Genomic DNA, 57,671 nt, shown 5'->3' with positions numbered 1-57,671 from the left:
TGGCTATACAAATTCTAAGAGAAATTAGCGCCAGTACAATCATTGCTTGTGATGTTACAGAAGAAAAACTTGCTTTTGCTAAAGAATTAGGAGCTGCCTATACCATAAATTCCAAAGATGAAAACGCTGCTGAACAGATTCAGAAAATCACAGGCATTAAAAAAGCCAAAGTAGTTATTGATTTTGTAGGAGCTACTTCTACTATTGAACTGGGGACAAAAACAGTAAGCCTAGACGGTGATCTTACCATTGTAGGACTGGGTGGTGGACATTACCAATACACAATGTCTGGTCTTCCTTTTGGAGTGAGTATGACTAATCCTTATTGGGGTTCCAGAGTCGAACTCATGGAAGTTGTAGGACTGGCTCGTCAAAAAAAAATCCATATAGAAATTGAGAAATATACATTAGACCAAGCCAACGAGGTATATGATCGAATGAGAAACGGAAAAATAAAGGGACGAGCTGTACTTATTCCCTAAAGGATAATTAAAAAAGCAGGATAAAAATATCCTGCTTTTTTATATTATATAGATTATATTTTATAAGTTCCTCCATTCCCCCCTGTATAGGAAACAGATAATGTTCCATTATACAAAACTCCTGTTGTATATGTACTAGGGGAAAGTTTAACTGAACTACAATCTATAGAGCCTACCGTTCCTACAGCTAATGAAGAATTATCCAAAGCTCTCCATTCACTCCCATTCCAAAAAGCATAGCCTACAAATGTAAAACTAGAAATTTAAATACCAACAGCCCTACAGACGACTAAGGATCGTCACAACGTCTGTATTGGATGTCAATGCTACTCTTGGCCCAAGGAATCCCTTTTTACTACCTGTTGCCAATTGAATGACATTCATCTCAAAAATTGCTGAAGCATCCGGGGTAGTAGTTCCCACTCCTACACTTCCTGAAGCTGTCACTACGAAATCATTTGCTTGTTGTACAACAGTAGGAGCTCCAGTAGTCGAATTATCCTTAGCTCCATCCACATGCAGTATTCCCTGCGAATTAGTTGTATTAATACAAACTTGAGCTTTGGTTATTATAGCCAGCATTAAAAATGCTACTAATGTAATTTTGTTTTTCATAAATCTTATTTTATTTGGAAAATTTATGTCGCAAAAAACGTAAACTAAGAAAAAATAAAAAAAATCACCCCTCGATTTCACTCACGTGTTAATCAAGGGGGATATACTATACCTTCCTATAATCTGATAGCTATAACGTAATACATTTACAAACTAATCTATATTCTTATATTACTGAATACACATTATAAGATAAAAAAACAAATTAGATCAGAGGGGAAAATATCTATTATTAAATCATGAAAAATAGAAAGCAGGAAGACTTTTCTCTTCCTGCTTCTCAAATACCTTCTCCATCTAAAATAAAATATGAATTATTTATAAATGTTTTTTAAGAAATTGCGAGGAGGCTCATGAATATATATATAAAATTTGTCTTCCTTATTATGGTGCTGTTACCTGATCAATCATAAAAAATGCTTTTGTTGTATTACATGTTCCTGAAGGGCATGTAGTTGTATTCCCTTGATCAGTAGGAGATGAAGATCCCATCATATAATACATTTTATAGAATACCTTATCATTACCATTATTCGTAGTCCAAGAATAAAGACGCTGCTCCGGCATTCCACCCGCATAAGTTTCAGGATCTCCCCAATACGGATTTGTTGATGATGTCTGAATCCTTGCTCCGGTAGTTGCATCTATTAAAGCCGAGCTTGATGTTGCATTATCACCAGCCCAGGCATTGGGAGGAAGTCTAAGCTGGTTTTGCATATAGCCTCCGGCTCCACTCCATAAATAATGCCCATTTGAAATAATTTCTACATTAGAAGTACTATTGTTTCTTATCTGCAAATTTACAGTTGAAAAGGCATTGCCCGCAGGAATAAATGTTCTTACAGAAAATTTACCATCAGGAGTTGTGATAGAAAGCGAATATCCGCTTCTTCCGTTATCTGAAGTCGCTACCAATGGCCCCATTACGGCTATACTTTTTACATCCGCAAGCTGCTGATCCCCTACTGTAATTGTACAAGTACCCGAATAGAAAGGAATTATTGTACTGTTAACTATAAAAGAAGTTGGTGTTGGTGAGCTCACTGTTGGTATTCCTGCAACTGAAAACGTCAGATATCCATTACCTACTTCTAGCAACCCTTCCTGCAAAGTAAGAGTTAAACCATTAGAACTCACTGAAGACCCTGGTGTATATTTTCCTCCATTTCCTCCTGTATAAGGTACTTTTATAATCCCGGAATAAGGAGTTCCTGCAACATAGTTAGCAGGGCTTAAAGTAGCTCCAGAACACGACAGCGTAGCAATGGAAGGCGGTGTAGATGTTGAAGAGATGATAGCACGCCATTCACTTCCGTTCCAGAAATAATACCCTTGAGATAAGGTACTTCCACTGTTAAAAACCAATAACCCTTTCGCATTGGGTATAGCAGGTGTAGCCGTACTTAGTACGAAAGTGGGAGAAGTCAAATTCACTCTTGGAACAAGCATCCCTTTATCTGTAGTAACTATATCCAGCATAGACGATGCATCCGGAGAAGTAGTTCCTATCCCTATAGCTCCGCTAGAGGTAACAATAAAGTCATTTGCCTGTTGTGTAGAAGAGGGAGTACCAGTAGCGGAATTATCTTTAGCTCCGTCTACATGTAAAATTCCTTGAGGATTGGCAGTATTAACACCAACTTGAGCATTGGTGATTATAGTCAGCATTAAAAATGCTATTAATGTAATTTTGTTTTTCATAAATCTTATTTTTTGGAAAATTTTATAATGCAAAAAAACATAAACTGAGAAAAAAGAAAAAAAAATCCACCCCTCGACTTCACTCGTGTGTTAAATCAAGGGGTAGAACACCCTAAAAAACCTATAGTTTATCATAGTTTAAGCATTTAACAAATTTCCAAATTAATATTTATTCTTATTCCGGATATTCATTAGTATATAAAAAAACACCATATTTATAATATAGATATATGAGAATAAAAAAAGCAGAAAGAAGATCTTTCTGCTTTTTTATTTTTTACAATAAAAATAAAAATAAAAATCAAAGGTAATTCAAATATTCCTTTAAAAAATTGAGGAGGCATAATAATAGCCTCCCCAAATAAAATATATAAAGTTTGTGTTTTTAAAGTAAGCATTTAAATAATCATAAATTTAATGGCTGTAATAGCACCTTAACCTTGATCACTAAATCCGACTGCAAAAATGAGACTATTATCCCATTTGCAGCAAATAAACAAACACTCACTTTCACTCACAAGTGATATTAAGTACCTTTTTAGGCATTAACAATTCAAAAAAATCATTTTTTACTTCCCTGTCATTACTTTGAGTCCAAATAATTACTCAGAAATTCATTATGCTAATGATATTACAGATACAGAACTATTCTATTTTTGAGTCTGCAACTGTTTTATTAATATGAAAGTTTTTGAAATTCATATTTAAATTTGACTAATACAATCTTTGAACAGATAAATATAATCTTCTTATATCATCAGAGGTAGTTGTTGTGTCATTGTTATCTATATTGATAAAATAATACACTCTGTACCATTTATCATCCAAATTAATATCCATTGTTAAAACCTCCTGATTGGCTGTACCTGGATTCGTTATACTTACACTTGGGCTTCCTGTCACTCCATTAGATCCATAATTAGAGTAAATTCCGTTATCCAGATTTACCCATCCTCCTCCTCCGGAAACTGTAGTTCCAGAACCTGTAGGGGCTAAAACAATATTCGCTCCATTAAATCGATCAACATTGGTAAGAGCTGCAAACCAAAATTTTACAGGAGATGAACTTACATTTACCAATCTAGGATTAAAACTCACTGTACCTGCCGCTCCATTAGCTGGTCCAGTAAAATAGCCATCCAATCTTAATTTTCCTCCTATAACAGGAAGAGAATGTGAACTGTCAACATTAGCACTTAACCAGTTTGAAGCTGTTGTTGCGTCAGATCCTCCACTACCTATGCTTGCTGATATATCATTTGCTTTGTAATAAACCAATTCACCCGCTTTTACATCATCCCCTGTCCCAACAATCGCACTACACGTCTGTCCTCCAACTACAATATTAAAAGTGGTGGTGGTTGGGCTTGTAACAGTGGGAGTTCCTGTAACAGAATAGTACAATGTTCCGGATCCCACAACAAAATTACCTGCAGAGAGTGTTGCTGTTAATCCATTTACTGGTCCAATCGTTTGTGCTCCGTATATTCCTCCGTTTCCTCCCGTATAGGGTATACTCAATGTTCCACTATATGGGGTTCCGGTGATATATGAAGTAGGAGAAAGCCCTGCATTATTACAAGTAATACTACCTATAATTCCCGGAGCGAGTGAGGCTCCAGATAATGTTCTCCATTCTGAGCCGTTCCAAAAGACATATCCAACATAACTAAAAGTAGCTTCTGTTCCTAGATTATAAACTAATAATCCTGATGCAGGAGATAAAATTGTAGCAGCATCTGTATATGAAGTCAGTGCAACTCTAGGTCCTAAAAATCCTTTTTTACTGCCATTTTCCACATTAAGTTCTAAGATAGCAGAAGGATTAGGTGAAGATGTTCCTATCCCAACACTTCCGGAAGAAGTTACCACAAAATCATCAGAACCTTGTACCGCTGTAGGTGTTCCTGTTGTGGGATTAGTTGTAGCTGTAGAGGATTTTCCGTCTACATGTAAAACTCCTTGTGGATTCGTTGTGTTGACACCAACCTGGGCATTGATGATGACAGCCAGCATTGTAAATGCCAATAGCGTTACTTTGTTTTTCATAATTTTTGTGCATTTAGGTTATTGATTAAGTTTTTATTTTTTTAACAGCAATTCTAAGATTATGAGAAAATGGAACTTTTATATTTTATTGTTTTGAAGAAAATATATACTGCCTAGTAGCACAAGAAATACAAATAATTTAATTAAAACACATTTACATTAAATTATTGTTAAATGTCGAAATCAACTTTTTATATGATAAAATTTATCAGTATTTTATTTTGTTAATTTTAATACACTAAAAATCAATTTTTTATCAATTTTATCCAAATATAGTGATTTTTTTTAAATTATTCTTGTTTAATTTATTTTTTTAATAATAAAACAATTAAAGCAATATAATTTTTAAAGTAATAAAAAATTGACAACACTTTTTAACTGCTTAAAAGATTTAAAGCAGGGTCACCATCATTGAGAATGAGAAGAAACTATAAAGGACAACAACAGGATTATCGCTCAACACATTCGTAATCACTTGTATAGAACGTATAGCATTGCTATCTGAAAACATTTAAAAAAGTAGAATACCAAAAAAAGTTCTTAAACTAAAAATAGCTGTTCTTAAATCTCGGCAAACCAGAGTTTATTATCAGAATTACTTTCAAGATTAAGCTTTTTTCTCAATCGGTACTTCTTCCCTTCCACAGATTTGATCGTAGAATTAGTATAATAGCAATCTGCTTTGTCGAAAATCCCAATTTAAGCATGGCACAAAGCTTAAGTTCTGAAACACTTAAAGGAAGATCGGTCATTGCGATTATTTTTTTTCTAAAGTCAGGAAAGAAATAATCAAATTTTTCAAGGAAAATGATATCATTGAGATGAACATAATTAATAAGCTCTTCAAGTTTATCTTCAGAAAACTCATCTTTATTCATCATTTTTTTCAGTCTGAGAACTTCCTGGTTAAGATTCTCTATTTCCATGCGTTTCCAGGCATTTCTATGCAGAACGAAATAATAATCGTCTCTTTTATCAATAAAGAAAAGAAAATTCAAGGAAAGCAATAATAAAATAGAAGTAATATTCAGAATCAAAAGAGTATGTCCGTAATTTCCTATCAACGGATTTTTTTCTATAAGTTTAAAACCCGATATTGCTGAAATATACATTACAACGAGTATAAATACTAGCAAAAAAACAACTAAAATTCTATCTGTCTTAAAATCAAAAAAAAGTCGCAGCACAGAAATAAGCGGAAAATAAAACAAGAATATCCCACTTTCAAGCCCACAAAATGAAGAATAATACGTAATAATGATTGCCAACGAAAAAATAATCGCTGCAAGAAGTGGCTTAATAAACCTACTACCAATAACAACTCTATTTAAAACAATTGATAAGATTGAAAAGGTAAATAAGGCAATACTATCCCATGTAAAATAGCGAAAATATAGAATATTAGAAATCCCATGGATAAGAAAAATTATTGAACATAATATGAAATATCTATTTAGCAATATGGTGAGATCTCGGTCAGTGTTAGATTGTTGATCATTTACCCCCATATACGAAATATTATCGTATACATTAAATATATATTCTCTTAGTTTGTTAGTCATTCAAAAGTTATTTATCATATTAAAGAACACCTACAACAAGGCAATAAGCCAATAGTAAAGTGATTCAATGTACCATTACTAACCCGTCTACCTATAATTTTTTACAGGTAGATAAATTAACTATTTAATGTATTAAGCAAAAAAAACACCAAAATGAAAGGATGGCTTACATTTGTTTTTATTGTTTTTGTATTACTATTATTTTTTGCTCTTATAAAAAGCAAGTAGTTAAAGATCAAAACATATGAAAAGATAATAGATTTTTTAGATGAGATTTAAAATAAAAAAAAACCTCATATAGAACTCAATCATTTTAATTATCAAAAAGATAAAACCATCAAATAAACCGTAAAATTGGGATTAAATTGTGAAATAGCCTGCTTAAAATTCGGCAAACCAAACCTTATAATCTGAAGTACTGGAAAGATTAAGCTTTTTCTTTAACCGATACTTTTTCCCTTCTACAGATTTTATGGTAGAATTGGTATAAAGAGCAATCTGTTTTGTTGAAAACCCTAATTTAAGCAGAGCACAAAGCTTAAACTCCGAAGCGCTTAAGGAAACCTTGCTCATTGTGCTTATTTTTTTCTTAAAGTCTGGAAAAAAGTAATCAAATTTTTCAAGAAAGATAGCATCATTAATATGAATGTAATTAATTAATTCTCCCAGCTTTTCTTCCGAAAAATCATCTTTATTCAGCATTTTTTTTAGTCTAACAACTTCCAAGCTAAGGTTTTCAATTTCCATACGCTTCCATGCATTTCTATGCAAAATGAAATAATAATCATTTCGTTTATCAAAAAAGAAGAAAAAATTTAAAGAAAAAATAACTAGAATAAAAGAGATGTTCAGAATTAAAAGAACACTTGCATACTGATTTTCAATCAACGGATTCTTATCTATAAGTTTAAAATCTGATATCGCAGAAATATACATCATAATGAGTATAAATATCAGTAAAAATATAATTAAAGATTTCTCTGTTTTAAAATCAAAAAAAAGAGGAAAAACAGTAATCAGTGGAAAATAGAATAAAAAAACACCGCTCTCCATTCCACAAAAAGAGGAATAATAAGTAATGACAATGGTCAGTATACAAATAATTATCCCAAGAAGAGGTTTAAGAAACCTACTGCCAATGATCATTCTATTTAAAACAACTGTTAAAACTGAAAAGGAAAATAACGCAACACGGTCCCATGTAAAATCATGAAAATACAAAACATTAGAAATCCCATGAACAAGGAAAATGACTGAACATAATATAAAATACCTATTCAGCAATATGGTAAGATCCCTATCAGTATTAGATTGCTGATCATTAACTCCTCTATATGATATATTATCGTACAGGTCATGTACATATTTTCTTAGCTTACTAAACATTTATCGAATTAAAAAACTTCTTCAAACAAAATAATTTATGAATAATCGAATTATTCTATATTACCAAACCCTCTGCATCATCATACCATTTTATAAATATGCAAATCTTATTAATTATAATATCTGTGCAATCAATTCCTGCAATTTTTTCAGTTCCTTGTATTTTTCAAAAAAACACCAAATCTCTTTGGTGTTTTATAATACTATTCCCAGTATTAGGATTACAAAAATTTAGTTTTCTAAAATATGATGATTCATTCTTAAATATACTATTACACATTTTTGAGATTTTATAAAAAGCGAGCGACTGATGAAATATTTGACTTTTCCACTACAAAGTTCATTTCTAATTCTAGAATTCATAAATATTCAGTCAAAAAACGATCAATCGCTCATCCTCCCCTCAATATATTTTTTTGTGTTTTTTTTATTTTTTTTTGAGCAATAGTATTTATATTTCCATTTCAACCACAAGAATTCTTTTGAATTATTATGGTTAAAATAATCATCATAAACCCAAATTTCAGCCAATCACTCTTGATTATTTTACTGTAGATTAATATGATTTTTAACTGTTGAGGATAATAAATTATTTTCTTTCTTACTTAACAAGGCAGTCACATAGGAATGAGGAACAAAACTCATCAAGTTAGGAATATGCAGACAAGGCATATTATAAAAAATATTATTTTTATCATTCAAATCTATATGCCATTCTGCTTTAAAAATATTTTTTTTATAGGTATATCCAATATAACTTGCACAATAATCCCACATTTCTTCATCCTGCATCATACCTTCCAGAGTATAATTTTCTAATAAATATTTTTCCAAAATCTCCAGTGATGCCACCGAAAAATCCAATTTATCTTTAAGATTTTCAGGTAATTTTTCTTCTAATGCAAATATTTTATCTGGAATAAAAGTAATCCACCAATTAAATTTTTCTTCTAATACTTCTTTTTTTCTGTTTTTCATGTTTTTATTAATATTAGTAATTTAATTTTTACTTGTTGATTCGGGACTGATTCATGATTGAAAGAAATCAATCTGATTCAAACATTTATATCAACAGCAACCTTATCTATATTATTAATGGTTTTACTGATATTTTCAACCTGTTTTTTAGAAAGAAAACCCAATCGAAAATAAAAACTTTTTGTATCATTTCCTTTTGTACTTCTACGGTTAACCACCAAATAGCAAACAAAAAACTCTCTTATGATAGCAAAGGATTCTAATTTACAAAATGGAATTTCTAAAACCGGAGGCTCATTTTTACTATATAGAGGATGAACATATTTTACAAATAGTTTATTTTTTGAGGTTTGCAACATGATTACTTTTAATAAACTTATTCTCCACCCCACTGCTAAAAAAATGATTAAAAGCAAGGCATATAATACATGATCCTGAATATGCAGCAATTGCCTTGCAGAAAACAAACTTAAAACACTTACAATAAGAATAAGTATCAGGATACTGATTGTAGCATTTATATTTTTTCTTGGAGAAATTTCACTAAATATTTTTCTTTCTGTCTCAGAAACATTTATATAACTTTTTAATAAAAGTTCTTTTCTATTTACTTGTCGGTTCACTTTTTACTACTCTGTTTGGGTTGGAAAGATTCATTCACCTTACTTAATCAAATCCTCGGGTGACATTTACTTGTTATTCAAAATAATTGATGATGCAAAACAACACAAAATGAAAAAAAATAAAGAAAATTTTACCCCTCGATTACACTCGCGTGTCACATCAAGGGGTGTTTAAGGCTTTATTTTCTGCTTTAGCCTCCTTTTTCTCTTACATGATTATTTTGTGATTTTATAAAAAAACAACTTTAACTTCCACTGCATGTATGCAGTGACGCCTTGTTATTTTCAACTATAAATGAATATTATTTTTTTAATGTTTTTCAGAAAAAACTTCATTTTTCCTAAGAAGCCGATCAGAATAAATGAGACTCAATACCCATTAAAACCAATAAAAAACAAATGTTTAAAAACGAAAACTCCTGTGAAATTTCCACTCCTATAGCCTATTAAAATAAAAAAGATCTAGGATAAAAAAAATCCATGGAAGATTCCCTAGGAAAGCAGGAACTATTTCGGAAGAGTCGACTGACAAAAACAGAATATCATTAGGAATATGCTGAAATCAGACATTAAATCTTGATCATCATAGAAAAGAAAGAAAGAAAGAACAGGAGTATTAAGATGAAAAATTTGGCTTCTACCCCATATTCCCTATTATATTTTCAGTTGTCTGTAGATTCCTTGCTCCAGAGATATGAAAGTTTCCGTTCTTGTTACTCCTTTCAACTTTTGAATTTTACTAAGAATCTGCATCAGATCATCATTATCTTTACACAAAACCTTTAAGAAAATAGAATAATTCCCTGTAGTATAATGAGCCTCTATTACTTCATTAATACCTCTTAAGGCTTTTATCGTCTCCGGATAATGACTAGGTTGATCTAAGAAAACACCTATATATGAAATCACCTTATACCCCAGTTTTTTAGGATTTAAAAAAGAAATCGAATTTTCAATAATTCCAGCCTGTTCCATCTTTTTTATTCTTTGATGTACCGCTGTTATAGAGATCCCTACATGTTTTGAGATTTGTGCTAAAGATGTTTTAGAATTATCCATCAACAAATAAATAATTTTTTTATCTATTGAATCCAAATGGTAAATTGAATTTTCCATATCTTTCATTTTTTTAAACTTATTTTTAATTATTTTATAATTTATTTTTCACACAGCAAGTTTATTTATATTTTATCACACAAAAAGGATAACAGCACACTTACTATTACGCACGAGTGCAAACGAGGGTGTTTTTATGGTCTGAAAATGAGTAAAAAATTTCATTTTTGTAAGAAAGCACTTTTTATAGTGAAAGAATTTAAGATAGACATTCAATATTTTAAAACGTTTTAAATGTTTATTTTGCTTTTTATAAAGAAAACTTTACAACACCAACAACTGAATGAAATATTTTATAGTTTTATAAAAAAAATTAGACTATAAATTTCACCCAATATTCTGGAAAAATTACAGTGATCATCACCAATTCGGGACAGGTCAAAGGCGGTTTTAATGCAACTCATATGAGAGCAAAAGAGATCAAAACTCCATTGAAATACTGGATGACCGATTAAAAGAGATCAAAATAAGATAAGGTTCACAATTATTTAAAGTCTAATTAAAAAAAACTATGAGATATTCCTTTAATTTCGTTTTCTTTTTAAGATGAACAAAGGGATTTTATCATTACTACTTTTTACCTTTTCGCTTTTAGTGGCACAGCAAAAACCTGTACAGATTGCTTTTCTTTCAGATGTGCATTATCAGGATCTGTACGGAAATTTTTCGGATCATGACTTCAGAGGGATTTTGAATCCGGAAACAGGAAAACCTACGATCTTGAGAACAATGGATTCTCAACTTCATTCAACAAGAATCTTTAATGAAAATTACTTTGCCTTTATAAAAGCTTTGGATGATATTGCCCTCAAAGGCATTAAAATAGTAGCCATGCCTGGTGATTTTTCGGATGACGGACAGGCTTACAACCTTCGCGGATTGCGTACTATTTTAGCACAGTATCACAAAAAATACGGTGTCAGCTTCTACATGACTACTGGAAATCATGATCCGGTAGGACCGTTTCGGCAGGATGCAGGAAAAGATGATTTTCTGGGACAGGACGGAAATCCTTTAGGGATTTACAGTAAAGAAAACATCGGGAAGATCAAGAATAAGATCATTACCAAAGATATTGCAGAATCCGGTTATCTCGAAATTTTAAATGAATTAAAGGAGTTTGGTTTTTATCCTCAAAAAGAAAATCTGTTCTGGAGTACTCCTTTCAATTTTCAGTCTGTTACAAATTATTCTTATAAAAAGGCATTGCAAAGTGCTGAGTATTCCAAAAGAATGTATGAGGTATCGAAAGGATTCTCTGTTCCCGATCTAAGCTATGTTGTAGAACCGGTAAAAGGAGTTTGGCTGATTGCCATCGACGGAAACACCTACATTCCGAAAAATTTAAATGGAAATCCCGATATCCCTTCAAATTACAAAGGAGCCAGCATCGGTTACAACAATGTTTTGACACACAAAAAACATCTGATCGAATGGGTGAAAAAAATTATGCAGGAAGCTAAAGCTTACGGAAAAACAGTGATTGCCTTTACCCACTACCCTATGATTGATTTCAACGACGGAGCCACCCATGAAATAAAAAACCTGTTGGGTGAAAAAAAATGGCAGTTGGAGAGGGTTCCTGAAGAAGAAGTAGCGAAAGCTTTTGCTGAAAGTGGATTGCAGATTCATTTTGCAGGACATATGCATATCAATGATACAGGGATCAGAAAAAAAGATGGCAAAATGCTTGTAAATATTCAGGTTCCTTCACTGGCAGCCTATCTTCCCGCCTATAAAATCCTGACAATAAAATCTCCCACTCAGATGGAAGTGAAAACGGAAGTTTTAAATGATGTGCCTTATTTTGATGAATTATTTCCTTTATATGAAAAGGAGTATGAAGCCTTAAAAAAAGACAAAAATAAAATCCTCTGGAATCGGGACATCCTGAAATCAAAATCCTATCACGATTTTATGCTGTTCCATCTCAAAGAGCTGGTTAGACTGAGAATGATCCCTGATGACTGGCCAAAAGATTTCATTGAAAAAGCTCAAAATTTGACTGGGAAAGATCTGTTGTTATTAATTTTAAATAAAGACCAGTTAAAGAAAAAAAACATTCAGTCAGAAACTTTCAGAACATGGACTTTTGGAAATCTCTTATTTGACTTGTATAAATTCCAGTCTGCCGATGAGCTGGCTAAGAATGATATACCCAAAGAAAGATTACATCAGTATCAAATTTTGGAAAAGCTTTATCAGGAAAACTCTTCACAGGATCCGTTCGTTTTGCAGATAAAATCTGTATTTAAGATAATGTCTTTACTTTCAAATGGAGATCCGGCAGATCATTTTGAAATAGATTTAAAAAAACAAGAGATAAGAAGGTTGTAATATTGTTTTTCCACAGATTTTTTCTCCCGCTGATTGAGCGGATTTTGCAGATCCTTACACTTTCTTTTTTTGCTGAAAATTAATTTAAACGCAAAGATTATTAATACTAACCTCTTATTTTAGGAAAGCAAAGGCAAATAAATTTGCTGCGCGAAGCCATAACGAAAGCTTCTTTAAATCAACTTGTTGATTCATCTTTGCCCACTTTAAATTATTACATCTTTAAAATAAAAACTTTGCGTCAAATTCAAAAAAACAGGAGATAAAAGATTATGATGTTGTTTTTTCCACAGATTACACAAATTACACGAATTTTTTCTCTTGTTGATTGGGCGGATTTGGCAGATCTTTCTAAAATATGCAGAATATATTTTCTGAATGAATACAAAGATAAAGCTCAAACATTTGTGTCATCTGTGAGATCCGTGGGACAATAAAAAAAGACCATCAAATCGCTAATGGTCTTTTCAATAATACATTTCATCCTAAAGAATTCTATTTTCCGTTCACAGGATTTTTTCTTTCGTATGTATTGTTGTCAAAGCTAATTTTATAGTTCGACTTAAACAATTTACTCGGCTGATAATAATCTGTAGTAATCACCTGTGCCCCGCTCTCCTTTGCTTTTTCAAATCTTGAATAATCTTCTTTCCTTGCTTCCATCGTATCTGCATCGGCTCTCGTACGGATAATATACCCCTGTTTTACGAGATCTGCAATCTTCGGACCGGGATCATTCATAAATAAAACCGCAGATTCTGGAGTTCCTGGTGCTGAATTAGTAAAGATCATTCTTCCCTTTAATGACGGATGGTCTTTCATATATAAATCCCTGTTTTCACTGTTATTATCCAGTACAAATAAGAACTTTCCTTTTACATCTTTTACTTTTGGCCAGTTTTTGTTTACAACCGCTTCGTTCAGTGTTGAATAATTACCTCTGATATCGTCCGGAGTGATAATTTTATTTTTCCCTAAATATCTTTTTAGTTCGTTATCCAGATCGTCGAAGAGTTTTGAAGTATAATGCTCCGGCTCGGTTCCGAACTGATTGGCTTTTCCGTCTTTGGGCTCAAGGGTAATAAAAACAGGATCGTGATCGGGATGTGCATCAGACCATTTTTTCAAATCTTTCAGGCAGTCTTCTAGCGTATAATATTGCGTCTGGTAATCAATATCTGTAATGTGGATCATTTTATATCCTGGTTTTTTCATTTTTCCTTCCGGATCAAAAGGCTGGGTGGTTTTTACCAGATCCAGAATCTTCGGGTGGGCGTATTTTCCTCCTTTACTATCTGCATATACATCAATTTCAAGATTTCTTAGTCCCAAATCCAGCTGCTGAGGAATCGGAATGTGCTCATACTGAATCCTCGGAAGAAAGTTTAGGGAATCTTTTTTAGACAAATAACTATACACCTCCGGAAGAATTGCTTTTTTATAAGAATTGTGCGAACCGATGACCTGAATTTCATTGATCTTTAATTCATTCAGATTTTGGGTCTGTGCCCAGAACAGGTTCAGTGAAGATACATATAAACCTAAGAATACTGCCTTTTTCATAACTTCAATTTTTTGTAATCGCGAAATTAGGAAGTCTTTACCGAGGTTAGTTTTACAGTATGTTAAGTGTTTTTTAAGATTGCATGAATCTCAAAAAATGCTGTTTCACAACTAGCTGATAATCAAAAGTGTTTTATTTTCTCAAAAAGGGATATTTATATTTTATTGACTTTATGATAATATTATGTTAAAATGAATTCAGCTTAAACGTTTTTACTTTGCATCTGAAAAAAATACCGCTGTTGCGGGAACAACAGCGGCTTTTTTATTAAGCAAGCAAATTCACAATTACTTTACTTAATGATATGTACCACAAAATTAAATTTTTTAAGTTTAAAAAACTAATTCCTATCGCATTGATTTTTCTGGTAGCTAACCAGGTTCATGCAGAAGGATTTTCGAGCCACTCTCCTACCTCCTTTCAGATTAAGGAAACCATCACCGGAAAGATAACGGATCAGGACGGTTCTGCAATAGAAGGAGCTAAAATCACTATTGGAGAAACCGGAGAAACGGCGATTACGGATGCTTCGGGAAATTTCACGATTTCTGCCAACATCGGACAGACGTTATCCGTTTCTTATGACGGGTATACCACACAGATCGTAAAAATTTCAGGCACTTCTGTTTCTGTAAGTCTGAAATCTAAAAAAGATGCAACTTCTATTGAAGAGGTTACTTTAGTAGGTTACGGTTCTCAGAAAAAGTCTGATCTTACAGGGGCAATTAGTCAATTGAAAGCCGAAAACTTCAAAGAGGGAATGAATGTTTCTGTTGACAACCTTATGCAGGGAAAAGTAGCGGGTGTCCGTATTGTACAGACGAGCGGTGAACCGGGAGCGGGTGTCAATGTATCGATCAGAGGTATCGGTTCCATCAGAAGTGGAAGTACGCCTTTATTCGTTGTAGACGGAGTTCCGTTGAACAATGATCCGGTAAGTGCGGCAAGTCCGAATGTCGGTTTAGGAAATACAACGGCAAAGAACCCTTTAAACTTTTTAAACACAAGTGATATTGAATCTATCACTGTTTTAAAAGATGCTTCTGCTGCAGCTATCTATGGAGCAAGAGGTTCAAACGGAGTTGTTTTGGTAACGACAAAAAGAGGAAAGAAAGGTGATCCTATATTTACGTATGATACCTATTTAGGATTTTCTTCTGTGATAAAAAAATTAGATTTGATGACAGCCGATGAATACAGGGCTGCAGGAATTGACAAATCTTACGATCATGGAGGAAATACAGACTGGCAGGATGAAATTTACAGAAATGCAGTTTCTTCTAATCACTCAGTTTCCTTTTCAAAAGCTACGGAAACAGGAAATTATTTTGCCTCACTTTCCCATATGGATCAAGATGGTATCGTTCTGAACAGCAGTTTTAAAAGAACGACAGCCCGTTTGAATGCGGAAGAATCTTTCCTTGATAACAAGAGATTAAAAATTAAATTAAATCTTACCGCCAGTGATATCGATGAAACAGGAATTCCAAATGGTGGAAATGCAGGATCTGATGGCCAGCTGATCATCCATGCTTTAATGGCAAACCCTACCCGTTCTGTATATGACGCAAATGGAAATTACACGAACTTCAACATGAACGCTCATTACAATCCGCTGTATCTATTGAGCGTTTATCAGGATAAAACCAATACTTTCAGAGTATTAGGAAATACGGAAGCTACCTTTAGAATCTTACCGGGACTGAATTATAAGTTCAATTTAGGGGTTGACAGAAGTTTATCTGAGAGAAACACAACCATGTTCCCTAATATTACTGACAGAAGCCCAAAAGGAATTTATTCTCAAGCTAACCTTGATGCTTACAATATTCTTTTGGAACATTATCTGACTTACGATTTTAGTTTAAAAAGGAATAATTTCAGCTTACTGGGAGGTTTTTCTTATCAGAAGTTCAAGGCTACAGCTACTTACCTGGGAGTAAGAAACTTTGTAGATCAGGGTGCAGGTATTACACCGGAAATTAATCCCGGATATTCTGGGGATGTATTTATTCCTCAGCCCGGAACGGCTCAGGAAAATGAATTACAGTCCTATTTCGGAAGGGTAAACTATAATTTTGATAAAAAATATTTCTTCACCGCTTCATTAAGAGCTGATGGTTCTACCCGTTTCGGAGATAATAATAAATACGGATATTTCCCATCAGCTGCTGTAGGCTGGACGATTTCAAATGAAAACTTTCTGAAAGGGAACCCAATCATTAATGAACTAAAATTAAGAGGAAGCTGGGGACAGACAGGAAATCAGGAAGTTCCGAATAAAATTACAAAAGCAAGTTATTTATTGTCACAGTCTTCAGGGTATTACCTATATGACAATCTCAATTTAATCAATGGAGTTACGGTAATAAGAACTGCCTTTCCTGATCTTAAATGGGAAACTGTAGAACAGTCTAATATTGGTTTAGACTTCAGTTTATGGAAAAACAGATTATACGGATCATTGGAATATTATAACAAAGCAACAAAGAATGCAATCCTGTATATTCCAGCACCCGTATTAAGTCCGACTACCTATATGTACAAAAACTCCGACGGGCGAATCGTCAATAAAGGTTTTGAATTCTCTTTGGGTTCGGAAATTATCCGAAATGAAAACTTTACCTGGAATCTTGATGTGAATGGAGCCACTGTCAATAATAAAATTAAAGATCTTACAGTTACCGAAATTTATTCAGGAGAAGTATCCGGTCCGGGGCTTTCCGGTGTTACTGCAAACATTTATAAGAACGGTTATCAGGCTGGATCTTTTTATATGCTGAACTATCTGGGAGTGGATGCCAACGGAAAATATATTTATGAAGATGTAGACGGTGACGGAACGATCGGTCAGAAAGATAAAAAGATCTTCGAAGGACCTATTCCCAAATTTACGTTCGGGATCAATTCTTACATGAAATATAAGAAGTTTGATTTTGCCTTCTCATTCATCGGGCAGACAGGAGGTTATTTAGTCAACAATACTGCGCTGGATCTGAACATCAACAATTTAGCATCAGACAGAAACGTTCTTAAAAAATATTATGATTCAGGAGCAAACTTTAACAACCAACCACAATTGTCTTCTTTATATCTTGAAAAATCAGACTTTATCCGTCTGAACAACGTAAGACTGGGATATACTTTCGATATGAATCAGCTGAAGTTCCTGAAAAGCATCAATCTGTATGTAAGTGCACAGAATTTATTGACCATTACCAGCTATAGCGGTTATGATCCGCTTGTGGATACCAGCAAACAGGTGGGAGGAAACCAGTCTTTGGGTATTGATTATACAACGTATCCTTCTGCAAAAACTTTCATTTTGGGAGCAACCGTTAAATTTTAAATTAAAGAAATCATGAAATCTAATTTTTTAAATCTCAATAAAATCGTTTTATCCATTGCTGTATTATCTTTAATTGGCTGTACCAATCTGGATGAAAAAGTACTTGATGAAGTTTTAAACACTGCCAATGCAGATCCTGAAGCTTCTTTGGCAGCCGCTTACGGACAGCTTGGTGACGGAACTTTTGTAGACCACGGAAGCGTGTTTGCCTTACAGGAATATTCTACAGACGAAGCCATCTTACCGACCAGAGGAAGTGACTGGGGAGACGGCGGAAAATGGAGAGCAATGCACGAGTTCACCTGGGATTCCAATAATGATGTTGTGAAAACAACTTTCAACCAGCTGACATTGGGAATTACAAAATCTTTAACAGCCATCGGAAGTATCAACAAAAGTACAATCAACAACAAAGCTTTATTTTTAGCAGAAGCAAAAGGATTATTAGCCTATTACACCTACACTACAATTGATTTATTCGGGCAGGCTCCTTACAGAGATCCGGACAATCTGGAAGCTCCTATTGAAATCAGAAAAGCGGAAACTACAATTGACGCTTTGATTACTGAAGTGGAAGGACTTATTCCTAATTTGGCAGACATTAAAACTCAGAATACCCATGCAGGAAGGTTCACTAAGCAGGCAGCTTATGCTTTATTGGCTGATATGTACCTTAACAGAGCAGTTCTTAAAAATAAAACAGGAGGTAATTTCGCTTTTACAGAACAGGCAATCAATGGTGGAGGAACGGATATGGATAAAGTTATTCAGTATTCTAATCTATTGATCAACGGTGGTCTTTTCAGCTTAGAATCCAATTATTTCCACAATTTTGATATTAATAATGACACCAGTAAAGAGATGATCTTTACGATTGTTCAGAAGAAGAATTCTAACAGAAATGCAGATAATGATCTTGCGTATATGTCTATGGAAAGAATTCAGAAACCATCGCCAGATAACAGAGGAACAAACGCTTCTTGTATTACTCCAGAATTTTATTATTCATGGGATGGAAATCATGATGATCCCCGCTTCCAGAGAACGTATCAGTATGAAGACGGAACCTGGTTCAGAAATGACGGAACAGACGTAAGTGTACCTTCAACCAGTAAAGTGGAAGGTACAGGAAAGCCATGGTTCCATTTCAACAGAGGGCTACAGGTGGGACAACAATATGGTCCTAAAATTCTTGCGAATGGTAACTTCGACCTGACTGCAGACGGAAGAATTAAAGTATACAAGTTATTCACAGAAAAAAATACAACTCTTGCCGCAGATTTCACTCCGGAACTTAACTTTGATAACCCTTCAGAAGCGGTATTCACACAGGCACAAATCAACAGAGGGGTAAGAAATTTCAAGTTTGAATTCGATCCAGGTTATGGAAATAACGGAACAAGCGGAATGGATGTTCCTTTGTACAGATTGGGAACGATCTATATGATGAGAGCAGAAGCTTATTTCAGAAGCGGGAATGTTTCTGCAGCTTTAGCAGACGTCAATAAACTGAGAACCAGCAGAACCAATGATGCTTTAAAGAATAATACTCCCGGTGTTGCGCTTTCCTCTCTGGACGCGAATGTATTATTTAAAGAATCAGGATATGAGCTGTATTGGGAGATGTACAGAAGAAAAGCAATGATCAGATTCCAAAAATTTGATCTTGCAGGAACTGCAAAACCTGCTACCCAGCCTTACAGAAGAATTTTCCCGATTCCTCAAGCAACCCTTGATGCTTCTAAAGAATTTACTCAGAACCCTGGTTATTAGATTCTTCATATAATTAATTTTTTTCTTACAAGAAGAGACTGTCTAGAAAGACAGTCTCTTTTTTTATTAGATAGATTGCAATTGACTTCCCACCATTAAAATTTGTAGATCACTGCATTGACATTCATCCCTGCTCCAACAGACGCAAAAAGTACAATATCATCTTTTTCTATAGAGTGCTGCTCCAATTCACCTTTTAAAATCATGGTAAGTAAAGACGGGATGGTAGCCACGCTGCTATTCCCTAGCTTATGGATCACCATGGGCATAATATTATGAGGCACCGGCAAATTATATAATTGATAAAACCTGCTTACAATGGCCTCGTCCATTTTTTCATTCGCCTGATGAATAATAATTTTGCTTATTTCATCTATGCGGTATCCACTCTGTTCAAGGCATTTCTTCATCGCCTCAGGAACATTTGAGAGGGCAAACTCATATATTTTTCGCCCATCCATTTTTATATATTTTGTGTCTTGACAGTTGGTCGTGTTATATGACTTTCCAAAATATAAGAAATCTTTTTCTTCATACGTATGTGATGAAGATAAATGCGATTTTATACCAGAATCATCTCTCTCATTCGCTTCAACAATTACTGCACCTGCACCGTCTGCATAAATCATACTATCTCTGTCATGAATATCTGCCACACGTGAAAGAGTTTCTGCTCCTATTACCAAACAACGCTTGGCGATGTTAGCTTTTATAAAAGCATTAGCTTGTATGAGTCCTTCTATCCAGCCCGGGCAGCCAAACAGTAAATCGTACGCTACACAAAGATTATTTTTAATTTTCAGGGAATGTTTCACTCTTGCCGCAAGACTTGGAACCATATCAGACTGAACCGTTCCGAATCGGACATCGCCAAAATTATGTGCAAAAATAATATAATCCAATGTTTCAGGATCTATACCTGAATCTTCTATCGCAGCCTGAGCAGCAATTAATCCGAGATCGGAGGTTACCTGATCACGGTTTGCATACCTCCTCTCCTCTATGCCTGTTATCTTTTTTAATTTTTCTGTAATGGAAGAATTATCATCTTTTAATAGTATTCCTTTTTCATCCAAAAAAATATGCATGCCAAAAAATGAATTGGTTATCGTTTCTGACGGAATACAGTTACCAACACCTATGATCTTACTTGTCATCTAAAAATATTTGCTTTTTAATAATTTAATCGTTTAAGAATCTCTCCATCAATTTTGATTACGCATTAACGAAACCTCCCATAACTTAACAGAGGTCTATGAACATATAACTAGCTTTAAATGTTCATTAATATAAATAATTAAGACATTGGGATATTAACACTATTGTTATTTTTAAAACAGAAATCAAGAATAATTAACATATATTTAATACATAGTAATTTATTTTAAAAATTTCGTTTTCGACGCTAAAGGTAGCTGATTAAAAATAAAAAATACCATGAAAAAAAAATATTTTGAATAACTCTATGAGTGAGTAATATTTCTGTTAAACAAACCTTTCTTCACAGCCATAAAAAATCCTTTTTAAGATCTGCACTTAAAAAGGATTCATATTACTCTTTAATCAAAAAATAATACGTTACAAGAGTTCAAAGTTTTTACCCAGGTGCTCTTCTATCACAAAAAATGGATCTTCAGTGAGGGTATGCGCTCTCATATCAATAAGACTTACCTTACTCATCATACGAAGCATAATTCTTCTTTCACATTTGTTTTCCACTCCATCAATATTCCGTACTCCCGCTTTGAAGGCTGATCTTCCATGAGCGCACAAATGGTTGTTTACCAATATGACATCTCCTGCCTGCGGAGTAAATCGTGAATAAATAAGATGTCTTGCCTCTTCCCAAAACTCTTTAAGATGATAATGCGCTTCTTCTGTTTGTTTAATACTTGGATTAAATAACTGTTCTGCCGCATCAAATCTCATAAACGGAAGTTGATGATTTCCATATAAAACCGAATCTAAGGCACATTCTTCATCAAGTTCATTCTCTAAATTGGCATCTTTTGGAATTTTGTAAATACGATCAAAAAGAGGTTTGTACTTCTCTCCTATTGATTCATGCGAACGGATCGAATAAAGGGTTGAAGGAACCTGTTCTTCATTTCTTATATACATAAAGCTTAAAAAGTCCGCCTGATGTTTAAGAAAAGCATCTTCCGTATGAACATAGAGATCTGTTGAAGATCCTGATCCTGTCTGTGTTTCTCTCATCTTTTCGTCAGGAATTATGGCATGAATCAGCCCTCCTCCTTTACGCTGTGAATAATACTGAACAGGTTTCGAAGGCAAAGCTCCGTGAATCAAAGCGCAGGCAAAACCATACAAATCAAATTTCGAGTAATCGGCTGATTGCCAGTTGGGAGGTGTTGTTCCGATACTTTCCTGATCAACATCCATTAACCCTTTAAAAATTAAAGCTCCATACTGATTCTCCGAAAAATCACTGGAAAAATTAGCGGCTATATTTAAAATTCTTTCGGGCAAAAAATAAGAGGCAAGCTGATGAATCTGCTTTATAAATTCACGGTTTTCATAGTTTCCATATTTTTTCTGAAGATGTTTTGCGGCGTCTTTGATCATTTTTCGTTCTTCTGAAGTAAGCTCAATCACTGTTGGGAGCACTTTTACTTGAGAAATAGGGTCTTTTTTTAAAATTTCTGTAGAATTCATAAAAAAAAATTTGGTGTTAGGTAATAATTAATATATTTGTTTTTAATTATTCTAAATAACAATAGCGAGTTCAAATTTAGGAATAATTTATCAACCACCAAATAAAATCTACAAAAAAATGAAAACTTAAAAAACTGATTACCAATAAAATAAACCAAATCACACAAAACAATAGACCGTCTCTCTATTTACAAAATCACTTTATAAAAACGTATATGAATAACAATTTAATATCCTCAGAGGAGCACTCAAACGCAGTTTTACCTCACAATTTGGGGAATTTTGAGAATATTTTTCATCCTGACAATTATGATCATTATCGGAATGCGATTAATACAACTACAGATCTTGTTCAGGAATTTCTTTATAGAAATAAGAAGCCTTTCAGTGGTATAGAAGCAAAAGAAATGAAAGAAAAGGTACGTCAGATCGATCTTGACCAAAAACTTTCAAATTATGACGAGCTTCTTGCTGAAGTAGATGATATTTATGTAAAACACGCCACAGCTTTTCATCTTCCACAGTATGTAGCGCATCTTAACTGTCCCGTAGTCATCCCGGCTTTGGCAGGAGAAATCTTGGTAAGTGCCATCAATTCTTCACAGGACACTTATGATCAAAGCGCAGGAGGAACTTTCATGGAAAGAAAACTTATTGACTGGACCGCTAAGCAAATTGGTTATGATGTGAACAGTGACGGAGTTTTCACAGCCGGAGGTTCACAGAGTAATCTCATGGGACTTGTGATGATGCGTGACTGCTTTTCTCAAAAAAGATACAATCACAATATAAAAATGGATGGTTTATCTCCAGAAGCAAGTCGTTTCAGAATATTTGTTTCGGATAAGTCTCATTTCAGTAATCTGAAAAATGCCTCTATCATGGGATTAGGTGAGAAATCAATCATTAAAGTTCCTACAGATGACCGTTTCCGTATGGATATTTCTTTATTAAAGAAATACATAAAAAGAGAGGAACAGCTTGGAAATATTCCTATAGGAATTGTCGCGACAGCAGGAACCACGGATTTCGGAAATGTTGATCCTTTGGAAGATATTGCCGATGTCGCCGAACAATACAATATCTGGATGCATGTAGATGCCGCATACGGATGTGCTTTACTACTCAGTGAAAAATACCGTGATCTTTTGAACGGAATTGAAAGAGCCGATTCCGTAACCATTGATTACCATAAATCATTTTTCCAGCCCATCAGCAGCAGCGCATTTATCGTAAAAAATAAAAAAGAACTGCTTATTCTTAAGCATCACGCCGATTACCTGAATCCAAAAGAGATGGATGAAGAGGAAATTCCTGCCCAGATCAATAAATCCATTACCCAGAGTACCCGCCGATTTGATGCTCTGAAATTATGGTTCACTTTAAGAATGATGGGGAAAGAACAGCTGGCGGAATATACGGACACCGTTATTGACCTTACCAAAGATACGGCTTCAATGATCTCTGAAGATCCTGATTTTGAACTTCTTTCTGATTCGGATCTGAGTGTTCTCGTTTTCAGATACATCAGATCAGATATTGAAGATACGAATGCTTTGAATCAATTTATTAAGATGAAATTGTTTTACAGCGGAGAAATTCTGGTGGCAAGTACTAAGGTGAACGGAAACTTCTATTTAAAGTTTACTCTTTTAAATCCCATCACAACCACGGAAGACATTCATCAAATTCTCACTACAATCAAAAGACATGGAAAAGACTTTAATACAGAAAAGTAAAACCGGAGAAAGAGCCCAGGAAATCACAGCCCGAATAGTACTCAACGGAATGTTGAGAGAACTTGGAAACGGTAAATTTTATCAGGGAGTTCCGAAGTATGATCTTTTGACGGCACAAGCTCTTGAAAAAAGCAAGCATTCGCTTCACATGAGGTTTGAAATGAAGAAAAGCGGAATATTTTTGTTTGCTCCCATTTCTTATCGGTCGGAAACAACATTCCATGAATACGGTTTTCCCATTTGGGCAGTAGATCATAACAACAACGAAACCTTTGAAGTTCATTCGGAAGAATTAATCGAAATGATCTACATAGAATTTTGCGATACTTTTACGGAAGAAGGACTGGACTGTTTTACTCAAAGAATTAAAAGCAGTGTTAGAAATCTTCAAATAACTTCAGAAGCCATTTCTGAAAGACAACAACCCATCAGTTATTCATTTTTAGAGTCGGAACAGATTCTTCCTGCGGGACATAATCTTCATCCTTTCACCAAATCAAGAATGGGATTTTCTGAAGAAGAGCAAAAACTGTACGCTCCTGAATTTGAGAATGGGTTTCAGCTGGATTATTTCCTGATTCATAAAGACTGTATCTCTGAACAGTCTCTTCCGGGAATATCTGCAAAAGAGATTTTTGCTACACTGGCCTCCGTTCCCGAAGAATATTATTTTGACAATATTGCAGATTATTATATTGTTCCGTGTCATCCCTGGGAAGCACAATATCTGATGTCAACAGAAGAATACCCTGAAATGATAGGATCCGGACAGGTTATCCATATCGGTAAACTGGGCAAAGAATTTTATGCTACCTCATCAATCAGGACGCTTTACAGCCCGCAATTCAACTGGATGCTAAAGTTTTCTTTACATGTTTTGATGACGGGATCTGTAAGAACCAACAGTTTAAAAGATCTCAGAAGAGGATATGCCTCTTCCGTCTGGTGGAATGAAAGAAAAACGCTATTTGAAAAGAATTTCCCAGACTTTAAACTGCTTTCGGAACCTTCTACCCTGAGTGTATTCTTTAAAGAAGAAAATATTGACAGTTTTAATATTTTAGTCCGTGAAAATCCTTTTTCATCTCACGACAAAGTGCTTTTACTGGCGAGATTATGTCAGGATGAGACTACAGATGATCAAAATTTCACTACAGGTTTCTTTAAAAACCTTGCTGAAACATTACAGACATCACCGGAACAGGCAGTCCTAACTTGGTTTAAAAGATATACGCAACTGCTGCTTCCTCCTTTAAATGCTTTGTTTAAAGAATTTGGAATGGCGCCCGAAGTCCATCAGCAGAATCTTCTTATCCAACTGAATGATGAACTGTTTCCTCAAACTATTTATGTGAGAGACGGACAGGGATATCTTTTAAAGGAAAGCTATAAAGAAAAATACAAAAAAGCGATTGAAGAATGCCCTGAGATTGAGGATCTTTTCATTAGAGATGAGCGTCTTTTAGATATTATTTCGCATCATTTACTGGTAAGCAATTTTGCAGCTTTGACCTCTTCATTAGGTAAAACAGGATTAATTGAAGAGCAAAAACTCATCCATATTCTTTATGACGAATTCAGCAGCCTTCATCAGTCAGAACCGTCAGATCTTACAGATTATGCTTTACACCAAAGGTATTGGGCGGTGAAATCAAATCTTCAATCTGCTATTCTTGATGTAGACGGAGGCATCAATGCTTCTTCTATCTCTTACGCTAAAGTTCCCAATCTTCTTCACAGGCATTTCTTTTCACAACAGTTGATTCATCCTCAGGGAAAGGAAGTTTTCTTTAAACGTTATTTTCCTAAAGAAGACGTTACCATCAGCATGAGACCTATTGATCTGGAGAATGATCTGGAAATGCTTCATGAATGGTTTAACAGGGAACATGCCGTAAAAATATGGCAGATGAACTGGCCGATTGATGAGCTCGAAACCTATTACAGACTGATGCTCCCAAGCGACGAAGCACATAGCTACATTATTGCAAGTAATGATGAACCCAACTGTAATATTGAAGTGTATTGGGCTTGTAGAGATATCGTTGGAGATTATTATGAGGTTTTACCGACAGATTACGGAACCCATCAGTTCATTGCTCCGACCGATCCGAAGAAAAAGTACGTCTCCCCTTCTACCCAATCTATGGTTGATTATGTATTTGCACAGCCGGAAGTTGGAAAAATGGTTGGTGAAGGATCTGTTGATTCTCTTGCTTCGATGATGAATAAAGCACATGTAGGCTTCAAAGTAGATAAAGTCATTGAAATGCCTCATAAAAAAGCCAATCTAAATTTCTGCTACAGAGAATGGTATTGGGAAAAGTTTCCACAAAATAAAAATATACAAATCACCACAAACATCACAAAAAATGAATAATGAACCCATTTATAATGTCATCGGCATTGGAATAGGACCATTTAATCTGGGATTAGCTGCCTTATCCAATCCCATCCCGGAATTGAAAACGCTGTTTCTTGATCAGAGAGACGGTTTTGACTGGCATCCCGGACTGATGATCGATCATGTGACTTTACAGACTCCGTTTTTATGTGACTGTGTCTCCATGGCAGATCCTACCAATCCTTTAAGCTTACTGAATTACCTTAAAGTAACGGGAAGGCTTTATCAGTTTTTCATCCGTGAGAATTTCTTTATCCCGAGAAAGGAATACAACCGCTATTGCCAATGGGTAATTGAGCAGCTTCCGCAATGCCGATTTTCAACTCAGGTGGTAGATATCCATTATGAAGACGGTCTTTATCATGTCTCTACGGTTCACACAAAAACTAAGGAAAAAACAGTTTTCAGGACGGAGCGTTTGGTGTTAGGAACCGGAACACAACCCCATATTCCTTCTTTTATTCCTAAAGATGATCAGCGTATACTACATACCAGCAGTTATCTTTACCGTAAGGAAGAGCTTCTTTCAAAAGGAAGTAAAATAGCCGTAATCGGTTCGGGGCAAAGTGCGGCCGAAGTTTTTTATGACCTTCTTCAGAGTAGAGATATAAAAACAGAACTGGGATGGTATTCGCGACCGGACAGGTTTTTCCCAATGGAATATTCTAAACTGACCTTAGAGCTTACTTCTCCTGATTATGTTGAATATTTTTATAACAGAAATCCTGAGGCAAAGAAAACCATCTTAAGCAAACAGCAAAGTCAATTTAAAGGAATCAATTATGATCTGATCAATGATATTTATGATTTCATTTACGACATTACTATTGATAATGCTGATCCGAATCTTAAAATCATTCCCAACAGCCAGCTCAACACCGTTGATAACAGCAGAGAGAATCTCATCAATCTTGAATTTACCCAGTTAGAACAGGAAATCCCTTACGAGCAGGAAGCCGACTACCTGATTCTTGGAACCGGATACCGCTATCATGAACCTGCATTTTTAGAAAACATTCAAGACAGAATCAAAAGACATGCAAACGGTTTGTTCGATGTGAACAGAAATTATTCTATCGATCATAATGGTGGAGAAATCTATGTGCTTCATGCAGAAGTTCATACCCACAGCTACATTTCAACCGATCTTGGAATGGCTGCTTACAGAAACTCCTCTATCATTAATGATATTCTGGGAAGAGAGCATTATCATATCGAGAAAAAAATTGCTTTCCAGGATTTTGATGTAGAAAAATATGCTCAGATATCAACCGCCCAAATTTAACAGAAACAATGAACACCAAGTTAAGAAACACCATAAGCCAGGAAAACTGGCACCAAGCCAACAGAAACTTAATGGCAAAAACGATTGCAGAACTCATGCATGAAGAACTTTTGAAACCTATCTTTTCTTTCGAGGATGAAGCAGGATATTCCGTCTTTACGATCGAAACAGGTTTTGAAAATATTGTATACAGCTTCAGAGGACAGGAAAGGATGATGGATTACTGGCATATTGATAAAGACAGTATCACAAAAACAGAAAACGGAGAAAAAACTTCTTTGATCGATGTAGCCGACTTCTTCAGAGAAATGCATCCTGTTTTTGATCTTGATCCGAATACGTTGGCTAAATATACGGAAGAACTGCTTCATACTTTGTATTGCGATGCTTTGATCTTGTCTAAAGGAATCATTTCTTCAAAAGATTTGGCGATGGCGGATTATCAGACTGTGGAACACAATATGACAGGACATCCGTGGGTCATCGTTAATAAAAGCAGACTTGGGTTTTCTCCTCGTGATTTTAAGACATTTGCTCCTGAAGCCGAAGAAAATCTGAACGTTATCTGGCTGGCTTCACACCGCAGCAGATCAACATTCCAGTCATTGGAATATATTGAAAGAGAAGCTTTCTATCGTTCAGAAATCGGAGATGATTTATATGAAAACTTTAAACAAAGGCTTGCTGATGAAGGAAAAATTGTTGACGATTATCTTTTTATTCCCGTTCATCCGTGGCAATGGGAGCATAAGCTTCAGGTTCATTTTGCCGGAGATATCGCGACCGGACTTTTAATTAATCTGGGAGAAGGAAAAGATGTTTACAGTCCGCAGCAAAGTATCCGTACACTGTTCAATGTAGATCATCCTAAAAAAAGATACCTGAAAACTGCGGTTTCTATCCTGAGTACAGGAAACATCAGAGGACTTTCTCCAAAACAGATGAAAATAGCCCCTTCTATCACAGAATGGGTAAAAAGCCTGATCAAAGATGATGTTTATTTAGAAAACAAAGGAACTATATTTTTAGGTGAGGAAGCTTCAATTACGTATTTGCATCCTCAATATTCATCAATACAACAAGTGCCTTATCAGTATAATGAGTTTCTTGGGGCTTTATGGCGTGAAAGTGCTGAAAATTATCTTAAAGAGGATGAACAAATGGTAACGATGGCATCACTTCTTTATGTGGATGATCACGGGATTCCTTTAGTACAGGCTTTTGCTGAAAAATCTGGAATGAGTATTAAAGAGTGGCTGAAAAGCTATCTTGACGCTTATCTCACGCCTCTGCTCCACATCTATTACACTCATTCACTATGTGTAACTCCTCATGGGGAAAACATCATGGTGGTTTTAAAGAATGGCATTCCGCAGAGAATCGTCATCAAAGATTTTGTAGATGATATTGTGCTTACCAAAGAAGCCAGAGAAAAACTTCCTGCTCATCTTGCAGACGGGCTTATCCAGTCTTCCAATAAAGAAAACATTCCTCTTTTTATTTTACTAGGTGTTTTTGATGCTTTCTTCAGATATCTTTCAAATATTCTACATACGTATTCAAACTTTAAAGAACAAACCTTCTGGTCGCTTGTTCATGACTGTGTGGAACATTATAAAACAGAAAATACTCATCTACAGGAACGTTATGAAAAATATGATCTGTATGTGCCTACATTCAAAAGGTTTTACATCAACAGTCTGCGTCTGAAAAATAACGGGTACAGCGAAAATAAAGCATTCGCCATTCCAAGGAAAGACGGAGCGTTGCCGAATCCTCTGTATGAGATTGCCAATAAAAATTCGGTGTCTGTACGATGAGGAAACTCCTTACGCTCCTAAAAGAAGGATCGGTTTTTACCTATGGAGCATTAGCCGGAAAAAAAACCGAGCTGACCTCCGGAAGTATTAACCGTTCCATCTTTAGCCTGGCAATTCCCATGGTGATGGAATTGATGATGGAATCCGTCTTCGTGAGTGTCAATCTTTTGATCATTGCTAAATTGGGCGATAAAGTTCTTGGACTTGTCGGGATTACGGACAACTACATCAATTTTGCTTATGCCATTGCAGTGGGTATCGGGATTGCTGCTGCGACATTAACTGCAAGAAGAGCCGGTGAAAAAGATTACGAAGGGATGGGAAGAACAGCGCAGTATATTATTTTGCTGGCTTTATTTTTTGCTGTTTTAATTGGTGGACTTTCCTGTCTATTCTCCTCCGAAATCGTAAGTTTTCTGGGGGTAAACAGTCATGGCGTCAATGACGGATTGCAGTTTTCAAGGTTGGTTTTTCTCAGCATAGGACTTATTATCGTTCGGCTTTCTGTCAATGGACTCTTTCGTGGAGCAGGTGATGCAGATATTGCCATGAAATCTCTTTGGATCTGCCATATTTCCAACATCATTTTTGCAGTTATCCTTGTTTTCGGATTAGGATTTATTCCCGCTTTCGGATTGATGGGATTGGCTTATGCAACTGTACTATCTAGGTTTTTAGGGGTATTATATCAGATATATGTCTTCTTTTCCGGGAAGACCAGTATCCGTATCATGACTCCGTTCCAATGGGATTTTCCATTGTTGAAAAAGATCCTGAAAATCGCCTTTGGAGGACTTGTTCAGTACATCATTCCCACCTCTAGCTGGCTGATTATGGTGAAAATCATTGCCACTTTCGGAACAACGGCTCTTGCAGGATACATTATTGCCCAGCGTATTGCTTCAGTAGCAACAATGCCCGCTTGGGGAATAGGAAACGCCGCCGGAGTCCTTACAGGACAGAATTTAGGAGCAGGCAATTCGGAACGCGCTGAAAAAACGGTATGGAGAGCAGGAACCATCAATATGACCTATTTGGTTGCCGTCGCTTTATTCTGGCAAATCGCGGCTGAATATGTTGTCAAGCTATTCACTACAGAAGCAGAAGTTGCAAGGTATGCTGTACAGTATATTCATGTTGTTTCTATGGCTTATTTACTGTTAGGATTTACCATGGTCATAAGCCGTGCGTTGAATGCAGCAGGAAATATTATGCAGGTTACGCTGCTTTATATCATTATGTTTTATGTCATTCAGCTTCCTATGGCGTATCTCTTAGGAGTGCGGCTACACTGGGAACTAAAAGGAATATTTGCTGCTATTGTTTCTTCCGAAATCGTACTAGCAGTATTATTCCTGATGATTTTTAAAAATGGAAAATGGAAAACTATAAAAATTTAAAATGAACACTACAGACGAATTTTATGAAATTATTGCTGCTGCCATCGCAGTAAAAAAAGAACTGGTGAATGAAGACCTCACCTATCAGGAAATCCCGGAGTGGGATTCTATGTCTCATCTTCTTATCGTAGAAGCTCTTGAACAATACTATCAGGTAAAGTTCGACTTTAACGATATCATGGAAATGGGTACCGTGGGAAAAATCCGTGAGAAAATGAAAAAATACGAAGTATTCGTAGAAAACTAATCTTATGAAAATTTTAGAAAACATAATTGCCAATAAAAGCCTCTTATTAACAGAGGCTTCTACTGGTAAAACGATTCCGGTGGGAACACTGTACCGATCTCTGGGATTAAACCCCGTCGAAAAAGGATTGTTATTTCTGTATAACGACAATCAGCTTCCGGGTATCGAGGTGCTTCTTAATTTCTATGGAACAGCTCATACCATTGCTTTGTTGGGGCAAAAACTGCATACAGATTTCAAAGACCGTCTTGAAGCGGAATATCGTCCCAAATACATCTTTGATCCTCAAAGAAATGAAATTCCCGGTTACAGCCTGAAAGAGTTTTCAGAGACGATCAGGATCTTTATGAAGGATGATTACAAGCATGAAATTAGCATTAATCCCGAAATCAAGATCCTTCTAAGCACCTCAGGAACAACGGGAAATCCCAAATTGGTAAAACTCTCAGATGAAAGCCTTTATCAGAATGCTTTGAGTATCCTTCAGTATATGCCTATTCTGGAATCTGATGTGGTGGCTTTAAATGTCCCGATTAATTTTGTGTACGGATTTTCCATATTTACCACCAATTGTATGCGTGCAGGAAGAATCGTTTGTTCTGATAAGGATATTATGCAGAAAGCATTCTGGGATGAAATGGATCTGTACGGATACAGTACTTTAGGAGGCGTTCCTTATCTTTATGAAAACCTCAACAGAATCGGTTTTTTTAGAAAAGACTCTCCCAGTTTGCGATATTTAACGCATACCGGCGGAGTGATCAACAGTGAATTGAGAAAAATCATTTTTTCATACTGTAATGAGTATGATAAAGAATTCTTTGCCCAATACGGGCAGACTGAAGCCGGAGGAAGAATGGCATACCTTTCCACTGAAGGACTTTTAAATGATGAAACCTCTATTGGCATTCCGGTACATGGCGGCAATTTCAGGATTGATCCCGATTCTGAAGAACTATTGTTCTCCCATACAAGTATTTTTGGAGGATATGCCAATACACTGGAAGATCTTACGACCTACTGTCAGCCTGTGGTACTTCATACCGGAGATACGGCCAGAAAAAGTGAGGATGGCATCTACTACATCACAGGAAGGATAAAACGTATTATGAAGCTTTTCGGCATCCGCCTCAATCTGGATGAGGTTGAATTTATTCTTAAAAATGAGCTGAAAGAAAATACGTTTGCCTGTCTGAACGATCGCGATAAAAAAATTATTGTTCTGTATGACAATCCGGAAATAGATCCGCAACATATTGTTGAGATCATTAAAAATAAACTGCGCATCAATCCACAATACATACGTACAGAATATATCGAGTCATTTCCACTATCACAAAACGGTAAAATCAACTATCCTTTGTTACAAAACTTACAACATGAAAACCTTTAAAACCCTTATACTTCTTTTTACGCTAACATTATTTTCAAGTTATCTTTCGGCACAGCAGATTGAACGTGCTCATGGTAAAGTAATGTTATCTGAACAGGTTCCTGTAAAAAATGCTATTTTAAGACTGATTAATACGTCATATCAGGCAAAAACCAATACCTCAGGAGAATTTCATTTTGATAATATTAATCCCGGAGAATATACTCTACAGGTAGTTTTAAATGACATTGAACTGCTGCAGCAAACGGTTATTATTGATAAAGACCATCAGGAAATTCCGACCGTTTATGTATCCGAAAAAAACAACCTTATTGAAGGAATTACCATCTATGGCTACAGCAGAAACAAATTTTTGAATAGAGACAGTACTTCAATTTCAAAAATGCCGTTAAAAAACCTTGAAAATCCTCAGGCTTATACCAGTATTAATCAGCAAATCATGACGGAACAACTTACTTATGATATTTCAGAGGTGTTGAAAAATGTTCCCGGAATGGTAAAAATGCAGGGAAGCCCCGGAAGAGGTTCCGGAGATGGGAGTTTCTACTATAGTTTGAGAGGTTTCCCGACCAAAGTATCTATGGTGGATGGCGTTCCTGCCAATACGAATGGAGAAATAGATCCTTCTGATATTGAACGTATCGAAGTGATTAAAGGACCCTCCGGAACTTTATATGGCGGTGCGGTCACTTCTTTTGGTGGACTTATTAATGTGGTCACCAAAAAACCTAAAGATTATTTCGGAGGAGAAGTTTCTTATTTAATGGGAAGCTATAATCTGAATCGTGTAACAGCAGATGTTTACGGACCTATCACCGACTCTCGAAAGACTTTATTCCGTCTGAATGCGGCGTATCAGTACCAAAACGGATTTAGGGATTCTGAATTCAGAAAATCTATGTTTGTAGCGCCTACATTAAGCTATGAGGTGAATGATCGATTAAAATTTAATCTTGGTGCTCAGATATACAGTTATGAAGGAACCAACACTCCTATTATCTTTCTTTCCAGAACCCGCCAGTTTTTTGCCCGTACTCCAGATGAGCTTGGCTTTGACTGGAAAAGGTCATACTCTAACAATGACATGACGTTAAAAGCTCCTTCTATCAACGTAAAAGCAGAAGTGAATTATAAAATTTCAAAAAACTGGAATTCACAGACTTTAATTTCAAGAAACTACAGAAAGACAGAAGGATTGTATCAGTATCAGTTTATTAGAGGAAACACCAGTGATGCATTGCTGGAACGTAATGTACAGTGGCAGAATTCGGAAGGATCTTCTACCAGTATTCAACAGAATATCAATGGTGAACTTCATATAGGAAAGGTTAAAAATAAAATACTTGTAGGGTTAGATTATCTGAATCAGTCACTCAACAATAACCACTCTCCTATTATAAAGTATGATACCATCAACGGTCAGAATCTTACAGGTAAATATGGTTTTATTTCAAAAGATCTTGCTTTGCAGAAAATTCAGACCTCAAAAGCTGCCATGGTAAGAAATACGACCTCCAGTAATATCTATGGAGCTTATATTTCAAATGCCGTTTATATTACTGACAGATTAGTGACTCTTTTAAGCTTACGTGTTGATCATTATGAGAGTGATGGACAGCTTAATCTCAATACCAATATACGCTCCGGAGAGTTTAAACAGACCGCTTGGTCTCCTAAAGTAGGCATTGTGTATCAAATTGTTAAAAACAAATTGTCGGCTTATGCCAATTACATGAACGGTTTCAGTTATACTGCTCCTGTTACCCAAGAACTTGCAGATTACAGCGGAGATATGAAACCGCAAAAAGCCAATCAATGGGAACTGGGAGTAAAAGCCAATCTCTGGAGAAACCGCTTTAATTTCACGGCAGGATATTATGATATTTTAGTGGATAATATGCAAAGAGGAATTGAAGTAATCCAAAACGGAAAAAATTACAATATCACCATTCAGGATGGGGAACAGAGAAGTAAAGGTATCGAACTTGAAGCCATCGCCAATCCAATCCAGGGATTAAATGTAATGGCCGGATATACTTATAACGACAGTAAATTCGTCAGAGCCGATGCAACGGTAGAAGGTCGCCGTCCAGGATCTGCAGGTCCTGCCAATGTATTCAATTCATGGGTAAGCTATATTTTCCAAAGCGGAAGTATTAAAGGAATTGGATTAGGCTTCGGAGTGAACCATGTTGGTGAACAGATTACAGCAGACACCTCAACAACGGGACAGTTTGTATTCCCTTCTTATACTCTTGTTAACGCCTCCGTTTCTCTTGAAAAAGAAAGATACAGAATAGGATTTAAAATGAACAACTTAGGGAATGCCCAGTATTTTTCGGGACAGGGAGTTGTTGTTGCTCAGATGCCCCGAAATTTCGTAGCAGAGGTAAGTCTTAAATTTTAATAATGAAACTTAAATTCAGAAAAATTGCTTATCAATTACATGTATGGCTCGGACTCACGTCCGGGCTTATCATTGTTATTATAGCAGCAACAGGATGTATCCTCGCTTTTGAAGATGAACTGAAACAGCTTATACATCCTCAAAGGTATTTCGTAGAAAAAATAGAAAAGAAAAAATTACCACTTTCAGAATTGACTCTGAGAGCAGAAAAAGCACTCCCCGACAGTCTGAAAATAAAAAGAGTTCAAATTTCCTCCAATCCTTCGAAAACTTATGTATTCCGTACTCTGAAAATGAATAACGAGGCGCTTTCCTTTTGGGGAACCTATATTTATTATTACAGAGTCTATGTAGATCCTTATTCAGGGAAAGTTCAGGAGGTGGAAAATGCCAAAAAAGATTTCTTTGAAATTGTTCTGGATCTTCACCGCAGGCTTTTACTCGGAGAAAAGATAGGAAAAACGATTACGGGATATTCTACTCTTCTATTTACGATCCTATTACTTTCCGGACTGGTCATCTGGTATCCTCGAAAAATGAGCAAAGCCATGCTGAAAGGGATGTTTTTTATTAAAACTTCGGCTAACTGGAAAAGAATCAATTATGATGTTCATAATGTACTGGGATTCTATGCTGTCATTCCATTACTATTAATCTGTTATTCCGCATTGATATGGAGCTTTGAAGATGTGGATCAATGGGTAGAAAACACATTAAACGGCAATAGTGTCAAGGAAAAGAAAGCTGAAAGTAAAATTCTGGCCGGAGAATTTACCCGTCAGAAAAACATTTTAGATTTAGTAAGCGACAAAGTACTGAAAGACCTTCATGGTAAAAAATCTGCCATGATCAACTTTCCACGAACAAAAGAAGGAACTTATTATGCTGAAGTAAATTTTGACAACAGATACTATCGGAATATTCATTATAATATTGACCAATATTCCGGGGAGGTTTTAAAATATCAGTCTTATAAAGATAATATAGAATCCGGTTCTGCATTAAGGGAGAGAAACTACGATCTGCATACAGGAAGCATTCTCGGAACTCCAACCAGACTGCTTTATCTTTTGGCAGCCATCATAGCAACCTCATTACCTATTACAGGTTTTATTATTTATCTCAATAAAAAGAAGAAAAAACCTAAGAAGAAATCTAAGCACTAAATTTTATAAAGGCAGACTTTTATTACAAGGTCTGTCTTTATTCATTAAAACAAACTGGATCTTTCTATATTTTTTTATGAAGCTCTGCATCCCGTAATGCTCAATTGCTTTCTGTTTCAGTACGTTTGTGCTCCATTCTTCCCATTCTCCTGTATAGGGATCATACCCGCATTTTAAAGGTTTGGAAATATCAAGTCCTTTATTGCTTGTACTTGTCTGTTCTGTATACGCTCTGCAATCTGTGCAGATGTAACGGAACTCACAATCTCTGCAAACCTCTATATGATCTTTGGTTAAATTCCAATATTTCCTGAACTCTGGGTGATTACGAGCATTTTCTAATGTTGTATCTCTTATATTTCCGAAACTTTGTGGCATTGATGGGCAGTTTTTAATATTCCCTTCTTTATCAATTGATATTTTCTTATTAAGACAAGAATTATATTGTTTTGCTTCCAGATAAAAACCACGATCAAGATTAATATTTTTCAAATCAATCAATCCACAGCTCAATGGAATTTCAATTGTGCTTTTTATAGTAGTTATATGCACATAATCTAATGTATAAAAATCGTCTTTATTGGATGAATGCAATATGAACTGAAGAAATTTATTTGAAATTGAATGATAATTTTCTTTAATATATTCCAACAGCTCATCATCATATTTTGCAACAACGGAAATCTCATGAATACCCGATTGATTAAAGCATTTAATTTCAGAAATGAGCTCTTTTATATTTTTCAAGACGACCTCTTCTGAAAATCTGATCTGTAAATATTTGATCTTTATATCACAGATTTGTTCTATTAAATTGTCGTCAAAAACAGAAACTTTATCAATATCTAAGATTAAATACTCAATATCTGAAGGAGTTTCTCTGAATTCAGATTTGTTTTGAAAAGCAGATAATTCTTTTTCAGAATTTATGATAACGCCTAAATTATTGTTTAAAATAAAACTCAGGTATTCTTCTAAAGTTTCTAAACTCTCATCATCCAATTGTTTTTTCAATAAGGAATAATTTTGCCGCTCATCGGAAAGCATGTCAAATAATGCATTCGGAATAAACTTCAAAAAACCGGTACCTGTATCAAAAATAATAGAATTTTTAGCACCTTTAGTAATTTTTACAGAATCAAATAATTTTAAAAACATTTCTAATATAAAAGTGAATAATGTTTTGTTGAGCGAAAGATCTTGGTTTTAGAGCTCTTTTTATTTTTGTTTTCAGAATATTTAACCTCAGAAATATTATGGCTCTTTTTCCATTCCTGTAAGGAAAACTCGATTCCTCTTAATTTAAGCTTATCGGTCATAATAAATCGGCGATATATTTTTCTATCTGATAGTTTCCATAATAACTCACCTGATGAAATTGTCCCAATGGATTTACTTCTAAAAAATAAAAGTCATCATCAGATTTTATCAAATCTATTGTGCCACATTTTAAATTCAATGTTTTTGCCATTTTAAAAATTTTTCTTCTTATTTCTACAGAAAGTTGATAAGAAAGATATTTTTTGTCTCTATCTTTTATGGTTCTGATATCAACATTACCCGAAAAATCAAATGTGGCAATCGCCCAAATCTTTTTTTCAAAGAAAAAAGCTCTTATTTCATACACACTCTCTATTTTCTTTTGAATAATAGAAGGGATTATATTTTGATTTTTGTTCTGAAAATGATCAGAATCTATTTCATGTGTGTAATTCAGGTACAGTGCATTTTCAACAAACATAGGTTTCATTTCAGAAACAGCTTTGGTAATATATTTCTGAGATATATCAATTTTTGCCAAATCTTTTAATTGTGATAAAATATAAGTATCGGGTATTTTTAAACCTAAAGATTTTGCCACAAATAAAACTTCTAATTTATTTACTTCTTTAGTGAAAAGGTTACCAAATATATTTGCCCCGTTTGTTTTTAGATAATGATACATAAATCCCGTTATTGATTTAAACTCTGAATTGTAAAATTCAAGTAATTTATCATCAATTTCTCCGTTAGTTATTCCATAGTAAATTGCACCATTTCTGTAAAAAACCGATTTGAAATCATTCAGATTGTATTCAACATCATTTATAGAAATTATAAATACATTCTTTTTAAAATCAAAAAGAATTTTAGTGATGTACTGATTTCCGTTTAGACGTATGAATTCTTTTTTTTGATACAACAGCCAACTGCATATTTCATCAGTCATCGTATCATTTTCATCACTAATGAGTAGTATCATCTAACTTAATTAAATTCTTTTTTATTATTTCTACATCACTATCATTCTTAAAATTATAGCCTGAAATAACGTTATTTGAGAATACATAATCTTTATTGTTTAAATAAAAAATACTTTTATGTATTTCTTCTTCGGTTGTTGATAAACCTATCAATTTTCTTTTTCTATTAATCTCCTTTATTATAAGATCTGCTTTTTCTGTCCTTTTTTCTGGTAAAAATGAACTTTGGACATAACAACAATCAACCTTTCCATCATTTGTTATAAATTTGGAAATTTTAAAATAGGAATAATCATAGGTGTTATTATTCAAGTCAAGTAGAAAACCTGCAAAATCGGGCCTTATTTTGCCATCATTTAGCGCCTTATCAATTTCCTTAGAAAAATTCACCCGTTGAGGACTGTATAGATTACTTGCTAACTGATGCCAAATGATAAGATAAAAGTCATGAAAATGTACCGAATTTTTTATGTCCAATCCTATATTATACTCATTAGGAAATCCTTTTTTTTGAATAAGCTTAAGCAGATTGGTAGAGGTAATACTATCACTTTTTGTAAGCTCATTTCTATACACCTGATAATTCCCAGCTGATAAATTTCTGTAATATTGATCTAACTTAACTAAAGAATCTAAACTCTTCTTATATTTTACATCAATTGTATTCTGGCAAGGTATTGTTTTATACTGTTCCGGATTTTTAAAATTATTTGTTAAAAAATCATTATCAAATTTATTCCCCAAGCATTTCAGAGATTGATATTGAGTATAGGCTGTTTCTAAATCATTTACCTTTAGAGCAACCTTCATACTATTCTGCAAATCTTTAGCATGAGGATATTTGAATTCTTTGAATGCTTCTTTATATAAAGAATTTGCACTTGTTAAATCGTTATTAATGATCTTATTTTCAGCCTCATTAGTTAGCTCGTAGTATTTAATTAGATTTTTATTTTTCAATTCAAAATTTTGAGCCTTGCACGTTAAACCTATTAATAAAGAAATGTATAAAATTAATTGTTTCATATTACTAATAAAATAACAAGAGAAGTTTCTAAACTTCTCTTGAAAAATACATTTTTTTAACACGGTTTATCAACAGCATTAACGTTGAAATAAACATAGTCATCCGGCCCATTTAGAATATCACTTGAATATGAGAGACACTGTCCACTAGCAAGCTCACAAGTCTCACCTGCACCTGTTGCCTGTACATCAAAACTATAGAAAGATTTCACAGGGGCGCCTTCTCCTCCTAAAATTGTTTCTAATTTCTCATTTTTAAGTTTGAAACTTTCTAATTTTTCGAATTTTTTTGTTTTCATAAATTTTTTAAATTAAAATTATTAATGTGCTTTAATAAATTCACTATCAAAATATTTTAAAATAGTAAATTATATAACAAATAAAACAATTTAACATAGTATTTACAAATAAAAATTGATTTTACTGTCGATTATTCCATATAGAATATTTACAATACGATAATAATAAATAATTATTTGCATTCATGTTTTGCTTTGTCCCTTACAGAATATTAGGATTTCATTAATTTATCACTCATTTTAATCAAAATTTTTCAATTTTTGAAATACTATTTTACACAAAAAAACCTCTCCAAAAGAGAGGCATATACAAACACTAAATTTTGTAAACTTATTTATTAATCAATTTCTTTAAATTCTCTTCATTTGAAAGACCTGTAGATGAAGAGAGTATTTTCATATTATCGTCAATTAAAATGGTATAAGGAATTGCCTGATTCAGTTTAAAATGGATTTGTAAGGCTTCATGATCCATACCTGTATCACCAACAAAAAGTTGTTTCCAAGTCATATTTTCTTGTTTCAATGCTTTTTGCCAAGCCAATTTATCATTGTCAATTGATATTGAAATAAATTCTGTTTCATTATTGTAAAGTGGATACATTTTCTTTAATAAAGGGATTTCTTCTCTACACGGTCCACACCAGCTCGCCCAAAATATAATCAGATGTTTTTTGTATTTCGGGTCGATAATTTTGGTTCTCGCACCTTTGTCATTTTCAAGTAAAGGAACAGAAATCTTTTTTTCATTAAATCTTTTTTGATTATAAGCATATAGTTTTTTATATGTATCGCTCTGTGTAATCTCTCCTTTGAATAATTTCAAAAAATCTTCAAGTTGTTGAGCTGAAAAACTATTTTTATTTTCACCAATTTTATATAATAAATAATATGAATCAGGATATGTACCTAATTTTTCTTTTACAATTTTAAAAGTATTCTGATTAATATTTTCAAATAAATCTCCATCAATGTTATAGTATGCTTCTGTCTGTCTTCCTGTTATTAAAGGTGGTCCTATAACAGGCTTTTTATCATCAGGAAATGTAATACCGATATAGGTGTTGTAATTTAAGTCACCATTCATTATGATGTTTGAATCTGATAAAAAAACTGATGTACCCCATCCTGGTATACCTTTGTATTTAGCCTTTGTAGTAAAACTAAAAAATCTATTCACACCGTTTTTATCGATATGATCTATTCCTATATAAACAGGTTCATTATTTTCCCATTGATGAGTTAGGGTGAATATTCCATTTTTGGATTTTGTACTGTCTATTCTGTTACCCGGATAATCTTTAAAAAGATAAACAGTACCATCAGGTAAATTGGGAATATTACCTTTTATGGTAGTTTGTTTTTCTGTCTTTTTACAACAGTATATAAATAGAAAAAATACAACAAGAAAAACACTTTTATTTTTCATTTTTATAAGAATATAAAAACTGTCTAATTAGTTAGACAGTTTATAAGTTTGATATTAAAATTAAGTCTTAGTCCTTACAATGTGAAACTCCAGTAAAGCATTTAACAAATAAAACAATTTAATATATTATTTGCAAATTAAAATCGTTTTTACTGCCAATTATTCCATTTGAAATATTTACAATATGGTAATAATACATGATTATTTACGGTCACATTTTACGATGCTTTGGATATAATTAGGAGTTTTGTTAATTTATATTTCAATTTTTGAAATACTGTTTATACAAAAACAAAAAACCTCTCCAAAAGAGAGGTTTATACAAACACAAAATATGAAAAACTCAAAATCGAATTTTTATACTATTTTCTAAACTAACTCACCTTATACAATTTCCAATATTGGAAATCAATGTAAGGAAAGATTTTTTGATTGTGTATCATCACAATCTATTCTTCATCATAACAACTGCATTATTTCTAAAATTTTATATTCAGTCTCAAAAAATCGAAGAGGTTAGCAATAACACGTGAAATAGCGGAACTATCATTTTTCATCAGATCAATTTCCTCTACTTTTTCCAGATGATTGAATTTGATAGACAATGTTTTTCCTTTTGTGAACCAGGTCATATTAAGCGTATAATAGAATGTATCATCTGCATCAAGGTAATTTTTTCCAAACTCAGCAATGATCTGTTCCTTAGTCTTACCCATCAAATAATAAAATCTTTTTTTAAACACCCACATTCCTGTATCTTGAAAAATTAATTTCAGCTTCAATTCATCCCACTCTTCAAAAAATTTATTCTAAAGTTTTTATTTCAGAAAAGATTATGGAAGCAGGTTTCATAAAACCTGCTTATCACAACCGTTTTTTTCAAATTTGTTTTTTAGAATCATCTTATGGCTTCCAATACGTCCATCCTCCTCCATTGTAGACTGCAAGCCTTTTAGCTCCAGTTTTATTTATATATACCATCATTCCCGGTGCGGGATCTGCTATATCATTCGTATCCTGTACTATAGGAAGTACAAGGGCTTTAGAGTTTGATTCTAAAACCAATACTCCATCTGCCGCAGTCGTTGTTGAGCCAATAATAACTTTTGCACTTGGCTCTTCTACTACAGTTTGCGTGGGCTGTGAAGACATCTGAGTACTTACATCTGCCTCATGTCCGCTGCTCAGATCTACCCAGCCGTTGGGAGAATCTGTACTTACCACTCCATTATAATATTTTACTTTTGCCTTTGTAGCATCTGAAGTATCTAATATGAATGTTCCCTCTACCAATCCCGATCCCGCAGGAACCGTTCTCACGTAAGGTAAAATTATTCCCTTATTCTGACCGGCAGCGAATTCTAAGAGAACAGATTGTTTATTCGTTGCTGTTCCTACTGCATCCCCCATAATTACTTGTGAGAATGCGAATCCCGAATATGAAATAGCGAGAATTAGAAGTATTTTTTTCATGGGTTTCTCTTATTTAAATTCTTTAATTTTTTTGCTTCATTATTTACGATTAAGGACATGCCGGCTGAGAAAAACATGACCATGACGCATCTGAATATATCTTTAAACACTTAACATCTGTATCGTATACCATCATTCCTTCCTGAGGCGAAGCGATTGCTGAAATACTAGCTGTAGACATTCTTGTAATGACAAAACCTTGCTTATTAGACTCCAGTGCGATATGTCCTGATTTTCTTACCATTGGCCAATTGTCTGCAGAACCTGCTCCTGCTCTTTTCAATAGTGTAAATCCTAGTTTAGTATCAGGACCTGTTCCCGGTGTAAAGGCAGGATTGTAACAAGCACATGGCGCAATATTTAACCCATATCCTATCCCTTCCATACTCGTTGCTCCCACGACCAACTCAGTTGCCACGACTGTATTATTAGTCGTTGTATTCCAGTTCACTATGTTTAAAGAATTTCCATTATATAGCTCAAGTGGGAATAAAGGTCCGTTACTTGTTTTAGAACCATACAGAGATACAATACCTGTAGGACTGATTACCACTCTGATCAACGGATGAGCTGCAGTTCCTACTATGTTATACACCTGCGGAATGCTTCCTGCTCCGTACACATCTCCATCAGCAAAACGGATATTCACTGCCGGAGTCTGGCCTGCTTCAAACTGAATTTCTTGGGTAGCGAGCTGAGTCCCGTTAATATTCATATTAAATGAATTATCCAGTTTAAACAGATCCAAGACAAATCCATAATTTGCAGATGGCTGAGTAAATGTCTGCGTTACAGGATTCGAAGGAGCATTTCCATTATAAGACCAGCTGAAAGAATTTCCACTTACCGGAGTGGTACACACTGCAGCTTGAGAGAAATACAATGCCGTACTTTTAATATTGTTACAAGTACCTCCCAATCCATTATTTGCACATTCATATTCCGCATTGGTTGGTGGAACTCCCTGGTTTGTATTTGTAGCATCCGGATCAGTAACATCATTTGGTCGAAGAATCGTCGCTTTAAAAGAATTATTAGTTCCCGTTGCTGCCAAACCTGTCGCTTTAACAATAAATTTATAAGTTACTTCACATCCATTAGGTAAATCCAATACAGAAGAATAGGTTCCGGTACTTGAATTATAAGTGATCACGGAAGATTCTGTTCCACAAGAGTTTCCATTGAAAACAGCTGTCCCTCCATTTTGGAACCCAGCCGGTAAAATAAACTGGAAAGGCGCTCCTGTCACTCCATCAGGTCCGTCATTTTTTACTTTTACCGTAAACTCGATAAGATCGTCAGGAATGACTGATGTTTTATTCGGAGTAATTGAAGACACTTTAAGATCAGCAATTTTAACCACTACGCTTGTTGTCTCAGTTACAGCGGCTCCTTTTATAAACGTCCATGTATCCAGAGATTTTTCATTTCCGAACTGCCCTGCTCCTGTTGTATTTGATCCACCTGAACCCCAAGAGTGTCCGTTTATGGTACTATCGGTACCGGAACTGTTTGCTCCTCCCTGTGCAGTAGTCAATTGGCTATTGTTGGTTGGGTTTGAATTCGTTCCATAGGTACTTACACTGCTTACCTGAGAGATTCCGGTATCATTCCACCATACAAGGCTCGAAGCTACATTCGATAAATTCGTAGGATCTAAACGCTGAATAATGGTTCCATTAATATTCCATTCCATATCAAAGAAAGGGAAGTGAACTTCTGCTCCCTGTAGCTGAACAGTAACCTTAACAGGAAGTGTACCGGAAGGAACAGCATTTCCATTCCCGTCCTTACCATCCCAAAATATATTATTATCTCCCAAAACAGCAGCTCCTGTAAGAGTACGTGGAGTAAATGCAGCTGGAACAGATGTACTTTCAATCATAACGGTATAGCTTCCGGCAGCGGCCGCATTAAAATTAACATATCCTCCTTTGCTTCCCATCTGACCTATCGTACCATCTACTCCTTTGAATTTCACATCACTTGCAGTAGGGGCAACAACAGCATTCTTCAACCATGCATTTCCTCCTCCCGTTACGCCATACAGTGCACCTTGTGCAGAAGTAGGAAGATCACTGGAAGGTAAAACATAAAACATTTTATGGGTAATTTGCTGGCTTGTATCAACGCTGTTCGGATTCTGTATCTTTCCTGTTAAATCAGCTGATGCCGTAGAATTAATACTTTTATAAGTTGCCAATCCTGTTGACGGATCAATAAAACCATTGTTATTTACGAAAAAAGTAAAGGCAATCCCGTTGTTTCCGTTATTGTTTACTTTGTAAGTATATCCGTCTTTTGTAAGAACAAAAACCTGCCCCCAAAAACTATCATTCACATTATTGGTTGCCGGAATGTATAAATTCAATACATTAACGTATGAACGTCCAGGAATAAAGGCTGTGTTCGCTGTATTAATTACAGAAATATCCCAGGCTACAATATATTGAGATGTATTTTGCGTCCATGTAGAAGCACTAACCGCGGTGGTATTTGGAATTGAAGTTCCTGAACTCCTGGAATCAAACTCAACACGGTAAACTCCATCCCCACCGGAAGGAATCTGATAATATATCGGTGTATAGCGGTTGGTAACCGATGCTCCAAACAACTGAGGTCCAGCTAATTCATTCACACGATTGGCGATCTGACCACCAGAAGTATAGTTTCCGATTTGCGTTCCTGTAGGACCGTAAAGGCGAATTCCTGCCGATCCGGATCCTTGGGCGCTGGAAGCTAAAGTGATTCTTTCACCTGCTTTTGCATAGACATAATGCACTCCATTGTTGGGGAAAGGATAACTGGTGCTGGAATTGGTATCAGATCTTAAAAAAGCTCTGTTTCCCGATCCTCCACTCGGGAAAAGATTGACTGAACCGTCTGCAAAAACCTGATTGCTATACAGCAACATCAGTATAAAAAGGGAGAGGTTCAATACCCTTGATACAAAATTGTAATTTTTCATTCAAAATGATATTTTATTAATATTTTCAATTATTTATGTTCAATCTCAATACAGTTCATTTTTGAGATAACGACATATTTATTCTTGCATCTATTCAAAAAATGAAAGGATGTGGTGTTTTAAATAAAAGCTTTGATGAGTACAGTTAACTATTCAATTTCTGGTGCAATATTAGACTTGCTATTTCTTGAAAACAAGGGAATGAAAGCCCATATTCCGTAAAACGGATACACAATTACCTGTTTTAAAATCTTGATTATTATATATTTATAAAAATTAAACAGAATCAGTTATCTTCTTCCTGTTTTTTAGGAAGCAGATTGCAAATGCTGGAAATACTGAGAGGGAGAAACTGCCGTGACTTTTTTAAAAGCCGTCGAAAATTTACTCTGAGAAGAAAATCCTGCCTCTTTTGCCAACGTTGCTATTTTAAATTTATGGTAAAGAGGTTCTTTTTTCACCTTTTCTATTATATAATGGATTCTCAACTCATTGATATAATTATTAAAATCTTTTCCTTTGTGATTATTGATAATATAGGAGAGATATTTTGCATTGGTTTTACAAGATGAAGCCAAACAGGAAAGGGAAATTCCGTTTCGGGTAAACTCCGCCGATTTTTCAAATTCTTCAAGCTTTTTTAAAATCATAATTTCTGTTGTCTCGGTCATGATAGAAGAATGCTCCTTTTTTTCATAACTACTTACAATAATAGGTTCTTCTTCATCGGCTATTATCCCATCATTTTGCAATTTCACGTTCTCTTTAACTTCACCGGCTATATTGCTTACCTTTAAACTTTCTGTTCTTTTAAGATCCTTCAGGGTCTGATTCACCTTATCAAATTTTTTCCTCTGGTACTTCTGGTAGACAAGAAAAAACAACATCCCGGCAACAAATAGAAATCCGACCACAAAAATGATCCAGTTCTTAGATTTTACATTTCTTTCAATATCCCTGTTCTTATTTTCCAGATGAGTATAGGAGTCGCGGATAAAAGCCTTTGAATTTTCAGCAATCTGCTCAGAAACAGAATCTTTTTTTAAATTTACTTTAGACAGTTCTTTAAAATCCTGCTGGAGCAGATAATAATTCTGAGACGTCTCATAGATCACTTTTTTAAGTTCTATATTGGGTATATTTTTGGAAATTCCTTCTGCCAGATCAAGGTATTTTTTCGCCTTTTTTAAATCTTTCTTATCAATATAAACTTCCGAATATCCGTTATAAACCAACGCCTTTACAAAATTATCAGGCATTTCATCCAGTCTTTTCAAAGCCAAATCGTAATAGGCAATGGCTTTCTCATAATCTTTTAGATTAAAATAATTCAGGCCAAATAATTGCTCATTCTGAGCAGTCAGGAATTCATAATCATTCTGTGTGCTTGTGTCGAAATATTCCTGAGATTTTTTAAGTGCTTCAATTGATTTTTTATAATCTTTTGCCCCCAATTCATAATACGCTTTTTCCTGCATTACGAATCCCATCATCTGTCTTTCAATTTTAGGATTATTGAGCCTTTTTATCACCTCTCTGCTTTTATTGATATAGTTTAAAGACTGGTCAAAAAGTTCCAGAGACCGATATTGGGAAGCTAAAAAACCGTCAATTTTAGATAACCAAAGATCATCAACTCCATCTATGATCTTCTCGGCCTTCATCGCATATTCAACAGATTTTTTGGTCTCACCGATTTGTTTATATATCGTCGCCGAAAGCATTAAACTTTTCGCTTTAAACATGGGCGTCTCCGAAATAAGGAACAATGAATCTGCAGTCCTCAACGCTTTCTTATAATCTTTCTGAGAGGTTTCAAGAAAAGTTTTTGTATAAATCTTGCTGTACTCTTCCTGGTTTTGGCCATATAAATAGGTTAATGACAAAAAGAATAAGTTCAGAATAATCGAGAGTTTTTTCATGGAGTTGTTACGGCCCTGTAAAGAGCTAATATTTAAAAAATAACGCAAAATTAAACATACAATTCTATATCAAATTGAGTTGTAATTACCATTTTCACGAAAACGTAAAAAAACCTCCAAGCAAAAAATCTTACACCTTTGAATTATAAAAAAATGATATTTAACACTTTAACCATTAAAAAACAGAAAATTATTCTCATTAAAAAATAATTTTGTAAAATAAGCTTAGGGCTATTAATCGACCTCTTTATTTACATATTTATAAGATTTTCCGGCCCTATTTCAGGTAAGCTATTTCCCTATTATGGTTCAAAGATAGCTGATGGAGTTACAACTGGTGTTCGAAACAAAAATTCATATTCTCTTTACGTTAGATTTTTTAGATTGATTAGACATTAGTTTTTAATATTTTCTATGGTTAAATTCCTTATAATGGAATATCTTCTCTACGGTCTGTTTTAAGTTCTAAGAAAATATGCTTACCTTTAGTAATATATCCTCTCTGCGAAGTTTTCTTCAAAAAACCTCCCCGAAGAGAGGTTTAAAAACACAAAAACATGAAAAACTCTTATGATGCGAGCAGTACTTTAAGAAGTTACTAATTACTAAAATACTTGTTTTGTGTAGGTCTGGAACGGGGTATTCCCCTATTGGTTTTAATCAGAAAACAGCTACTTCTATAAAACTTGGTGCAAGGTTATAAAAAACACGAACCATCCCCAAACCTTTACTGGAATGATTACAGCAATAATGCTATATTTTCAACGTAAAATATGAGTGAATTTTCTTCAAAATAGGCGATTATAGATGCTCAGAATAATTCTGAAATAATTACCGAAAACAACCATTGATTGACAAACCCATACCTCTCTAAAGCATCAAAAGCTGTTTTACAAATAAACATAACTGTATATAAGTGCTTTAGGTAAAATTATGGTAGAATTATATCGGAATAAATTCTATACATATTTTTAATCATAGGGCCCATAGATAGTACTTTTGACAAGCAAATCAGTTTTGCCAACACTTATAAAACTATGTACCAAAATCTACTGTTTCATGTAAGGAATTATTTTCCTTTCAAAGCAAATATTAATTCTCATGTATTACTACGTTCTGTTTGTATTTTCACTTTCTTATCTTTTTTCAACGATTTTCATGTAAATGCCCAGAATATTTCATTTGCCCAAAGCATTACCGATCACGAAAAGAAAACAATCACTGCACCTTTAACCCATCTGATTACAGGAAATATTAACGGCAACAAAACAAATAAGCTCATTATGTTTTGTTCTATAATAGGATTATCTGTCATTACATTTTTAACCTACCAAATAAAGACTCATCAGAATATTTTCGCAAAATATGTCCGTAATCTTTTACAAAAGAATAAAAATGAAAACAATGTTCTTTTAAAGACTGTTCTTGAAACTGAAATTAACAAGACTCCGGTTAAAAGTCTTCACGCAATATCCACAGAAACATATAATACCATTCTGAAAAAGCTCAGTAAGTTCGAGAGATCTGAAAAATACCTCAGAAAAGATATTAATCTCACCTGGCTGTCTAATCATCTGAATACGAATACTAAATATCTTTCAGAGGTTATAAAAACCCATACAGAAAAAAATTTCAGCAGCTATATCAACGGACTTCGTATCCGATACATTATTAAAAAATTAGATGAAATACCGGTGTACAGAGATTACAAGATCAGTTATTTAGCGGAAGAATGCGGATATGCTTCTTCACAGGTTTTCGCCATCGCATTCAAGAAGGAAACCGGAGTTACCCCATCCTATTTTATAGAACAGCTTAAAAATGATACCACCCAAAATCCTGATAAATTTTCTGCTTAATGAATAGGTACCCCAAAAGGAATTTTGGAAATCAGATTTATTTTAAATAGTAAACTTCACTCATTTATCTCCAAAAAAAGCATTCAATATTATATTGAATGCTTTTTTCTTGTTTTATGAAGCCAAATGCTCCTGAGATTGAGTATTTACCTGATCTTCTTTTAAATTCTTTATAAAATAAGAGGGTGTTACTTCATTTATTTTTTTAAATGCAATCACAAAGACCTGTGAAGAAGCATATCCGCATTCTTCAGCCAGATAGCTTATTTTATATTCTCTGTATTTCGGATCATTGTAAAGTTTACGCACAATATAGTCTATCCGTAATCCATTAATGTAATTTGTGAAGTTTTTGCCTTTGTAGGTATTGATGGTTTCTGAAAGGTATTTAGGATTGGTATTAAGGTTACTGGCAAGCCAGCTGGTATTAATTTCCTTTTTGAGAAACTTCTCTGAGGTTTCAAATTTCTTCAGCTTCTGCAACAATATTTTTGTGGTTTCGTCGGGTGTATTTGCCGGTAATTTGATTTTTATACTTTCTATATCATCAGAAATTTTTGCCTCATTACTTGCTTCTTTTTCACTGTTGAGTTTAGCGATAATGTTCTGATATTTATTATGAAGAATTTTATTGCTTCTTTTTCGATAAATAACCATGATAACAGTAATCAATACAAGAAAAGTTAAAGAAATAAGAGCAATTTTCTTAATCGTATAGTCACTGTTTTTTTTCGTTTCGGAAATTATTTTTTTCACAGGAACCTCAACTGCTTCTTTTTCTATTGTTAATATACTGTCGTTCAGCTTTGAATAAAGATCAAGATATTTTTGAGACATTTTATTGTCCCCTATTCCCAGATAAGATTTTGCCAATACCATATAGCCTACTCTTCGGTTATAAGGCATGCTGTTAGATTTTTCCAGCACAAGCATTTTCTCTCCGTATTCTATTGATTTTTTATAATCTTTTTTAAGTTTATAAAATTCCTGAAGCGCCTGATATAAATCTATTCTCGTATAGGCATCTACTTCACCTTTTGCTTGATCGAGGCTTTTCAGAGCTTCCATGAAATAGTATTCCGACAGTTTTATATCTTTTCTCTTGTTTTGCGAATCCTTGTAATAGATTCCCAGATTCATGTTGACAGAAATCAACATATCAATCTTTTTCTCTAAAGAAATTTCTTCGCTGTTATCACTCACTTTCAGAATCTCTTCCCTGCTTTTTTCTAAATAATACAAAACCTTATCATCATTTCTGTTTTGATAATAAGGGCTAAGATTATAATAGATAAGTGACATTTCGTAATGACTTGTATCTGCATCAGGGATGAGTTTTGCATACTGCAATCCGGTTTCGTATTCCTTCAAACTTTCATTGTACAGCCCCATATTATCATATAATGTTGCTCTGGTGCCATATAAAGTTGCCAGTGTTTTATAATTTTTCTGATTAAGCGCCAGATCTTTAACTCTCTCAGAAATTTGCAATGCATTTTTATAGTCATAAGCATGAGAATAAACCAGCATCATATTTTTTGTGGCAGCCAGTTCACCTTTTTCGCATCCTACTGATTTTGACAGATCAATAGTTTTTTGAAGAACTCCGATCGCTTCTTTGCTTTTACCCTCTCTATTAAGAGCAATCGCTTCATCCATCAGGCGATCTACTTCTTTATTTTCAGGACACAGCAGTTTATCTTTTGCATTGAATAAGTTGAAAGAAGAAAAAACAATAAAAAATAAGCAGAGTAATTGTTTCATAAAATAGAATCATACATTTTTACATCCCGAGCAATTCGTTTTTAACCAATATAAATGGTATCCTTTTGCGAGATTGCAAATTTAACAGATCTACAGCTATTAAAATAATAATTTTCGCCTATAAATATAAAATTATTGGTGTAGCAGTAAAAGTTCATCAATAAGTAAGTCCTGTACGAAGCTTCATACAGGACTTATTTTTTTAATTTGAATTAAAAGTTAATAATTCCAGGTAAACCGATCGCCTTTTTTTAAACCAAAAGTACTTAATTTAGATCCACTCATAAACCCTTCATCGGTATAGATAATATCCAGTCTAAGTTGAGTATTCTTATCACACTGAACTATAAATCCGTTTTCCATATCCAATGTGAGGATTGTTCCCGGAGGATGAAGTTGATCCATTACTTTTTCTACAATTGTAGTCTCAACTATTCGTATATTCCATCCGTTCCATTGCGTATATGCTCCTCTATTCCATGGATTACAGGCTCTTACTAAAGCATCTACAGTCTGGGCATCAGATGTTTCCCAAAATATACAGACATCCTTCGCACCTGGTTTCGCAAAATATTTCGCTTTTGAATGATCCTGTGCAACACCTTGATAGCCGTCATTCAGCGATAGTAAAAGTTCATTTAGAAGATTCGCACCAAGCCATGAAAGATGAGTCGATAACATCCCGTGTGTCATATCTGAAGAAATAGGGAGTGTTTTTCTTACTATAATAGATCCTGTATCAATCTTTCTGTCTATCGAATGAACCGTAATTCCTGTTTCTTTAGCTCCTCTGCGAAGAGATTCAAATATGGGATCTGCCCCACGCATTTCAGGAAGTAAACCATAATGAAAATTATAAAAAAAGGATCGATTCTTTTCTAAAATTTCAGAAGGTATTTTCCAGGGAAATGTCATGGTAAAACAATAGTGAGGCGTATTTTTGAGAACCATTTCCTGTATCTGAATATGAAATTGATTTTTTGTCAAAATCAATAACGGAACCCCGGATTGTTTTGAAAGCATTGTACAGAAATCAATAACATCTGTATTTCCTTCCGGTACACCTATTGCACAAAGTATTCCTGCCGACTGTAAAGCCTGTAGCGCAGGAATTGCCATACGGTTATTGCATAATACCGCTATTTTCACTGCTTTCATTATGATTCTAAACAAGCGTATGCATTAAGCCATGTATTGGCTTCTACATTCTGCATATTTTTTATATTAATTTTCAGACTTTCACGCTCTGCTTCTGTAACAGATGCAAAATGTACATCTTTAAGTTCGCAGTTTTCTGTATCCTTAGCTTTTATAACGGTCGCATAGTAAACAGGAGCTTCCGCAAACCCATTATCAGGATTCATCCAAACTCTTCCCCGTGGTGAATCAATAGAAATATCATCAAATCTGAAATTTTCCATTCCTATAAAAAGGGCAGCTTCCCATCCTAATAAGGAAAAAAGATTGGCTTTTCCTTCTTTAATTCCATTCATCGTATGTAAAAAAGCCTCGTTTTCAGGTGTTTTTAAAGTGTTCGACCACGCTACTGCTGAATTCCAGTCTTTTCCCGGATAGGTTATTTTTTTAAGCCATGATTCATCCGCAGTAAAACAGGTTCCGTACACTGCATGATTCGCTGAAATAGTATTGCTTTCATTAAAGAAATCTTCTGCCATATCTCCACAAAAAGAAACAAGTACAGCAGTTTGCTCTTCTTTTTCAATATATTCTCTGAGAGGGGCTAAAGTAAAATCTGAACGCCGCAAAGAGGTAATATGATTAAAACCTATTGTGCCTCCTTTCTCTTCTACTGCAACAGAATAGATATAAGAGGGACGATAGCCCGCATCATAAAAAGAACAGCTAAATGCAAAATTCTTATAACCTTGTTCAATGGCCTGATTAACAATAACTCGGGTACATAAACTTCCTTGTAAAGAAATAAAATAGGCATTGGAAAGTTTGCCGTCAAAAGCAGGAAAATGATATCCACTGTCAAGTACAAGAAGTGTTTTATCTGCAGCTTGAAACAAAGGATGTACAAACTCAGCAGCAAGAGGATTCATATATCCAATAATAATATCTGCTCCCTCTATTAAAAACTGTTCACATCGTTGATAAATTTCTTCATGTTTTGCAGCAACACCAATGCTTGCAGAGACAATTTCATGATACCCCTCCAAACCGATATTTTTCAATGACTGTTTAAAGCCATCTATGATATCAAAAGAGATTGAAGGATAAATAACGGATCGTGGTAAAAGTAAAGCTATTTTCATTTTTTTTAATAAAGCCTCTAATGAATAAACCATTAGAGGCCTGTTAAATTTTCAATTATGATCTTGATGGGAAAATTCCGGATAAACAAATGATATAATTCATCCCAAGATAGGGCTGTCGTACATTTATAGGCTGGCTTCCTCCTGTAACGCTTAAATTAAATGCTGTCGAGATCGGTCTTAATGTTGTATTTGCCGGATTATCAGAATACAATCCTGATAATGCAGCAAGTGTATTATTAGTAGGTGAGTTGGTATCTCCTTCACCAGAAAAGGTTTTAATAGCTACTTTTTCTGTACCTGAAGCGTGAGTATGCATAGGCATGTTTGACAGTGTACATGATACAGTTTCACTTCCTGATACCTCTCCTAATTGATAGCTTTTAACCCCTACTGCATTCCCCGCTCCCATAGGACTTCGTCCGGCAAAATTAGGAAGCATGAAAGTTGTTATTCCGTTTCCTCCATAGGTAACTCCTAACAGAGCAAATAATGCCTGGTTTGTATTTATGTTTAATGTTTGTCCTTGACAAAATGCCCAGTTTCTAGGAGCAAAATCTCCAGCAAACATTCGGATTTCTGACATTGTTCCGTCCATAATGATTAGTTTTAAATGATTACTGATATACTAAATTAACTTCTGCTTGGGAAAATTCCTTCAAGACAAATGATATAATTGGTTGCCATAACGGGTTGTATGATATTAAAAGGAATATTACCTCCTACCGTCGTCAATGAACCGTTAACAGTTGCGGGCGCCACATAAGTATTAGCGGGCTGCGTTGAATATGCTCCTTGCAAACCTCCCAGTATCGCATCTGAAGGGGGTGCTGTACCTCCTCCTTCCGAATTAGCCGGAAAATTGATTGTAGACATTGCAGCGTGAACGTGAGCAGGCATCTGAGAGACAGTCATTGTTACTGATTCAGTTCCTCCAACCTGCCCAAGAATGATATTTGATAAACCAGCCCCTTTTCCTGTTCCTACTGCAATACGACCCCTTAAGTCAGGAACCGCAAAAGTAACCTGTCCATCTCCTCCGTATATGGTCCCAAGTATGGCAAATGTTGTTGAATATGTTGCTATGCTATATAAAGTACCGTCACAGAATGCCCAACCTAATGGTGCGAAATTCCCGGCAAATAGACGGATTTCTCCGATATACCCTTCCATAATTTAAGTGTTTGATTGTTGTTATTTTTTGTGTTTAGTTTAGACTATGATCTTGGCGGAAAAACTCCGTACAAACAGATAATATAATTCATACCCAATGAAGGCTGATTAATTGGTAATGGAGTATTTCCACCGGAAACACCAATCTGCAGGCTCAAAGGAATAGGTTTTGTGGTAGAATCACTTACCTGCGAACTGTACATTAAATCATTTGCTGCCAAGACATTGTTTGCAGGCGTATCTGAATCTCCTACATCTGAAAATGCGGGGATCACAATACTTCCTGCAGCAGCATGCGTATGTGCCGGTAAATTCAATACACTCAGTGCTACAGTGTTTGCTCCTGTACTTTCACCTAATTCATAATAAGATAGTCCGGGTCCCTGACCGGCACCGATCGCCGATCGCCCACCAAGATTAGGCAGCCCAAAAGTTGTTTTACCATCGCCACCATACGTTGTCCCTAATATAGAGAACAAAGCTGTGTTTGATCTGATTGCCAATAATGAGCCGTCACAATACCACCAATCTCTAGGGGCAAAGTTTGAAGCAAAAAGGCGGATTTCTCCAATTGTTCCTTCCATAGTTATTTGTTTTAAATTGAAACTTTTTTTAAGTTTTTATAAGATCTGAAGAGTAAAAATCTTCAATAATTATCGAATGTTTTTTACAATACACAATACTACACTGACCCAACATTCTGTTCAGAATTTGGAAATAATTATTCCCGCAAACAGAATACATAAAGATTCTGTTGCTAAGTATGTGTTGTAAAGATTTTATTAGGTGATGTACTAAGTAATCGTATTCAGTAAAGGTATAGCACCTCTTTTAAGAATTGTCATCATGGTTTCAAGTTTTTGGTTAAGCTTTTAAATCACTCTATCAAGACAAGAGTAACACAAATATACATTAATTATTATATCAAAAATACACCTAATATTAAATATTTATAAAATCAACAGAGTTTTTTCTTCTTATTTAGCAAAATACCGTTCTATCTTTTAGGAAATCATTTTTCATAAAAATTACAATATCATTAATTTTAACGTAAAAAATTAATGATATTGTATTGATTAAAATTATGATGAATAATGGTACCTCTTTAATGGAATCATCCTTTGCATACTAAAACCTTTCTCTCTTTTTTCTCATAAAAGCTTTTTAATATCATCATCATAAAAGCCAATAATCCAAATACAAAACCAATCCACGGATTGTATTCAACTCCTTTGGTTACAATCATCCAGCCTCCCAAAGTTGTTCCTAATGTTACGCCTAAATTCCCGAATGAGGTAGCCAGACTGTTGGCAAACTCCAAAGAATCAGGAACTGAAGAGATCATATAGGTAGAGGCATTCAGAAAACTCGGCGAGTACATAAACCCCCAAATTCCGATCACGACAATGGTTGATAATAAATTACCATTCGAAAAGTATAATAAGACAGGAATCACTAAAGTTCCGGAAAGAAAAAAAGCTGTTGTTTTAGTCACATTTTTATTAAGCATTTTTCCTGCGATCCATGTTGATAAAACCCCGATAATTCCGAAGACAAATAGCATATAGCTTACCATTGTTTCGTTCATTCCTTTCGCTTTATTCAAATAATCTGCAAAATAGCTGTAGGTGGAAAACCATGCGGTGATCATGAAAAAATTAGCCGCAGTACTTAAAATAAATGAAGGCTGGGTAAGGATTTTCAATTGTGTCCCATAGGATTTTTTCTCTTTTACAGGCATTGACGGAAGCATAAAATAGATAACAACTAATGCAATCAAACTTACAACGGTCTGAATCATAAATGAGTATTCCCATGACCACAGACTTGAAACCCACGTAGCAAATGGAACTGTAGTTACCATTGCAACAGTCACCCCACTGAATACAATACTCATCAGTTCATTTTTTTTATCAGCATCGGCATTAGCAACGGCAACAGACAAAGCCGTAGCAATATAAACAGGCTGTAAGAATGCAGGAAGAATCCGCACTAAAATCAGAACCCAGAACGGAGGCGAGAACGAAGAGACAAAACCTGTAATCAAAAATATGGCAATGGAGGTGAACATAATTTTTTTACGATCAAAACCCGAAGTCAATAAGGTCATAAAAGGCCCGGTAAGAGCAATAACCAAAGCAAAAGCACTTAATAAATAGCCGGCTTTATCAATGCTTATTTTATAATGTTCGGCGATTTGTGGTAAAATTCCAATGACTCCGAATTCGGTTGTAATAACGGCCAAAAATCCTAAAAAGCCAATGTATGCGTATTTTTTCATGTACAAATTCTCTTAAATTATTTTAGATTCTCTTTTGTAAATGCTGCAATTTCCTGAACCGCCTTTTTAGTTTCTTTCAAAACACTTCCCATGTGCATAAAACCATGAACCATTTCTTTGTAAACAACAGTTTTAACCTGAACTCCGGAAGCTTTCATATTTTCTGCCAGTTGTTGACCTTCATCCCGCAAAGGATCGTGCTCTGATAACAAAATGAATGTCGGAGGCGTATTTTTAAAATCTTTGATTAATAAAGGAACTGCTAATGAATTCTGTTGATCTTCCGGATTGGCCAAATACCAGTTCCAGGCTCTTATCCCTTCTTCTTTGTTGATGATCGGACCATTTTCATAGTCTTTCCATGATTTTGTCTTCAATCTGTTATCTGCTGCAGGATAAATCAACACCTGAAATTTCAACTGATCGCCAAGTTGAGTGGAAACACTTGCTGTCACCGATCATTCCAATTTTATTTTTATCTAAATGTAAATGTTCTGCATTCTTAATGATCCATTCTGTAGCAGATTGAGCATCATCAAACCCAGCAGGAAAAGGATATTCGGGAGCCAAGCGATAATCTACAAATACAATGGCAGAACCCGTCGCATTTGCCAATTGACGAACAATAGCATCATGAGTCTCAAAACTCCCCGAAACAAACCAACCGCCATGAAGATAAATGATAGCCGGTGATTTTTCATTTTCAATTCCGTTGGGTCTGTAAATTCTCACAGGAATTTCGTGGTTATTTGTCGGAATATTTAATTCTTCAATTATCCTAACCGCCTCTTTTTTACCGCCCAGCTGTACTGCCATTGTTTCGTATCCTTTCCGGCTCATATCTAAAAGATCTTTCCAATCAAAAACATGGATCTGCTGCAGA

General features: G+C 34.7%; 44 protein-coding genes (2 of these 44 only partly in view). 14 read left to right on the top strand and 30 right to left on the bottom strand.

Annotated elements, in window-relative coordinates; genetic code table 11:
- Positions 1-482 carry the end of an NAD(P)-dependent alcohol dehydrogenase gene (locus JI747_RS02465; RefSeq protein WP_225686031.1) on the top strand. Its footprint begins 544 nt before the window's first position, so the window shows 482 of its 1,026 coding nt (coding positions 545-1,026); the start codon falls outside the window, past its left edge; the stop codon is at positions 480-482.
- Positions 483-535: 53 nt separating this feature from the next.
- Here the strand turns inward: JI747_RS02465 and JI747_RS02460 are convergent, their stop codons facing one another.
- The 9 genes from JI747_RS02460 to JI747_RS02420 all read right to left on the bottom strand — a co-directional run bounded on the left by JI747_RS02460 (position 536) and on the right by JI747_RS02420 (position 10,521).
- Positions 536-688 (bottom strand): hypothetical protein, encoded by a 153-nt coding sequence (locus JI747_RS02460; RefSeq protein ID WP_225686029.1) that lies wholly within the window; start codon positions 686-688, stop codon positions 536-538.
- 73 nt (positions 689-761) lie between these two features.
- Positions 762-1,064 carry a hypothetical protein gene (locus tag JI747_RS02455; RefSeq protein ID WP_225686027.1) on the bottom strand — a complete coding sequence of 101 codons (303 nt, stop codon included), beginning with the start codon at positions 1,062-1,064 and terminating at the stop codon, positions 762-764.
- A gap of 417 nt (positions 1,065-1,481) precedes the next feature.
- On the bottom strand, positions 1,482-2,798 hold the full coding sequence (locus tag JI747_RS02450; RefSeq protein WP_225686025.1) for a hypothetical protein: 1,317 nt from the start codon (positions 2,796-2,798) through the stop codon (positions 1,482-1,484).
- 714 nt (positions 2,799-3,512) lie between these two features.
- The gene (locus tag JI747_RS02445; RefSeq protein ID WP_225686024.1) at positions 3,513-4,847 is read right to left on the bottom strand and encodes a hypothetical protein; all 1,335 of its coding nucleotides are present in this window, start codon (positions 4,845-4,847) and stop codon (positions 3,513-3,515) included.
- A 620-nt stretch (positions 4,848-5,467) separates the two neighbouring features.
- Positions 5,468-5,959, bottom strand: a complete 492-nt coding sequence (locus JI747_RS02440; RefSeq protein WP_225686023.1) for a hypothetical protein — start codon at positions 5,957-5,959, stop codon at positions 5,468-5,470.
- 831 nt (positions 5,960-6,790) lie between these two features.
- On the bottom strand, positions 6,791-7,111 hold the full coding sequence (locus JI747_RS02435) for a helix-turn-helix transcriptional regulator (RefSeq protein WP_225686022.1): 321 nt from the start codon (positions 7,109-7,111) through the stop codon (positions 6,791-6,793).
- Between the two features lie 1,230 nt (positions 7,112-8,341).
- Positions 8,342-8,773, bottom strand: coding sequence for a hypothetical protein (locus JI747_RS02430; protein WP_225686021.1), 432 nt, complete (start codon positions 8,771-8,773; stop codon positions 8,342-8,344).
- Positions 8,774-8,850: 77 nt separating this feature from the next.
- The gene (locus JI747_RS02425) at positions 8,851-9,396 is read right to left on the bottom strand and encodes a hypothetical protein (protein ID WP_225686020.1); all 546 of its coding nucleotides are present in this window, start codon (positions 9,394-9,396) and stop codon (positions 8,851-8,853) included.
- A 654-nt stretch (positions 9,397-10,050) separates the two neighbouring features.
- On the bottom strand, positions 10,051-10,521 hold the full coding sequence (locus JI747_RS02420; protein WP_225686019.1) for an Lrp/AsnC ligand binding domain-containing protein: 471 nt from the start codon (positions 10,519-10,521) through the stop codon (positions 10,051-10,053).
- A gap of 537 nt (positions 10,522-11,058) precedes the next feature.
- Here JI747_RS02420 and JI747_RS02415 point away from each other — a divergent pair.
- Positions 11,059-12,849 (top strand): metallophosphoesterase family protein, encoded by a 1,791-nt coding sequence (locus JI747_RS02415; RefSeq protein WP_225686017.1) that lies wholly within the window; start codon positions 11,059-11,061, stop codon positions 12,847-12,849.
- A gap of 495 nt (positions 12,850-13,344) precedes the next feature.
- On the opposite strand, the gene JI747_RS02410 is transcribed toward JI747_RS02415, so the two are convergent.
- Positions 13,345-14,412: a phosphatidylinositol-specific phospholipase C1-like protein gene (locus JI747_RS02410; protein ID WP_225686015.1), complete on the bottom strand. Its 1,068-nt coding sequence runs from the start codon at positions 14,410-14,412 to the stop codon at positions 13,345-13,347.
- A gap of 305 nt (positions 14,413-14,717) precedes the next feature.
- Between JI747_RS02410 and JI747_RS02405 the strand changes: the two genes are divergently transcribed.
- Positions 14,718-17,762, top strand: coding sequence for a SusC/RagA family TonB-linked outer membrane protein (locus JI747_RS02405; protein WP_225686014.1), 3,045 nt, complete (start codon positions 14,718-14,720; stop codon positions 17,760-17,762).
- A 12-nt stretch (positions 17,763-17,774) separates the two neighbouring features.
- The gene (locus tag JI747_RS02400) at positions 17,775-19,535 is read left to right on the top strand and encodes a RagB/SusD family nutrient uptake outer membrane protein (RefSeq protein WP_225686013.1); all 1,761 of its coding nucleotides are present in this window, start codon (positions 17,775-17,777) and stop codon (positions 19,533-19,535) included.
- Positions 19,536-19,630: 95 nt separating this feature from the next.
- On the opposite strand, the gene JI747_RS02395 is transcribed toward JI747_RS02400, so the two are convergent.
- Positions 19,631-20,692 (bottom strand): 3-oxoacyl-ACP synthase III family protein, encoded by a 1,062-nt coding sequence (locus JI747_RS02395; protein WP_225686012.1) that lies wholly within the window; start codon positions 20,690-20,692, stop codon positions 19,631-19,633.
- Positions 20,693-21,113: 421 nt separating this feature from the next.
- The gene (locus tag JI747_RS02390; protein WP_225686011.1) at positions 21,114-22,211 is read right to left on the bottom strand and encodes a TauD/TfdA family dioxygenase; all 1,098 of its coding nucleotides are present in this window, start codon (positions 22,209-22,211) and stop codon (positions 21,114-21,116) included.
- A 215-nt stretch (positions 22,212-22,426) separates the two neighbouring features.
- Here JI747_RS02390 and JI747_RS02385 point away from each other — a divergent pair, with 215 nt between their 5' ends.
- From JI747_RS02385 to JI747_RS02345, 9 genes are read left to right on the top strand one after another with little or no spacing between them, the layout of a single operon-like run.
- Positions 22,427-23,950, top strand: a complete 1,524-nt coding sequence (locus JI747_RS02385; RefSeq protein WP_225686010.1) for a pyridoxal phosphate-dependent decarboxylase family protein — start codon at positions 22,427-22,429, stop codon at positions 23,948-23,950.
- Positions 23,922-26,330 (top strand): GNAT family N-acetyltransferase, encoded by a 2,409-nt coding sequence (locus tag JI747_RS02380; RefSeq protein WP_225686009.1) that lies wholly within the window; start codon positions 23,922-23,924, stop codon positions 26,328-26,330. The genes JI747_RS02385 and JI747_RS02380 overlap by 29 nt, the downstream gene beginning before the upstream one ends.
- Complete coding sequence (locus JI747_RS02375) at positions 26,323-27,639, top strand: lysine N(6)-hydroxylase/L-ornithine N(5)-oxygenase family protein (RefSeq protein ID WP_225686008.1); 1,317 nt, start codon at positions 26,323-26,325, stop codon at positions 27,637-27,639. Before JI747_RS02380 ends, JI747_RS02375 begins: the two co-directional genes overlap by 8 nt.
- Before the next feature lie 8 nt (positions 27,640-27,647).
- Positions 27,648-29,459, top strand: a complete 1,812-nt coding sequence (locus JI747_RS02370; RefSeq protein WP_225686006.1) for an IucA/IucC family protein — start codon at positions 27,648-27,650, stop codon at positions 29,457-29,459.
- Entirely contained in the window at positions 29,456-30,859 is a 1,404-nt protein-coding gene (locus tag JI747_RS02365; protein ID WP_225686005.1) for an MATE family efflux transporter, read from the top strand. The genes JI747_RS02370 and JI747_RS02365 overlap by 4 nt, the downstream gene beginning before the upstream one ends.
- Position 30,860: 1 nt before the next feature.
- A complete protein-coding gene (locus tag JI747_RS02360; protein WP_039365548.1) occupies positions 30,861-31,106 on the top strand; it encodes an acyl carrier protein in 246 nt (81 codons plus the stop codon).
- A gap of 4 nt (positions 31,107-31,110) precedes the next feature.
- Positions 31,111-32,499: an AMP-binding protein gene (locus JI747_RS02355; RefSeq protein WP_225686004.1), complete on the top strand. Its 1,389-nt coding sequence runs from the start codon at positions 31,111-31,113 to the stop codon at positions 32,497-32,499.
- Positions 32,486-34,906 carry a TonB-dependent receptor gene (locus JI747_RS02350; RefSeq protein WP_225686003.1) on the top strand — a complete coding sequence of 807 codons (2,421 nt, stop codon included), beginning with the start codon at positions 32,486-32,488 and terminating at the stop codon, positions 34,904-34,906. Before JI747_RS02355 ends, JI747_RS02350 begins: the two co-directional genes overlap by 14 nt.
- 2 nt (positions 34,907-34,908) lie before the next feature.
- Positions 34,909-36,072, top strand: a complete 1,164-nt coding sequence (locus JI747_RS02345) for a PepSY-associated TM helix domain-containing protein (protein WP_225686002.1) — start codon at positions 34,909-34,911, stop codon at positions 36,070-36,072.
- Between the two features lie 3 nt (positions 36,073-36,075).
- Here JI747_RS02345 and gwsS read toward each other — a convergent pair whose 3' ends face one another.
- The 9 genes from gwsS to JI747_RS02300 form a co-directional block, all read right to left on the bottom strand.
- Positions 36,076-37,230 carry a grasp-with-spasm system SPASM domain peptide maturase gene (gene gwsS, locus JI747_RS02340; RefSeq protein ID WP_225686001.1) on the bottom strand — a complete coding sequence of 385 codons (1,155 nt, stop codon included), beginning with the start codon at positions 37,228-37,230 and terminating at the stop codon, positions 36,076-36,078.
- A gap of 157 nt (positions 37,231-37,387) precedes the next feature.
- Positions 37,388-38,314: an ATP-grasp domain-containing protein gene (locus JI747_RS02335; RefSeq protein WP_225686000.1), complete on the bottom strand. Its 927-nt coding sequence runs from the start codon at positions 38,312-38,314 to the stop codon at positions 37,388-37,390.
- Positions 38,298-39,341, bottom strand: coding sequence for a hypothetical protein (locus JI747_RS02330; protein ID WP_225685998.1), 1,044 nt, complete (start codon positions 39,339-39,341; stop codon positions 38,298-38,300). Before JI747_RS02330 ends, JI747_RS02335 begins: the two co-directional genes overlap by 17 nt.
- Before the next feature lie 56 nt (positions 39,342-39,397).
- Positions 39,398-39,640, bottom strand: a complete 243-nt coding sequence (locus tag JI747_RS02325) for a hypothetical protein (RefSeq protein ID WP_225685996.1) — start codon at positions 39,638-39,640, stop codon at positions 39,398-39,400.
- Positions 39,641-39,971: 331 nt separating this feature from the next.
- Entirely contained in the window at positions 39,972-41,069 is a 1,098-nt protein-coding gene (locus JI747_RS02320; RefSeq protein ID WP_225685993.1) for a TlpA disulfide reductase family protein, read from the bottom strand.
- Between the two features lie 479 nt (positions 41,070-41,548).
- Positions 41,549-41,785, bottom strand: a complete 237-nt coding sequence (locus JI747_RS02315; RefSeq protein WP_225685991.1) for a hypothetical protein — start codon at positions 41,783-41,785, stop codon at positions 41,549-41,551.
- A gap of 187 nt (positions 41,786-41,972) precedes the next feature.
- A complete protein-coding gene (locus JI747_RS02310) occupies positions 41,973-42,542 on the bottom strand; it encodes a hypothetical protein (protein WP_225685989.1) in 570 nt (189 codons plus the stop codon).
- A gap of 49 nt (positions 42,543-42,591) precedes the next feature.
- Positions 42,592-45,510 carry a DUF11 domain-containing protein gene (locus JI747_RS02305; RefSeq protein ID WP_225685987.1) on the bottom strand — a complete coding sequence of 973 codons (2,919 nt, stop codon included), beginning with the start codon at positions 45,508-45,510 and terminating at the stop codon, positions 42,592-42,594.
- Between the two features lie 308 nt (positions 45,511-45,818).
- Positions 45,819-47,432 (bottom strand): helix-turn-helix domain-containing protein, encoded by a 1,614-nt coding sequence (locus JI747_RS02300; RefSeq protein ID WP_225685985.1) that lies wholly within the window; start codon positions 47,430-47,432, stop codon positions 45,819-45,821.
- A 1,037-nt stretch (positions 47,433-48,469) separates the two neighbouring features.
- Here JI747_RS02300 and JI747_RS02295 point away from each other — a divergent pair.
- Positions 48,470-49,291 carry a helix-turn-helix domain-containing protein gene (locus JI747_RS02295; protein ID WP_225685983.1) on the top strand — a complete coding sequence of 274 codons (822 nt, stop codon included), beginning with the start codon at positions 48,470-48,472 and terminating at the stop codon, positions 49,289-49,291.
- A gap of 114 nt (positions 49,292-49,405) precedes the next feature.
- Here JI747_RS02295 and JI747_RS02290 read toward each other — a convergent pair whose 3' ends face one another.
- The 9 genes from JI747_RS02290 to JI747_RS20340 all read right to left on the bottom strand — a co-directional run.
- Positions 49,406-51,055 (bottom strand): helix-turn-helix domain-containing protein, encoded by a 1,650-nt coding sequence (locus JI747_RS02290; protein ID WP_225685982.1) that lies wholly within the window; start codon positions 51,053-51,055, stop codon positions 49,406-49,408.
- A 219-nt stretch (positions 51,056-51,274) separates the two neighbouring features.
- Entirely contained in the window at positions 51,275-52,213 is a 939-nt protein-coding gene (locus tag JI747_RS02285; RefSeq protein WP_225685981.1) for a formyltransferase family protein, read from the bottom strand.
- Positions 52,213-53,334 carry an ABC transporter substrate-binding protein gene (locus JI747_RS02280; RefSeq protein WP_225685980.1) on the bottom strand — a complete coding sequence of 374 codons (1,122 nt, stop codon included), beginning with the start codon at positions 53,332-53,334 and terminating at the stop codon, positions 52,213-52,215. The genes JI747_RS02285 and JI747_RS02280 overlap by 1 nt, the downstream gene beginning before the upstream one ends.
- Before the next feature lie 55 nt (positions 53,335-53,389).
- Complete coding sequence (locus tag JI747_RS02275; protein WP_225685979.1) at positions 53,390-53,932, bottom strand: phage tail protein; 543 nt, start codon at positions 53,930-53,932, stop codon at positions 53,390-53,392.
- Between the two features lie 35 nt (positions 53,933-53,967).
- Positions 53,968-54,507: a phage tail protein gene (locus JI747_RS02270; RefSeq protein WP_225685978.1), complete on the bottom strand. Its 540-nt coding sequence runs from the start codon at positions 54,505-54,507 to the stop codon at positions 53,968-53,970.
- 44 nt (positions 54,508-54,551) lie between these two features.
- Entirely contained in the window at positions 54,552-55,091 is a 540-nt protein-coding gene (locus tag JI747_RS02265; protein WP_225685976.1) for a phage tail protein, read from the bottom strand.
- Positions 55,092-55,621: 530 nt separating this feature from the next.
- A complete protein-coding gene (locus JI747_RS02260; protein ID WP_225685974.1) occupies positions 55,622-56,788 on the bottom strand; it encodes an MFS transporter in 1,167 nt (388 codons plus the stop codon).
- Between the two features lie 17 nt (positions 56,789-56,805).
- Positions 56,806-57,192 (bottom strand): alpha/beta hydrolase fold domain-containing protein, encoded by a 387-nt coding sequence (locus JI747_RS20345; protein ID WP_262904119.1) that lies wholly within the window; start codon positions 57,190-57,192, stop codon positions 56,806-56,808.
- Positions 57,170-57,671, bottom strand: partial view of an alpha/beta hydrolase gene (locus tag JI747_RS20340; RefSeq protein WP_262904118.1) — the 3' portion only. The gene runs 119 nt beyond the window's last position; only the last 502 of its 621 coding nucleotides appear in the window; its start codon lies off the right edge, out of view; its stop codon occupies positions 57,170-57,172. The genes JI747_RS20345 and JI747_RS20340 overlap by 23 nt, the downstream gene beginning before the upstream one ends.

It is taken from the genome of Chryseobacterium tagetis, assembly GCF_016735585.2.
Classification (GTDB): domain Bacteria; phylum Bacteroidota; class Bacteroidia; order Flavobacteriales; family Weeksellaceae; genus Chryseobacterium; species Chryseobacterium tagetis.
This window is presented reverse-complemented; position numbering and strand designations above follow the sequence as displayed.

Coding starts and splice junctions, on each gene's coding strand:
- JI747_RS02455 (WP_225686027.1), bottom strand. CDS start 1,064: ATGCTGGCTATAATAACCAAAGCTCAAGTTTGTATTAATACAACTAAT.
- JI747_RS02450 (WP_225686025.1), bottom strand. CDS start 2,798: ATGAAAAACAAAATTACATTAATAGCATTTTTAATGCTGACTATAATC.
- JI747_RS02445 (WP_225686024.1), bottom strand. CDS start 4,847: ATGAAAAACAAAGTAACGCTATTGGCATTTACAATGCTGGCTGTCATC.
- JI747_RS02440 (WP_225686023.1), bottom strand. CDS start 5,959: ATGTATATTTCAGCAATATCGGGTTTTAAACTTATAGAAAAAAATCCG.
- JI747_RS02435 (WP_225686022.1), bottom strand. CDS start 7,111: ATGCTGAATAAAGATGATTTTTCGGAAGAAAAGCTGGGAGAATTAATT.
- JI747_RS02430 (WP_225686021.1), bottom strand. CDS start 8,773: ATGAAAAACAGAAAAAAAGAAGTATTAGAAGAAAAATTTAATTGGTGG.
- JI747_RS02420 (WP_225686019.1), bottom strand. CDS start 10,521: ATGAAAGATATGGAAAATTCAATTTACCATTTGGATTCAATAGATAAA.
- JI747_RS02415 (WP_225686017.1), top strand. CDS start 11,059: ATGAACAAAGGGATTTTATCATTACTACTTTTTACCTTTTCGCTTTTA.
- JI747_RS02410 (WP_225686015.1), bottom strand. CDS start 14,412: ATGAAAAAGGCAGTATTCTTAGGTTTATATGTATCTTCACTGAACCTG.
- JI747_RS02405 (WP_225686014.1), top strand. CDS start 14,718: ATGTACCACAAAATTAAATTTTTTAAGTTTAAAAAACTAATTCCTATC.
- JI747_RS02400 (WP_225686013.1), top strand. CDS start 17,775: ATGAAATCTAATTTTTTAAATCTCAATAAAATCGTTTTATCCATTGCT.
- JI747_RS02395 (WP_225686012.1), bottom strand. CDS start 20,692: ATGACAAGTAAGATCATAGGTGTTGGTAACTGTATTCCGTCAGAAACG.
- JI747_RS02390 (WP_225686011.1), bottom strand. CDS start 22,211: ATGAATTCTACAGAAATTTTAAAAAAAGACCCTATTTCTCAAGTAAAA.
- JI747_RS02385 (WP_225686010.1), top strand. CDS start 22,427: ATGAATAACAATTTAATATCCTCAGAGGAGCACTCAAACGCAGTTTTA.
- JI747_RS02380 (WP_225686009.1), top strand. CDS start 23,922: ATGGAAAAGACTTTAATACAGAAAAGTAAAACCGGAGAAAGAGCCCAG.
- JI747_RS02375 (WP_225686008.1), top strand. CDS start 26,323: ATGAATAATGAACCCATTTATAATGTCATCGGCATTGGAATAGGACCA.
- JI747_RS02370 (WP_225686006.1), top strand. CDS start 27,648: ATGAACACCAAGTTAAGAAACACCATAAGCCAGGAAAACTGGCACCAA.
- JI747_RS02365 (WP_225686005.1), top strand. CDS start 29,456: ATGAGGAAACTCCTTACGCTCCTAAAAGAAGGATCGGTTTTTACCTAT.
- JI747_RS02360 (WP_039365548.1), top strand. CDS start 30,861: ATGAACACTACAGACGAATTTTATGAAATTATTGCTGCTGCCATCGCA.
- JI747_RS02355 (WP_225686004.1), top strand. CDS start 31,111: ATGAAAATTTTAGAAAACATAATTGCCAATAAAAGCCTCTTATTAACA.
- JI747_RS02350 (WP_225686003.1), top strand. CDS start 32,486: ATGAAAACCTTTAAAACCCTTATACTTCTTTTTACGCTAACATTATTT.
- JI747_RS02345 (WP_225686002.1), top strand. CDS start 34,909: ATGAAACTTAAATTCAGAAAAATTGCTTATCAATTACATGTATGGCTC.
- gwsS (WP_225686001.1), bottom strand. CDS start 37,230: ATGTTTTTAAAATTATTTGATTCTGTAAAAATTACTAAAGGTGCTAAA.
- JI747_RS02335 (WP_225686000.1), bottom strand. CDS start 38,314: ATGATACTACTCATTAGTGATGAAAATGATACGATGACTGATGAAATA.
- JI747_RS02330 (WP_225685998.1), bottom strand. CDS start 39,341: ATGAAACAATTAATTTTATACATTTCTTTATTAATAGGTTTAACGTGC.
- JI747_RS02325 (WP_225685996.1), bottom strand. CDS start 39,640: ATGAAAACAAAAAAATTCGAAAAATTAGAAAGTTTCAAACTTAAAAAT.
- JI747_RS02320 (WP_225685993.1), bottom strand. CDS start 41,069: ATGAAAAATAAAAGTGTTTTTCTTGTTGTATTTTTTCTATTTATATAC.
- JI747_RS02315 (WP_225685991.1), bottom strand. CDS start 41,785: ATGGGTAAGACTAAGGAACAGATCATTGCTGAGTTTGGAAAAAATTAC.
- JI747_RS02310 (WP_225685989.1), bottom strand. CDS start 42,542: ATGAAAAAAATACTTCTAATTCTCGCTATTTCATATTCGGGATTCGCA.
- JI747_RS02305 (WP_225685987.1), bottom strand. CDS start 45,510: ATGAAAAATTACAATTTTGTATCAAGGGTATTGAACCTCTCCCTTTTT.
- JI747_RS02300 (WP_225685985.1), bottom strand. CDS start 47,432: ATGAAAAAACTCTCGATTATTCTGAACTTATTCTTTTTGTCATTAACC.
- JI747_RS02295 (WP_225685983.1), top strand. CDS start 48,470: ATGTACCAAAATCTACTGTTTCATGTAAGGAATTATTTTCCTTTCAAA.
- JI747_RS02290 (WP_225685982.1), bottom strand. CDS start 51,055: ATGAAACAATTACTCTGCTTATTTTTTATTGTTTTTTCTTCTTTCAAC.
- JI747_RS02285 (WP_225685981.1), bottom strand. CDS start 52,213: ATGAAAGCAGTGAAAATAGCGGTATTATGCAATAACCGTATGGCAATT.
- JI747_RS02280 (WP_225685980.1), bottom strand. CDS start 53,334: ATGAAAATAGCTTTACTTTTACCACGATCCGTTATTTATCCTTCAATC.
- JI747_RS02275 (WP_225685979.1), bottom strand. CDS start 53,932: ATGGACGGAACAATGTCAGAAATCCGAATGTTTGCTGGAGATTTTGCT.
- JI747_RS02270 (WP_225685978.1), bottom strand. CDS start 54,507: ATGGAAGGGTATATCGGAGAAATCCGTCTATTTGCCGGGAATTTCGCA.
- JI747_RS02265 (WP_225685976.1), bottom strand. CDS start 55,091: ATGGAAGGAACAATTGGAGAAATCCGCCTTTTTGCTTCAAACTTTGCC.
- JI747_RS02260 (WP_225685974.1), bottom strand. CDS start 56,788: ATGAAAAAATACGCATACATTGGCTTTTTAGGATTTTTGGCCGTTATT.